Consider the following 57671-nt stretch of genomic DNA (forward strand, 5'->3'; position numbering starts at 1 on the left):
AAGGGTGCTGTGAACTTTTAGTTTCTTCTTACCGAAATTCCTACTTTCAAGAAAAAAAATATGAGCACCATCAAAAGGTAATTGCTAGTGTTAGAGCTGGTAATGTAATTGGTGGGGGGGATTGGTCAGTAGACAGAATTATCCCCGATTGTATACGGGCGTTGGAAACAAATAAAGAAATTATTATTAGAAATCCCAATACAGTAAGACCATGGCAACATGTACTGGAACCTTTAAGTGGTTACTTACTTCTAACGGAAAAAATTTTGAAAGAAGGAACTCATTTTTCAGGAGCATGGAATTTTGGCCCAAAACCAAGTAACATCGTTACTGTAGAAGAAATTGTTACTCGAATGATAAAGATTTGGGGATCAGGAAATTGGATAAAATCAAATGCACATCAGGGAGAATTACATGAGACTACATTATTAAACCTTGATATTAGTAAATCCAAATTTAAACTTAAGTGGGAGCCAAGATGGTCCCTTCAACAAGCATTAGAGAGCACAGTAGAATGGTATAAAATTTATAATAAGCGTACAAATGTTAGAGAAATATGTGTCAATCAAATTAAAACATATTGTAACTGTTAAACAAAAAGAAGAGAGATTTTTATAGTTTAAAGTAGTCATCAATATACATTGGTGGCTATTTGATTTATTAACGAAACCTCAAGCATGAATTGCTGAGGACTAATGATCAGTGGAAGATGAAGAAAACCCCACTGATTAAAGTTTCACTTTATGTGCAACATGATTTTACGGAGAAGGTAATTAAATAAATACAGATTAAAAAACCGACATAAAACTCTTCTTTTTAGGTGGGAGAGAGAATCCGGCCATGCATAGAAGCCGTCAGATCCTTTTCCTGCCCCGTGCCAAGTGAAAACAAAGAGAGAAAACGAGTGCAGGTCACCTCTTGTTATCCATAGCCGCGGCTATATGTCGAAAAATCAAAATGGATTTATATAGTAAATGAATACATGTTTTTTCATAGAAACATAAAACTAATATATATAAAAGCTGTTTGGAGTTTGAGGTTATACAAAAAAACGATTTCAAACAGCTTTATATTATGTATGCTAATCAACTTTCCATCCTAAAAAATACAAGTATTCATTACAATTATGTTAAATTTGCTCAGCGTTACATAAACTAACAAATTTTGACTTGTTGGTCTTGGTATAGTAGTAATAATTAAAAGAATCAGTTTTTAATCAATTGAAATGTAAATGGTTTAACAACATAAAAAATATATAAAGGAGAATCCCCCATGCGAAAAGAATTTGAAATTGATGAATGTTCTTCTATTGAAGAACAAATTGATTACTACAGGAAATGTTTATCAGTACAAAATCCAGAGCAAGTAGTAAAGTACTTAGAAAAACGATTGGAAAAATATATAGACACTTTAAAAAACGCAGACTTGTATCCTGAAAAGATTATATTATCTATAAAGCACCTCATTTTGGAATATTCTCTAGATATTGCCATCATAAAAAATTATTTAGATATAAAGAACTAATGTATTGAAATCATATGACAATGAAGAATAAAGTGTATGTGTTTTTTATTGAAGTACCGCTAGAAACAAAAGCATTTGTGTAATCAGTATTGAAAAAACTGTCTAAGAAAGTCTTAGACAGTTTTTTCAATTGTGATATATACTTATTTAATGTTTTGGATGTGAACCAAGAGATGTATCATATAAATAAAAATTTTTGGAAGAGGAATATCCGCGCAAGAAGGAAAATCAAATGACATATGCTCGTGTTGAAAGATATACAAGGTTATTCACATGAGAAATTACATAATTTCATGTACCGTATTAATAGTTAAAATAAAAAGAATATATAAAAACAAGAAATAAAATCATCTATTAAAATAGACTCTTTTTATTTATCCCGCATTAACGGGCAGTAATACCCCCACCTCAAAGTTCAGCAAAAAGCAAAGAAGTTAGGTGGGGGATAAACTGCCCGTAAAAGCCCGATTCATGAGGGCTAATGATCAGTGGGGGATGAAGAAACTCCCCACTGATCAAAGTTTCACTTTATCCAATAGACAAAGTGTGCGAAAAATAAAAATTGACATATAGTATTTTAAGTGCAAAAATAAAGTGAGTACTCACTCATTTTTTTATAAAAGGAGGAGATTTCTTTTGTATCAATCTGCTGTAATTTTACATGATGTATCAAAGCAATTTGGAAAAAAAGAAGTGCTTCATCGTATTTCACTGAATGTAGCGGAAGCAGAGATTTTTGGTTTAGTAGGTCCTTCTGGTTCAGGTAAAACAACCCTTATTAAAATGATTGCTGGTATTAGCGAGGCAACGACAGGGAGTGTAACAGCTTTACAAACGAAAATGCCTAACTTAATTGGGATGAAGCGAATTGGTTATATGGCGCAAGCGGATGCTCTTTATGAAGAACTGTCAGCTTATGAAAACGCAGATTTTATGGCAACGATGTATGGTTTGAAAGGCAAGCATAAGAAAAAGAGAATCGAAGAAGTTTTTGCTTTAGTTCAGCTTTCCCAGCATGCGAAAAAGCAAGTACAGCATTTTTCAGGTGGTATGAAGAAGCGTTTATCGCTTGCAATGGCACTTTTGCATGAACCGAAACTTTTAATTTTAGATGAGCCAACTGTTGGGATTGATCCTGTACTACGAAAATCAATTTGGGAAAAGTTTTATGAGTTAAAAAAACAAGGAACAACGATTATTGTGACAACACACATAATGGACGAAGCTGAATTTTGTGAACGTCTAGGTTTAATTCGAGATGGGAAGTTAATTGCAACAGGTACACCAAATGAGTTAAAGAAACGAACTTCATCAGGACGGATTGAAGATGTTTTTTTACTGGAAGGAGCGATTGAATTATGAGAGTAGGTGGTGTTGTCCTCCGTATTATTCGTCAATTTTTCCGAGATAAACGGTCGCTTGCGATGATGTTTGGGGCTCCGATGTTACTTCTGTGGCTACTGTCGCTTGTATTTACACAAGGAGAGTATAAACCGCATATTGCATTGGTAGATGTACCTTCTCCTATTGCCGAATCTATGAAAAAACAAGATGCTACGATTTATGAGTATGATAAAGAAAAAGCACATACTAAATTAGAAGAACAACAAATAGATGCCATACTTACTCTAGAAAATGGGAAAATGAAAGTAACGTTAGAAGGCAGTGACTCTTCAAAAAATCGTGCAGTATTACAAGTACTACAAAAGAGTACTGAGAAAAAAGAAATGACAGCAATGAAACCTGGGGTTAATTATTTACATGGCTCAGCAGACTTTTCGATGTTTGATGGACTAGGTCCAGTATTAATTGGATTTTTTACGTTTTTCTTTGTCTTTATTTTATCGGGTGTATCCTTTGTACGTGAGCGGCTGAGCGGAACGCTAGAAAGATTGTTATCCACTCCAGTGCGGCGCTGGGAAATTGTTGCCGGGTATATTATTGGTTTTGGTATATTTGCATTTTTACAATCAGTTTTAATTGTAAGCTTTTCTGTCTATATTCTCGATTTATATGTTGCGGGATCACTGTGGCTGACGTTGCTGATTACATGTATGCTCTCATTAACTGCATTAACGCTAGGAACATTCTTATCAGCATACGCAAATAATGAATTCCAAATGATTCAGTTTATCCCGCTAGTCATTGTTCCGCAAATTTTCTTTTCTGGTTTATTTCCAATTGAATCTATGAATAAGTGGCTACAAATGCTCGGGAAGTTATTCCCACTCACATATGGTGCTGATGCGATGAGGCAAGTGATGATTCGTAACCAAGGGTTTAGTGAAATTGCAAGTGATCTTGGCATCCTACTTCTTTTTGCAGTTTTATTTGTAGTTGGAAATGTATTTGCTTTGAAAAAACATCGCAGAATATAATAGATACAAAAAGGAGCTTTTCAAATGAAAGAAGATTGGCTAGAAGAATTAATCGCTGCTACTGATACAGACAAGCGTAATGAACGGCAAATGCGTATATTAGAAGCAGCGGTTGATATGTTTGGAGAAAAAGGCTATGCATCGACTTCAACGAGTGAAATTGCAAAGCGTGCTGGCGTAGCGGAAGGAACCATCTTCCGCTACTATAAAACAAAAAAAGATTTACTATTTGCGGTTGTGATGCCGACTTTAACGAAATTTGCTGCACCATTTTTTGTACAATCTTTTGCGAAAGAGATATTTGAAGGCACATATGAATCTTATGAAGACTTTTTGCGTGCAGCGATTCGTAATCGTTTTGCTTTTGCGAAAACGCATTTTCCTATGTTGAAAATTTTAATGCAAGAAGTTCCATTTCAACCGGAGTTAAAAAATGAAATTCAACAGTTGTTAGCAAAAGAAATTTTTTCACGTTTTGAAAAGATCGTCGTACATTTTCAAAAACAGGGACAAATTATTGAAGTACCCACACCTACTGTATTACGTTTTACATTATCTTCTGTTGTAGGGTTTATCTTAACGCGATTTTTACTTTTACCTGAAGAAAAGTGGGATGATGAAGCCGAAATAGAATATACCATTCAATTTATATTGTACGGATTAACGCCTCGGAGGTAATTGGATGAGACAATTTGCAACACCAACAGTTGTTGTAAGTAAGTGTTTAGAATTTGAAGCGTGTCGTTATAACGGTGATAAAATCCCTGACCTTACGATTCGGAATTTACAGCCTTTTGTTACATTTATTCCGGTTTGTCCTGAAGTAGAAATTGGTTTAGGCATTCCGCGTGAGACAATTCGGATTGTAGAGGAAGATGGTGTTCAAAAACTAGTGCAACCTTCAACAAAAGAAGATGTGACAGAGAAAATGAAACATTTTTCTGAGGAGTTTCTTTCTTCATTACCTGATGTAGATGGGTTTATCTTGAAAAATCGTTCTCCAAGCTGCGGGACTAGAGATGTGAAAATTTATACAGGATTTGAAAAAGCACCAGCAAAAGGAAAAGGTGCTGGTCTATTTGGTGGTACTGTTTTAGAAAAATTTTCGCACGTTGCAGTGGAAGAAGAAGGTAGATTGTCGAATTTTATTATTCGTGAACATTTCTTTACAAGATTGTTTACAATTGCTCATTTTAAAACGTTAAAGGAAAATAAAAGTATGGAAGAGCTTGTTTCCTTTCAAACGGATCACAAGTATTTATTTATGGCATATAATCAGACAAAACAAAAAGAATTGGGCCGCATAATTGCAAATCCAGCAAAGGCTCCCCATGAGGAAGTATTTGAAAACTATGAGAAAACATTATGTGAATTATTAGAGCGTACACCTCGCTATACATCAAATGTAAACGTATGTCAGCATATTTTTGGATACTTTAAAAAGGATTTAAAAAAAGAAGAAAAGGAACATTTTCTATCACTCCTTCATAAATATGTGGAGAAAAAAATTCCACTTAGTAATTTGCTTGCGCTTTTAAAATCATGGGCTCTTCGGTTTGAAGAAGACTATTTATTGCGACAGACATACTTTGAACCGTATCCAGAAGCACTAGTAGAAATTTCAGATTCTGGAAAAGGAAGAGATTATTAAACAAAAAACTACATAATTCGACTTTTTTATTCCTATGTTGTTGTAGAACAATGTAGGAATTTTTTTGTGCATGAGTACAGAATCTGTTTTAAAATTAAATTATGACAGAATTATAGAAATTATCTAACTACTAATCGTGCTTTAGACATGTAATGTTTGTAGTACAGACTCGCACGCTGTCGAAATCCGAAATTCGATAAGGGGTGTGGCGGAATGGAATTTACTCTTACTAGAGAAAAACAAATGATCAAAGAAATGGTACGCGACTTTGCTGAAAAGGAAATCGCTCCAAAAGCTGTGTATTATGACAAAACAGCAGAATTCCCATATGAAACATTTCAAAAGATGGGCGAACTAGGCTTATTAGGAATCCCATTCCCAGAAGAATATGGTGGATCTGGCGGCGATACATTATCGTACGCGTTAGCGGTTGAAGAAATCGGGCGAGCTTGTGGTGGGACAGGATTAAGTTATGCCGCAACAATCTCACTAGGTGCTTCGCCGATCTATTACTTTGGTACAGAAGAACAAAAACAAAAATATTTAGTTCCGATGGCATCAGGAAAAACGCTCGGCGCTTTTGGTTTAACAGAACCGAATGCAGGGTCTGATGCAGGTGGTACACAAACGAAAGCCATTTTAGATGGTGATGAGTATGTGATTAGTGGTGAGAAGTGTTGGATTACAAATGCTGAGTATGCAAATACAATCATTGTAACCGCTGTCAATGGTGTTGAAGAAAATGGTAAAAAACGTATCTCTGCTTTTATAGTACCGACAAATAGTGAAGGTTTAACGATTACAAGTCCGTACGATAAAATGGGCGTTCGTGCTTCAAACACATGTGAAATCGTGCTTGATAGTGTGCGTGTTCCAAAGGAGAACATCCTTGGTGATGTGAATAAAGGATTTAAGCAATTTTTATATACGCTTGATGGTGGTCGTATTTCGATTGCGGCATTAGCTGTCGGAATTGCACAATCCGCGTTTGAACGTGCACTTCAATATGCGAAGGAACGTCAACAATTTGGTCGACCGATTTCTAATTTCCAGGCGATTCAATTTAAATTGGCTGATATGGCAACTGAAGTGGAATTAGCACGTAATCTAGTACATAAAGCAGCTTGGTTAAAAGATCATGATAAACCGTTTGGAAAAGAAGCAGCAATGGCAAAACTTTTTGCGTCAGAAGCAGCAAGTCGTATTTCCAATCAAGCGGTGCAAATTCATGGTGGATATGGTTATATGCGCGAATATGAAGTAGAGCGTCATATTCGTGATGCGAAGCTTTTAGAAATTGGTGAAGGTACTTCTGAAATTCAACGTCTCGTAATTGCAAGACATTTAGGTTGTAGATAAAAGGGGGACTCACTATGTTTCAAAAAATATTGATTGCCAATCGCGGTGAAATTGCGGTTCGGATTATAAAAACGTGTCAAAAACTTGGCATTCGTACTGTCGCAATTTACTCAGAAGCAGATGCAAACGCTCTTCATGTAAAGCTTGCGAATGAAGCTTATGTAGTAGGTGGACCACGTGTTCAAGAGAGTTATTTAAATCTCGAAAAGATTATTGAAATCGCCAAGAAAACGAATGCTGAAGCAATTCATCCTGGTTATGGATTATTATCAGAAAATCCTTCTTTTGCGATTCGCTGTAAGGAAGAAGGAATTGTATTTATCGGCCCGTCTGAAGAAGTCATTGCCAGAATGGGGAGTAAGATTGAATCTCGCCATGCAATGCAAGAAGCAAATGTTCCAGTTGTACCAGGAATTACATCAAATATTGAGACTGCTCAAGAAGCAATTGAAATTGCAAAACAAATTGGTTATCCATTAATGCTGAAGGCATCCGCTGGCGGCGGAGGCATTGGAATGCAATTGATGGAAACTGAGCAAACGCTCACCAAAGCATTTGAAAGTAATAAAACACGGGCACAAAACTTTTTTGGTAATGGTGAAATGTATTTAGAGCGATATATCGCAGATGCGCATCATATCGAAATTCAGCTTCTTGCCGATACACATGGAAACACGGTGTATTTATGGGAACGTGAATGTTCTGTGCAACGCCGAAATCAAAAGGTAATTGAAGAAGCACCGTCCCCATTCCTAGATGAAGAAACGCGTAAGGCAATGGGAGAAGTTGCAGTACAAGCGGCGAAAGCGCTTGGCTATACAAATGCAGGTACAGTTGAGTTTCTCGTTGATGATGAGAAAAACTTTTATTTCTTAGAAATGAATACGAGATTACAAGTGGAACATCCAGTCACAGAAGAAATTACAGGTCTTGACCTAGTAGAGCAGCAACTTCTTATTGCATCAGGGGAGAAACTTGCATTTACGCAAGCTGAAGTAAACCGTAGTGGTCATGCCATTGAAGCGCGTATTTATGCGGAAGACCCAAAAACATTTTTCCCATCTCCAGGGAAGATTACGGGGCTAACACTTCCAGCTACTGTACGGATTGATCACTTTTTAGAAGACAATGTAACAATCACACCATTTTACGATCCAATGATTGCGAAAGTAATTGCTCATGGAGAAACGCGTGAAGAAGCAATTGCTAAGCTGCAAGATGCGCTTATGGAATTAAAAGTAGAAGGTATTAAAACAAATACACCGATGCTTCTACAAGTGTTAGAAGATGAAGTGTTCCAAAGTGGTATTTACACAACAGGTTTTGTTACAAAACAGCTTGTAAAAAAATAAGGCTTATGAATATTAAAGGGGGAACAAATGATGACAAAAGTGTATGCATCGATGGCAGGAAATGTTTGGAAAATTGTTGTAGGAGTAGGAGATACAGTAGAGGAAGAGCAGGATGTCGTCATTTTGGAATCTATGAAAATGGAAATTCCGATTGTGTCAGAAGAAGCTGGGACAGTTATGAAAATTAATGTGCAAGAAGGCGATTTTGTGAATGAGGGAGATGTATTAGTAGAGGTTGAATAGGGAGAAGAAGGGGTGAAATGAAATGAAGCTACCTACTTTTGCTGTCATTAAAGAAGTGGGACCACGTGATGGTTTGCAAAATGAAAAGAAAATTGTTGACACAAAAGATAAAGTGAAATGGATTCATTTACTTTCAGAAGCTGGTCTTTCTTATATTGAAGTTTCCTCTTTCGTTCACCCGAAATGGGTTCCTGCTTTAGCTGATGCAAGCGATGTGTTTGCAGAGTTAGAGCGGAACCCAGATGTTACATATGCTGCGCTTGTTCCAAATCAAAATGGTTTGGAACGAGCTCTTTTGCAACATGTAGATGAGGTGAATGTTTTTTTATCAGCGAGTGAAGCTCATAATAAAAGCAACATAAATAAGTCCATTACAGAAGCGCTATCTGTTATTCAAGATATTACAAAACAAGCACATTTTGCAGGTAAAAGAGTAAGAGGTTATGTATCTACTGTATTTGGGTGTCCTTATGAAGGAGACGTTAGTATTGATGCTGTCGATGAGTTATGTAATCAACTCTTCTCATATGGCATTTATGAAGTCTCACTAGGGGATACCATTGGTGTTGCCAATCCTGCACAAGTGGAGCGTGTATTGGAACATTTACTTAGAAAATATGATACTTCTCAATTTGCGATGCATTTTCATAATACGTACGGCATGGCACTTGCCAATGTTGTCAAATCATTAGAATGCGGCGTAACGACATTTGATAGTTCATGTGGTGGTCTTGGTGGCTGTCCCTATGCACCGGGAGCATCAGGAAATGTTGCGACTGACGATTTAGTGCATATGCTCCATCAAATGGGCGTACAAACAAATATAAATGAAGAAAAATTACTGCAAGCGAGTCAATTTATTCAAAGTAAGCTGAATATTCCATTGTCAAGTAATGTGTATCGTGCACTTCAATATAAAACAATAAGTAGGTGATAAAATGCTAAAACTACAAAATATTTCAGTCGACTATGTAACAGCACATATCGTAAAACTAACTTTAAATCGTGAACGTCAAGCAAACTCACTATCTCTTGCACTTTTAGAAGAATTACAAGCCACATTAAGCAACATAAATGAAGAAAATGATGTCCGCGTTGTAATTTTAACAGGAGCTGGTGAAAAAGCATTTTGTGCCGGTGCGGATTTAAAAGAACGTGCCAATATGAATGAAGAACAAGTACGTCACGCCGTTGGGATGATTCGGTCAACGATGGACATGATCGAACAATTGTCACAGCCTGTGATTGCTGCCATTAACGGAATCGCACTTGGTGGTGGAACTGAGTTAAGTTTAGCATGTGATTTCCGACTTGCTTCCGAAAAGGCAAGTCTTGGCTTAACAGAAACGTCGCTTGCGATTATCCCAGGAGCTGGTGGTACACAGCGTCTTCCACGTCTTATCGGCGTTGGTAGAGCGAAGGAATTAATTTACACAGCACGTAGAATTTCTGCAGCTGAGGCAAAGGATTATGGATTGGTTGAATATGTTGTTCCTTCTGACATGCTAGAAGAAAAAACAATTGAAATTGCAGAGCGAATTGCTAGCAATGGCCCAATTGCTGTTCGGTTTGCAAAAGAAGCAATTACAAACGGAATACAAGCTGATTTACATACTGGATTACAAATGGAAAAACAGGCGTATGAAGGTGTGATTCATACGAAAGATCGTCTTGAAGGGTTACAAGCATTTCAAGAAAAACGTAAGCCAATTTATAAGGGGGAGTAATTGTGCTAGATCAGAAACAGCAATCTCGTACGTTTGAAGAACGTGTTGAAGAAATTAAACAAGGCGGTGCACCGAAGTATCACGAGCAAAATAAAGCAAAAGGAAAAATCTTTGTTCGTGATAGACTCGCTCTTTTATTTGATAATGGTGAATATGTTGAAGATGCCTTATTTGCAAATTGTGAACAAACAGGATTACCAGCGGATGGTGTTGTAACAGCTACTGGTAAAGTACATGGACGCACTGTATGTGTAATGGCAAATGATTCGACAGTAAAAGCTGGATCATGGGGTTCACGTACAGTTGAGAAAATCTTACGTATTCAAGAAACAGCAGAAAAATTACGAGTACCTCTCTTTTATCTTGTCGATTCCGCTGGTGCGCGTATTACAGATCAAGTTGAAATGTTCCCAGGTCGCCGCGGTGCAGGACGTATTTTTTATAACCAAGTAAAGTTATCAGGTAAAGTGCCGCAAATTTGTTTATTATTTGGTCCATCGGCAGCTGGTGGTGCTTACATTCCTGCTTTCTGTGACGTTGTCATGATGGTCGAAGGAAATGCATCGATGTATTTAGGTTCACCGCGTATGGCTGAAATGGTCATTGGTGAAAAAGTAACGCTTGAAGAAATGGGCGGTGCCCGTATGCATTGCTCCGTATCAGGATGCGGTGATGTCCTATGTAAAACAGAAGAAGAAGCAATTGCAGGGGCGAGACAATATATATCCTACTTCCCAAGTAACTATTTAGAAAATGCTCCTACGATTGAACCGCAAGAACCGAAACAATTTGAAAAAACGTTAGAACAGATCATACCAGAAAATCAAAATGCTCCTTTCAATATGAAAGATCTTATTAACCGTATTATTGATGAAGGCTCTTTCTTTGAAGTGAAAAAATTATTTGCTCAAGAACTAATTACAGGATTAGGACGTATCAATGGAAAACCAGTCGGTATTATTGCAAATCAGCCGCGTATGAAAGGCGGCGTATTATTCCACGATTCTGCTGATAAAGCGGCAAAGTTTATTAATTTATGTGATGCATATCATATTCCGTTACTATTCCTTGCGGACGTACCTGGATTTATGATTGGCACAAAGGTAGAGCGTGCAGGTATTATTCGTCACGGTGCTAAAATGATTTCCGCAATGAGTGAAGCGACAGTACCGAAAATTTCCATAGTTGTACGAAAAGCTTACGGCGCCGGTTTATATGCGATGGCAGGCCCTGCATTTGAGCCGGATTGCTGCTTAGCATTGCCGACAGCTTCTATTGCTGTTATGGGACCAGAAGCTGCTGTAAATGCCGTTTATGCGAACAAAATCGCTGCTTTGCCAGAAGAAGAGCGTGCAAGCTTTATTGCAGAAAAACGGGAAGAATATAAACAAGACATTGATATTTATCGTCTTGCATCAGAAATGGTCATTGACGGTATTGTTCATCCAAATGATTTGCGAGAAGAGTTGAAGAAACGCTTTGATATGTATATGAGTAAATATCAAGTATTTACAGATCGAAAACATCCAGTTTATCCAGTATAAAAGCCCTTTATAGGGCTTTCTTGTTTGAAAAATAGGGAGGGGAAAAACATTGAAACAAGCCGTTTGGTTTCCAACTGAAGAATATAAAGAAAAAACACGTTTATATGAATGGATGACAGCGCTTGGATACGAAGACTATGAAACATTTTACAAAAAATCAATTGAAGACACTGCCTGGTTTTGGGGGGAAGCGGAACGTGCCGTCGGCTATCAATGGATGAAACCATATACAGAAGTATTGGATTTAGAGAACGGTACTCCATTTGCACAGTGGTATACTGAAGGAACATGTAATGTTGTAGAATCTGTTTTATCTCGCTGGCTTGCAGACGAAGAAACAAGAAAACAACCTGCATTAATGTATGAAGGAGAAAATGGAACGACAAAGTCGTTCACATATGAAGAACTTGATCTTTGGGTGAGCCGTGTCGCCAATGGATTGAAGCAGTCTGGAATTGAGAAAGGTGACCGTGTAACAATTTACATGCCAATGATTCCAGAAACGGTTGTTGCTATGTTAGCAGTTATGAAAATTGGTGCGATTATTTCCCCGATTTTCTCAGGGTTTGCGGCAGATGCAGTCATGACACGTGTACAAGCCGCAGGATCGAAAATGATTATTACAGCAGATGGGTTTTCACGCCGTGGTAAAATCGTTTCTTTAAAAGATGAGGTTGATAAAGCATGTGAACATTGCCCATCCGTTGAAAAGGTTGTAATCGTTCGTCATGCAGGAAATGATTTTACACCTCATCACTACGATCTTTCATGGAGTACGCTGGAAAAAGAGAAACCATTTACACATGCTGAAGAAATGAAAAGCGATGATCCCCTTATGTTAATCTATACATCTGGAACAACTGGAAAACCAAAAGGAACCGTACACACGCATGCTGGTTTTCCGTTAAAAGCAGCATTTGATGCTGGATTTGGTATGAATATTAAGCAAGGTGACCGTGTGTTATGGGTTACAGATATGGGCTGGATGATGGGGCCGTTTTTACTGTTTGGCTCTCTTGTAAACGGCGCAACAATGGTAATGTATGAAGGGGTACCTGATTATCCAGAAGCTGATCGGTTATGGGAAACGGTTGATCGATACCAAATTACACATCTAGGCATTTCGCCTACATTAATTCGAGCATTAATGGCAAAAGGCGATGACTTTGTAAAAAAACATTCTCTGCAAAGTTTAGAAGTTTTCGCATCAACAGGAGAGCCATGGAACCCAGACCCATGGATGTGGCTTTTTGAGACGGTTGGAAAAGGAAAAGTGCCAATTTGTAACTATTCAGGGGGAACGGAAATTTCCGGTGGTATATTTGGAAATGTTCTTATTAAACCGATTGCACCAATTAGTTTTAACGCATCATTACCAGGAATGGCAGCTGTTGTATTAGATGAAAAAGGTGTGCCAATTCGAGATGAAGTTGGCGAGCTATGTTTAGAAAAACCATGGGTTGGAATGACAAAAAGTTTCTGGGAAGATGACGAGCGGTATGTAAATACGTATTGGTCTCGTTTTGAAAATAAATGGGTGCATGGTGATTGGGTCATCTACGATGGAGAGCAATACATTATTACAGGTCGTTCTGATGATACGTTAAATATCGCAGGAAAACGAATTGGTCCGGCTGAATATGAATCTATTCTTGTAAAACACAATGATGTAGTAGAAGCCGCTGCAATTGGTGTACCCGATGAAATAAAAGGAGAAGTATGTCACTGCTTTGTTGTTTTACGTGAAGGCACATCATTTACACCTGAACTTAAAAAAGAATTAATGAGTCTAGTAAATTCTCATATTGGGAAAGCATTATGTCCAAAAGACGTTCACGTCGTAGAAGATTTACCGAAGACGCGTAATTCTAAGGTAATGAGACGAGTAATTAAAGCGGCATACTTAGGAAAAGAACTAGGAGATTTATCTTCTCTAGTTAATCCAGAAGTTGTCACATATATTCAAGGATTACAATCTCAACAAATATAAACGGATGAAGCGAACTCTTTATAAAAAGAGTTCGCTTTTTATCTTTTTGAGAATCGAGATAGAATAGGACATGCTTAGTGCATGTGTTATGTTATACGATGTTCAAATTATCTATCCTTTCGTGCTAGGTCTCATCCTCTTAATAGTGACTTTATTAACTACTATTGTTTGGCAAAAACGTTCTCGAAAGCAGTATACACATGTAAAAACAGAACAAGTATAGATAAAGAAGCGGCAAATAAGTCCCGCTTCTTTTTTTATTTTTATAGGTTTGCAATTTATTTCAATGCTAATTTTCTTAAGTTTGTTTTAGATTCTCACTGTAAGTTTAAAACAAAGTTAAACCGTTTATAAAAAGAAAAACCGAAATATCTGATCTTAACAAAGGTGGATTTTCATTTTTTTCTTATCGAACTATAGGGGCAGTTTAGCTCAGGAAGGATTATTATAGAACCAGTTATTAAATTAGCTAGGTTATATAACCTTTAGCACTAAAACGACCAATATAACAAATATTGTGGTTGGAAATCCTCTTAGTGAAAATCTATATATTGCATTAGTTCAGTTATTCCTTTAAATTGCATAGTTAGTTGATTGTTTAAATTTTGTAGTGCAAGCTGGAACGATCGCTCTACTTTTGTGTAACTTTGTGTGTCTAAGTCATTTAAAAGTTCTTTCATATTTTCAATATAATATATTGTCTTTCTTAAACTACTAATGACTAATATTTTTCTCAATTCAAGTACAGTAAAAATTCTATATCCATTTTCTTTATTTCTTTCTGAGTGAATTAACCCCTCTTTTTCCCAATGTCGAATTGCAGAAGTATTTACTCCAGCAATTTCTGCTACTTTTCCAATGCTCATATAATCAGTTATTTTAACATTTTTATATTTAGTAAAATCAGCACTTGTTATCATGGTCAGTATTTCTTCAATTCTATGTTTTTCTACTTGGATGTTGTATTGTTGATTATTCACTAACCAAAGTGCATTTTCAATGTCTCCATTCTTAATTTTTCTCATTACATCATAAACAACGGGTATATCATATCCATTCAATAATGATCGAATAGTAATAAAGGCTTGAAAATGGATTGGCTTATAGTATCTATGATTACTTGTTGTTCTTGGTACATCAGGAATTAAGCTTTGTTCTTCATATCTCCTTAAAGTGGTCGTACTTACTTTCAATTTATTAGCAATTTGTTTAGGCGTATATGTATTTTTCATTTATTCATTCCTTATCATTAAAGTAAAACATTCAAGTGCTACAATAACATAAAAAAATAAAAACAGTATAATATCAACGTTTAAAAATGAAAAACTGAGATATTGCATACATGTTATATGATAGTAGTATAAACAAATTAGGAGTGATTATATTGAAAAAAATCGTAAAATTAAATGATGGTTCAGAATTGGAAGTTGGTTTAATTGGAAATGCCAATAGTAAAGTAATCATGTTGCCAATAGCCAAAAAATCCGTTTATGGTCAAGAAGCCGAAAACTTGAAATTATGGGGCGTAGATCCTGAATTAGGAAAAAGATTTATCGAAGGACTTTCCGACAAGTTTCAGGTTTTGTACTTTGATTATGAAGGACATCTTTTTGAAAATCCAAACCCTGATAATCTCACACCTGAGAATATTGCAAAAGATTTATTATTGATAGCTGATAAAATGAATGTTGGAAATTTTAGTTATTATGGTTATTCATGGCTGGCTCTAGTTGGATTACAATTGGCAATCAGAACGAATAGACTAGAAAGTTTAATTATGGGAGGGTATCCACCATATGAAGGACCCTATAAAGAAATGATGATAGTAACCAATAAGACATACGAGCAAGCGTTGAATAATCAAAATATATCTGAATATCAACAAGAAAAAAATACTAATCCTGAAGAAATTGATTGGGATAACATACAAGTAAAAATTGATCCAACTCAAACGAAACAATTTGTTACTATGTATAAAAACTTAATAGATTTTGATGATAAAAAAATTCAAAATAGATTGAATATCCCTAAACTAGCTTTTGCAGGAGAAAAAGATACAATCGTTTATGGTGAAAACTTTGGAAGCGTGACTGTTGATATAGTCGGTTTATTACAAAAAAATGAAAAAGAATTAGAACACTTAGGTTGGGATGTAGAAATTTTAAAGGGAAATAACATGAATCATACAAAAGCAATGCAACCTATTACTGTTCTACCTTTGATAAAACCTTGGTTTATTGATAATCTATTGTCATAGTTTAGACGGTAATCAGAAAGATAAGAGGACATAATTCAATATTTGAAGTAAATACTTTAAAGAGTGGTTGGATAAAAAATAAAGTTGATAAGAAGGAATCAATTGATTATATAGAAAAAGGAAGAATCATGCTAAAATAAAAAGAGGATATAGATACTATGTTCATCGTAAGTATCTATATCCTCTTTTATATACAGAATAATGTAGCATGTAGATTACAAAGTTATTTATTTTCTGTAACCCTATCTAACCATTCGTTTATTAAAGAATTAAATAATGCTTGTTGTTCAATTTGTAAATTATGTCCGGCCTTGTCCAAAACTGCAAATGTAGCTCGGGGATATTTATCTAGTAACTCAAAAGCATCCTTATATCCTACAACAGAATCTTGTTTTCCTAAAAGAAAAACACTTGGGGATTCAAATAACATATTATCTATTTCAAAAGTAAAACCATATTCCTCTTTAATTTTGGATAACAATTTTTCATCAGCTATTTCACAGCCAATTAAAATTTCATTTTTATAACGTTGCCAAGTATATTCATTAAGTACTACCGAATTAGAACGGAAAGCATCCCTTTCTTCTTTATTTAGCTTCTCTAAAAAACTTTCATCTTTATAAATAATTAAATGTTCAGGAAGGTTTCTTTTACCCATCTCAGGGATAATCATTGGACAAATAAAAGCAGCACCAGCTATCTTTTCTTTATTTTTTGCAATAATGCCTCGTGCTAAATAGCTGCCATATGATTCACCGACAACTAAAAAAGATTGGTTTGGTATAATTGCTTCAATAAAATCGATAACAATTTCTAACATGTCATTAGAGTTTTTAATACTTTGATAATTTTTTGTTTTCCCCATACCTGGAAGATCAAGATAAATTCTTTTAAATCCTTCTCGTTCTTTAAAAATTGGTTCCATACAACCTATCATTAATCTTGAATCAGGAGAGAAGCCATGGATCATAATGATGGGCTTCCCTGAACCAAACACTTCATAATTAATTTTTACAGTCCTTATTAAGCACTCTGACATCATTTTTCCTCCTAAAATAATTATTTATTCTAATCTGGCGTATTATGGATATTGATTATTAAGAGTCGTCGTCTTAATTCAGCCACATCATACTTTCTAGATTCATTTTCATATTCCTTTATTTATATCTATTTTATTGAGTGATGAATTATGTAGAAAAGAAGGGGAATAAAGGTGAAAAAGGAGAATTAGTAGACTGAGGCTAATTTAATTGGAAGAGGTTTGCTTGAAGACATAAAGAAATGATGAGTAGTTATTATCATGAATTTCAATTTTTATTGTCTAGGACAATAAAATTAGCGAGTTCTATAACAACTTTGCTATAAATATAATGAGATGGATTTGTTTGAAAAATGTTATAGGAGAGATGAGATATGGACAAAGACGATTGTTTTGTCGGAATAGACAGCGAACAGCATGTTAAGTTTTCTATTATCATCCCTGCACATAATGAAGAAAAGTATATTGGTAGGTGCCTAGATTCAATTGTAGCTGCATCAACACCGTATAAAGATCAAGTGGAAGTCATTGTTGTACTAAATCGCTGTAATGACGGTACGGAAGAAATCGCAAAATCGTATCATTGTGTAACACTGCAAAATGAGAATAAAAACCTTTCAAAAATCAGAAATGCTGGAGCGGAAGTAGCCAGAGGGGAAATTATTGTTACAATAGATGCTGATAGTTGGATGAGTGGCAATATGTTGAGTGAAATAGAACAGCACTTGATAACAGGAAAGTACATTGGTGGTGGAGTTAGTGGAAAATATGAACGTGTTTCGTTAGGAATCATTGTATCAGGATTACTATTAATTATCCCGCTTATTTTTAAATATGGCCTAGTATCAGTCGGGATGTTTTGGTGCTATAAAAAAGACTTTGATGCAATCGGCGGATTTAACGAAAATATGTTAATGGCTGAAGACGCTGAGTTTGCAATGCGGTTAAAAAAGCATGGCAAAACATGTGGTAAAAGGTTTGCCACTATAAAGAAAGCGTATATGACAACTTCTTGTAGAAAATTTGATGAACATGGAGATTGGACATTACTAAAGAGACCACAAATCATTTTTGCATACTTGAAAGGAACAAATACGAAATATGCAGACGAGTTATATTATGAAAAAGAAAAAGAAAAATTATAATAAAATAAACCGACTCGTTTTGGAAGATACAAGTCGGTTTATTTGTATATGAAAGAGAGCTTTAAATTAAAAATCCTCTGTATTTTTCATACGTGTATGAAGAAAAAGCAAACCTAATATAATGACCAAAAACGTTACAATTTGCAAAAATAAATTTTTAAATTGAAGCAAACATGTCCATGATTCCGCAAAATTCTTTAAAGATTGAAGAGAAGAATTTTGTGAAGGCTTGAATCCATAAGTAAATAATTTTTTTGTTTCAATAAACATACTATCTTCTCCGCTTGTCCCCATCACAACAGAAATGAGTCTTTTATTTCCTTGTTTGGCTGTTCCTGTGAAACTATATCCTGCAGCATTTGTGAAGCTAGTTTGTAAGCCTTCGACTCCTTTAAACTTTACTTTTTTATCAAGTGAATACAACATTTTATTTGTATTGAAAACATGTATATCTTTGAAGGTGAATTTGTAAGAGGTTAATTGAGTCATTTCCAATATGAATGGATAGTCTTTTATTACATGCTGAGCTAATTTCGAGGCATCTAAAGCAGTCATTTTGGATTCTTTATTTTGTTCATTTGTAAGTCCAGTTGCATTTATAAAATAAGAGTCGCTAGATAACTGTAGCTGTTTCGCTTTTTCATTCATTAATCCTGTGAAACGTTGTTCATTTTTAGAAATATGTTCTGCTAAGGAAACTGCCGCAATGTTGTCGGATGCAAGTATCATCGCATGAAATAAGTCACGAACTGTTATACGATCTTTAGTTGTTATATCGATGTTTTCTCCTGCTGTGTGTAAAGCATTTTTACTGATTTTCACACGATCATCCCATTTTATCGTACCTTCATGTATATGCTCCAACACAATATATTCTGTCATCATTTTTGATAGACTGACCGAGGGAAGAGGGATATCCTCATTTTTTTTATATATAATTTCTCCTGATGCTGCATCTATTAGAATAGCTGATTGTGCCTTAATTGTAGGTCCGTTTACATAGGAATAAAAATAAAAAACAATAATGGCTGTGATAAGAAAAGATATGAGAAGAATCATTGTTTTCTTGAAAAAGTGCATACGCTATCCCCCTTGTACATCTATATGAATAGTTTAGAATTAATATTTTAATTAGGAGAAAAGAAAAGGTAAAGAATTTCTAAAGAATTATAAGGAAAACATTAAGTTTTGAAAAATTTCACAATCTGTACGGTGAATTCAAAGTATGTCCAAGTTTAATAGATTCTTTGCACCAGAACCAAATCGAGAATATTAATTCTGATTCACATTTAGCGAAAGCAATGGAACTAAAAGGCGAGGAAATAGAAAAAACTGAGGATTAATCAGAAATTGAGAAGGAAGTAATTGCGAACACAAAGGATATTTTATATATACTAGATAAGTATGCAGGTAATTTTGATTTTCCTATATTAGACAATTGTAATTTTGATTTAGAACAATGCAGATTGTCTGTGTTCAGCAAGGAGGAAAAATGGATTATAGTGATAGAAGTTGTCGATTCTAGAGGCGAAGCTATTGAAAATGTACTGTACGCATATGGAAACTGCATTAATGCGAAGGGCCTCATCATCAGCATTGATGATCTAGTTTGCTTGAAAGGTGATGAATGGTGGTATGGCGATGACGGGAATTTTTTTGTACATCCTTTACATATGAGACTACTAATCCAGCAACAGCCAGTAGAGATATTTTCGACAGAAGAAGAATATAGACAGGTGGGGATCGAAATAGAGCCGTTTACAATGACAAAGTTGGCTCGTTATTTGAGTTTTTTGGAGGGGGTTTTGTTAATGAAGCATAGATTAATGTTTTTTAAAATGTCAGTAATATCTTTATTATTATTGACAGGCTGTGCGGGTGTGTCTGATTATGATGTTGATTTACCAGGAGATTATTCTATTGTAAGATCTTCGGCTCATAATGTTACCATAGCTCCCAAAGAAGGAAGTGGTGGTTGGGGAAGTGCTGTAATACCTACTAAAGTTACTGAAGTTGCTTGGGACAAAAATTATATTATTGCTAAACAAGTTGATTTGAAACAGGACCCCAAAAATAAGAATTATCATATTCCTAATAAACAGAATTATCATTATTGGATATTAGATATTAAGACAGGCAAAGTAACGGGTCCTTTAGATGATGAGAGCTTAAAAGAGAAAAGAACTGAATTTAAAATATCTAATGATGTTTTTTTAAATGAAATAGAGAAAATAAAATTAGCTACTTCTTAAACTAACGGGTGGCGTTAGTTTAAGAAGTAGTATGGAAAAAGATCAAACTTTTTTATGAAAATCGAGTCATCATTCATAATTAGTGAGGAAACGTGATAAGGAGAAAATATTTAAACTGCTGATTTTTTCCTTATCTATGGAACAGGTCGATAAACTCGAAAACATCTCCTATCCCTAATACCGGAGAACCGTAAAACGTATCTGGCATGGCTACGAGAAATACTAGGCACCTAAATGAGTTTGGTAGTAAAAGAGAAGTCCTTATTGAATTAATAGAAGGGATGGATTAAAATGGACATTCGGAAAATGCGATATTTTATAATGGTGGCAGAAGAATTGAATTTTAGTCGTGCAGCAGAACGTCTTAGGATGGCACAACCTCCTTTAAGCCAAGAAATCCGTAAATTAGAAGAAGAATTGGGAGTTCAACTTTTTCATCGAACAAAAAGAATGGTTGAACTCACGGATGCTGGGAAGATATTTTTAGAAGGAGCTCGGCAAACTCTGTTTCAAGTAGATAGAACCATTAAAGAAACACAGCTTGCAGATGAAGGGAAAATAGGGCATCTAATAATCGGTTTTGTCGATTCTACAGAAATCGTTATAGATATTCTTAAAAAATTTCGAGAACGTTTTCCTAAAATCCATCTTGTATTACGTGAAATGACAACGGAGCAGCAACTAAAAGCACTTTATGAAAAACAAATTCATATTGGATTTATTCGTTCTAAACAGAACAATGGGATACTATTTTCTGAAGTTTGTTCTGATGAATCTTTAAGATTAGTTTTACATCAAGACCACCCTTTGGCCTCGTTACCCAAAATTTCACTCGAACTATTAATTGATGAACCATTTATTTTGTTTCCGCGTCATTTTGGTCCGAATTTTTATGATTTAATTATTAGCTACTTTTGGGATCATGGAGTAAGTTTAAATATTGTTCAAGAAGCTATTCAAATGCAAACTATTGTTAATTTAGTTGCAGCAGGAATGGGAGTTTCTGTCGTTCCATCGTCGGTGGAAAATTATAAACGCCCTGGGGTTATCTATAAAGAAATCCAAGAAACTACACCAAAAGTAAATCTATATGTTGGATGGAGACAAGATGAAAAATCTGCAGTGTTAGATCATTTCTTAACAGTTGCTAGAGAAGTTTATTCGATTTCACAACTTAATCACAAAGAATAAAAGCCCATCTTGATGGGATGGGCAGTAAAATATTACAAAGAAAGAATTCTAATTTAATTTAATTTTAATTTTAAAGTAAGACTACAAAGATTTTGTGTATATTTCTAGTTAAGTAATGTGCTAAAATCTTAACCTGTTTTACTCGAATCGTACTCAACGAAACCTTCTAGTACTTCATCAATCTGATTCATTATTTCAGGTTCCAGTTTGACACCAGCAGCGAATGCATTCTCTCTTACCTGTTCCGGACTTGAGGCACCGATAATTGCTGAGGAAACATTCTGATTTTGCAGTACCCAAGCTACTGCGAGTTGAGCGAGGGTAAGGTCAATCTCTTGTGCGATGGGTTCGAGCTTCTGGATAGCAGTGAGTACATTGTCATTCATCCAACGTTGTGCAAGTTTATGAAAAAATGGTTTGCCAGCAGACGAATTAGCACGTGATTGAGTTGGTACTGGTTTACCGGGTTGATATTTTCCGGTGAGAACACCTTGTGCGACAGGAGACCATACTACTTGCCCAAGTCCCTCACGTTGACAGGTTGGTATCACATCAGTTTCGATAACTCGCCACAACATCGAGTACTGAGGCTGGCTAGCGATGAATGGAATATTCAATTCTCGTGCAAGTGCTGCTCCGCGGGTGATTTGTTCTGCTGTCCACTCACTTACACCGATATAAAGAACTTTACCCTGTCTTACAAGATCTGCGAAAGCTAACATCGTTTCTTCAAGAGGAGTAGTTGGGTCAAATCTGTGTGCATAATAGACATCAATGTAGTCGGTCTGTAACCGACGCAAAGATGCATTACAATTTTCTAGAATATGTTTTCGTGATAAACCTTTATCGTTTTGCCCAGTCCCAGTCGGATGACACACCTTTGTACATAGTTCAATGCCCTCCCGTCGTATACCTTGTAAAGACCGGCCGAGTACTTCTTCAGCTTTAGTGTCTGAATAAACATCAGCAGTATCAAACGTTGTTATACCGACATCTAGTGCAGCTTTAACACACTCATTTGCAGTATTCTCATCTACTTTACCCCCATGATTTATCCAGTTCCCGTATGCAATCTTGCTTATTGTTAATCCGCTATTGCCAAGTTTACTAAACTCCATCCCAGTTACCTCCTTTTAAAAGTTATATCTTCATTATAAAGACCGGTCTTTAATACGCATAATATATTATTATTAATAAATTTATATAAAATTTATATAAGACTGCAGTGCCCCTCTGTGTACTCAGAAGTTTGCAAGGCTGTGAAATCTATAGTCAGTAGCGTATAAAAACGTTAAAATGTTGTCTGTTCCCTATCAACATCAAGCTAAGTATGACTGCTAAACTAAAGTGAAACATTTGATAAAGTAGGGAAAATGTATTTTAATAAGACAGAAAGAATGTTTTATGACTTAGAACATGCTCCAGTAGATTCAGAATCAATGGGAAAGTATTATTTCAATTGTGCATGTACTAGAATTTTACGTTGTATTTAAAATAAAGAAGAGTTTCCAGATAGCATGGCATATGAAGCATGTGAAATTTTTAATAGAACAGGAACGTATAAAAGGTAAATAGAGTGATAGAAAAAAGGGTTTGTTCTTTGTTTTGAAAAGGGATGAATCTTTTGTTTTACTTCCGCTAACTCGCGTTATGTAAACACGATCTTAATACAAGGTTTACTAAGATTGTAGAAATGAGGAAACTACAAATGGATTTAATATTTATTAGACATGGGCAAGGAGAACACACCTTAGAACTATCTAAAAGTCTTCAAATAGCCGATCCTTTTTTGACAGAACACGGAAGAAATCAAGCTGAAGAATTAAAAAGTGCGCTACCGATAAGCTCAAGCGATTTATTAGTCATCAGTCCTCTTAGGAGAACATTACAAACAGCATCCATATGGAGTGATTCAATTACTTGTGAAAAATACGTAAGTCCCTTGGTTTCCCCAAGAACGTTTCCTTTACTAACAGAAGATAGAACATTACCTTGTGATCAAATGTTGTCCATTGATTCAATTAGAAAAGATTTTCCGCATTTTCAAATACATAATACCAATGATGATTTATGGAAAAAAGGAATCAATTGTATGCCTCATAAGGAATTCAACTCAATTGCAAAAAATTTTCTCCTATGGTGTAAAGTCATAAGAAAGAAAAAGGTCTTTATCGTTTCCCATGATGGAACAATTACAGCATATCGTGAAATCTTAACGAAACAAAAACTTACAAGAGAAGACTTCCTTGGTGAAACAGGGTGGATTAGAATAAATGTCAATTTGTAGTAATTATAGACTTTTGCCTTGGAGGGGAAGTTATGCGAGTACATGACGTAATATTTACGAGCGAAAAACTTGAAGAACTTATACTGAATGAAAGTGGTGAAATATTCGAAAATTTGAATAACAAAGAAAAATTTATAAGTAGTTTCATTGATTATTTTACAGAAGAATACGGAAATTCAGAATGTAATTACGTGGAGCTATTTGATGTTGACGGTCCAGACTATATTAAAATTGAATTAATAGATAATAAAGTGATTGTTACTGCTTCTTTGTTTGCAGGATTGTCTATATGGTCGGATAAAAAAGCTTTAGGAAAGGTAACAGCTACTATAGAGGGTGTTTATTCATTCGTTCTTATTGATAAAGATAGAAACATAATTATTTTAGATGAAAATTTACATTTGCATGATACTTCTTTTGCTATTACAAATTTTAAAGTAGAAAAACTACAAAGTATTGATCAATATTTTGATGACTATACAATTATATAAGTAATGGCTACTGTACAAAATCAAGTGATAAAAATCCGTTATTTGTTAATCGAAGAGGAACATTTTATAATCCAAAGACGTTATCTAATCAAGTGACAGGTATGATAAAAAAGACAAATTTAGATTTTTTAAAGCATCGAGAAAATCCTGTAATTGCATATACATTTAGTCACTTCAAGAGGAAGAGAACGGACTTTAACAAGTTTAAAAGACATGATTATTTCTGTATGTATCTTAAGTACATGCAGAAACCAATAATTCACTTCGAACATCAAAATTTGAAACTACTTAGATATTCTCCTTGCCGTTGTTACAAACAAAAAAATGCATAAAAAACAAATGAAAATGGGGTTAAAACCATGGAGTATAATGAATTTCTTAAGCAAGTAATTAATGGAGATTGGAAATCAAATCAAAAAGGATTTGTTGTTTATACTCCTGATAAAACCATCGAATATTTTGAAGATATATCAAAGGGAAAAGATATATTTTTAGCAGATTTTAAGTATGTTGAGGGTTTATTTTTTTGAGGCATGTTCTAATGTTATAAAAAAATTTTCTCATTCCGAAAATAATAAAGATGTATTTGTACTCGCATTTTTCGTTGATCCTGATGGCGGTAATTAGGTTAGTGTGGTAATGAATAATCATCAAAGTGTCGATTAGACTCTATATTGGAGTCTCACCAACAAAACGCGAATTTCGTACGTTAACAAGACCTAAATTCTGAGAACCCTTGAAAAATAAAGGAGCTTACATATTAGACATGTCTAATATGTAAGCTCCTTTGATTTAGAGGTCATCATTCAAAAATGAGTCCATTATTTAAAAGAGCCAATTTTGAAGGGAAGCACTGATTGTTTACTTTTTATTCACTTGATAGTATAGTTCGAGAAGGTCTGCCACAGGAATGTTATTTATTTTCATACCTGTTATATCACTCTGCTGTATTTCCACGTTCCTAAGGTTACTATTATTTATTTTACTACCTTTAAGGTCACACTAATTCCACCCACAATCATTTTGTTGTATATAACCTTGAAGTAATTTAACTCCTTAATCATATACTTAGTCATTTCAATTGAAGAATACCCTGGTGGCTGAATATTATAGTCAATTATATTCTCTTGATTTGGAAGCCATTTTTTTGCTTCTTCATCAAAGGTTCTTTTCTTAATTTCTGTTAACTTTTCAGCATCTATAATAGATGCTTTCTCGATCCTTATCATTGACATTTAGACGTCCCCTTTAAACTTAGAGTTAGGTACCTTTAACCCTTATATTACCATATCTGAACTAGTTTAATTTTTCAAATGGGCTACTTCAATAGTTTAAGAAGCTATACTAAACTAGTCCCTAAGAGTGAGTTATATATGCTTATAAACATCTGCTTAAGCAACCTTTAATTACTCACGTAATTGCTTGTTCTCACCTTCCAATTTCTTGAGACGGCGTTGTAGCTACATAATAAACGAACTAGACTAAATATGTAAGCTACTGTTTATATTTCTAATATCTATAAACAGAGAGGATATTCGTCTCTATATTAAACGAACACTCCTCTCTTCATAATACTCTAATTAATGTACGATTTTCTTTTTTTGATAAAGTGACCCCATGCCCATCAACTTAAGATTTTTAAGTACCCCCCAAAACGAAAATTTCACATGAATATCCATAATTGCATCTCTTTTTTCATCTAATTTGAAAATAAGCTTTCTATTTTTAAGAACCATCAACACCAGCTCAAATTATATAAATGAAATCCGTACATCCTACTTTTGCAGGAAAGAAAAATTATACAAAAGTAGGATGATTTAAGATATTTTTACTTGTATTATAATAACCAAAAGATATCGACATAAAAATTACAATAAAGAAAGGAATAAAAATAATGATACAGAGCATATACGAAACTCATTTACATGTAAGAAATTTAGAAAAGGCGATAGATTTCTATCAAAATAAGTTAGGGTTAGCATTAGCAAGAAAACTATCTAAAAGAAGAGTGGCTTTCTTTTGGGTAGGAGAAAATAAAAAACAAATGCTTGGACTATGGGAAATACATAATATTGAAGACTTTGAGACGAAACACTTTGCTTTTGGTGTAGATTTAGAGTTTTTAAAGACTTCTAAATTGTGGTTAGAAAAGCGTGGAATAGAAGTGATAGGAAGTCAGGGAAAAGGGAATCAAGAGCCAATTGTCCAAAGATGGATGCCAGCTGCAAGTGTATATTTTCTGGATTGTGATGGAAATAAATTAGAGTTTATTTCTATGCTACATGATAATCCAGACGAATTAGAATATGCATCCTATTTAAGTGAATGGGATGCGGAGCACCAAGAAAAATAAATGAAATTATATCTATAAACCGAAAAAAACGTTATTCTTTTTGTAAAAATATACAGAAAGGATGACGTTTTTTATGAATCTTTCGATTCAAAGTGAACTACAATTATTTTCTGAAGAATTATATGAACATCTTACTCCTTCATTTTTAGAAAATCTTGCTAGAAAACTAGGTTTTGTACAACGGAAACGTAAATTTTCAGGGCATGATTTAGCTACTATATGTGTCTGGATCAGTCAACGAGTAGCGAGTGATTCTTTAGTGAGACTGTGTAGTCGACTTCATGCTGTTACAGGAACACTTATGAGTCCAGAAGGACTCAATAAGCGTTTCACTAAAAAAGCTGTTTTCTTTTTAAAGCATATTTTCTCTGCACTATTAAAAAGTAAAATTTGTGAAACATCAGTGATTCCAAGCGCTTCAATCGCTTATTTTCAACGAATTCGTATTTTAGATGCAACGATTTTCCAGGTGCCAAAACATTTAGCTAGTGTGTACCCTGGGTCAGGTGGTTGTGCCTAAACAGCGGATATAAAAATTCAATTAGAATATGACTTACACAGTGGCCAGTTTTTAAATGTTCAAATTGAACCAGGGAAAAATAATGATAAAACCTTTGGAACAGAGTGTTTAGCGACATTATTACTCTCTCCGTTGGCAAATAGAGATTGTATTTAAAACATGGAAATCTCTATTTCAAATTCATCATTGGCAAAATATTAAACAAGAGCGATTAGAATGCCATGTTTATGGAAAACTCATTGCCATTTTTCTATGTTCTTCTACTATGTTTAAGATGCGACAATTAATTTTACAAAAGAAGAAACAAGAATTAAGTGAATATAAAGCAATTGGAATGATTCAAGATCATTTACACATTTTATATCGAACCATACAGCAAAACACCCAAGAAATAACAAAGATTCTAATCCGCCTGTTCCACTTACTCCAGAAGAATGGCCGGAAATCTCATCGATACGAGAAGAAAACAGTCTTTGATATTTTGGGTGTTGTCTATGAGTATAATGGATTGAGAAAACAAAAGAAAGCTGCATAATTTTTAAAAACGATACCTATCTAGGTTTATTTGGTATGCTCATTTTTAAGGACACAAAATATTTTAAGAGTTTTTTCGTTTATACGAACGAAAGTTCATTGTGTTTCTACTCTTAAGTTGATGGGCATGTGACGCTACCCCAAATTGAACATTTTATTCATAAAATGTTCAATTTATATCCATTGTGAAAATATTCACAAATGATATAATGAATATATATAAATATAACTATTTTGAGGAATTATAGTGTTTATTAATTTTTTAAGAACTGATAAACGAGCTACTTTTATATTATTATATTTATGCATTAACATTGCATAAATATAATCGAAATTTTCAAAAACATACTCTCTCTGAATTTGAGAAAAAAAGTCAAACTCAAAAGAAAGGTGACTTTGTTCATTTGAAAAAATATCCAGTTTAACCAAAATCAAAAATGCTAACGACAAATGTTCCTTTACGACGGACCAGCTCTTCCATCAAACTTCCGTATCCAAACATAAGATGGTTTCCAGATAGCCGCCTTTAGCCAACGTGTGATTCGTAAGAGAGGTTTCTTACTTTTCATTCCAATTGAACCAAAACATGTAAGAAAAAGGTGATGAGGAGAAGTATATTTCCCTTTGTATCAACGACTTCAAGAAGGCGAAAGACATTCTCTGTGCGATTTTGTGTGCAGCCGATATAAACCATTTTATCAGATAGAACGGCACTATCTTTAGGAAGTGAAAAGGATTCTACTTCACGAATAACAGCGTTTTTCTTCAGTCGGGAAACAAAAAATATGCATCGTCTGTCATTCGATCGAATCTTTCGTAATCCACATATGCGCGATCAAACACATACATGGCATCTTTATCATCCACAAGAACTTCAAGTTGATTTCTGTTATGTTCGATTGCATTGGTAATCACTGCTTTTTCAGGATAAACGGTTTCCTTATCCATGAAGACAAGTCGCAAGTGAAGTTTTACTCCTGCTTTCGTTTGACGGAACTCAGCCCATTTATAGTTGGTTAAGTTCAAAGGAAGCGTACTTGAATCAATGACTTTCAACGGCATGTTCTTTCCATCTTAATGAAAGCGTTTTCTTATGAAGGATTATTTTAGAAAATAAAGAACCTTTGACGCAAGAAATTATGTGTTATAAGTAACAATTTAGAATCAATTAATCTTGAAAAATGCCATGCTATCAAGGTTAAAATTGGTAAATGCAGGAAAGTTAAAACGATTGATACAAGTAATAATGTAGAATCATAACTACTAGTTCTCAACAATTGTGGTGAAATAAGTCTATAGATACAAGTAAAAACACTAAACTAAAGAAATAGTATTTGCAGGATATACTTTACTAAAAGATGGTGATTTATCTAACAATAAATAATTAGAAAATTTAACCATTACAGTTGCTGGTGAATTGGAGATTCGCAAACTCATTATCGATAGTAAACAAAATTTGATGAAAAAAGCTAAATTTCAATAGCCTAGGAGTGTAGGAGGTGGTTTTCTTAGGGGTGGAAAAAGTTATTTTTTAATAGGCAAAGATTGACGAAACGAAGAAGAAATAGTTGTGTTGTTTGCGTCTATTCAGAAAAAATTAAGATAAAATATTTAGGAGGTAGAGAGATGGTAGGGATTATCCTAGCAAGCCATGGCGAATTTGCTGAAGGCATCTTACAATCTGGCGCAATGATTTTTGGAGAACAAGAAAACGTTAAGGCTGTTACCTTAATGCCAAGCGAAGGTCCAGACGATTTGAGAGCAAAAATGGAAGCAGCAGTTGCATCTTTTGATAATCAAGATGAAGTATTATTCTTAGTCGATCTATGGGGCGGTACTCCATTCAATCAAGCTAACGGCTTGTATGAAGAACACAAAGACAATTGGGCAATCGTTGCTGGTATGAATTTACCAATGGTGATTGAAGCTTATGCATCCCGTTTATCAATGATGTCTGCTCAAGAAATCGCAGCACATATCGTTAAAACGGCAAAAGAAGGGGTTAGAATTAAACCTGAAGAGCTAGAACCCAAAGAAAATACTGATACCGCAGTTGCTGAAGATGGACAAGCAAAAGGTACGCTTGCTCCAGATACAGTAGTTGGTGACGGGAAAATCAAGTTCGTTTTAGTCCGTGTGGATTCTCGTTTATTGCATGGTCAGGTAGCGACTGCATGGACAAAGTCTACACAACCAAATCGTATTATCATAGTTTCAGATGCAGTGTCTAGAGACGACCTTCGTAAGAAATTGATCGAACAGGCGGCACCACCGGGGGTTAAGGCAAATGTTATTCCAATCAGCAAAATGATTGAAGTTGCAAAAGATCCCCGTTTTGGTAACACTAATGCACTAGTATTATTTGAAAACCCACTAGATGTCCTAAGAGTTATTGAGGGTGGTGTGGATATTAAAGAAGTTAACGTTGGTTCTATGGCTCATTCAACCGGTAAAGTTGTCGTTAGTAAGGTACTTTCTATGGGACGAGAAGATGTTGAGGCTTTCGAGAAAATGAAAGAAAAAGGCATTCAGTTTGATGTACGTAAAGTACCTAATGATTCTCGTGCAAACATGGATGACATTCTAAAAAAAGCGAAGGTTGAATTAGCATAGTGACATAGCAAATTTAAATGAAATGGGGGCTCATAATGTCTACTATAGAAATAGTTTTAGTAATACTAATTGCTTTTCTAGCTGGTATGGAAGGAATATTAGATGAATTTCAATTCCATCAACCACTAGTGGCATGTACATTAATCGGTTTAGTAACAGGTAACTTGGAGGCTGGTATTGTTCTTGGCGGTACACTTCAAATGATTGCACTTGGATGGGCAAATATCGGGGCAGCCGTAGCGCCAGATGCTGCATTGGCATCAGTTGCATCAGCAATTATTTTAGTATTAGGTGGACAAGGTGTTAGCGGTGTTGCATCAGCAATCGCAGTAGCGGTTCCACTTGCAGTAGCAGGCCTTTTCTTAACAATGATCGTTCGTACACTTGCTGTCCCTATCGTACACATGATGGATACGGCAGCTGAAGAAGGAAATATTAAAAAAATCGAAGTGTTACACATCGCTGCGGTGTGTTTACAAGGGATCCGAATTGCGATTCCTGCAGGAGCACTTTTATTTATCCCTGCACAAAGCGTTCAAGGATTCTTGGAATCAATGCCTGCATGGTTGACTGACGGAATGGCTATTGGTGGTGGAATGGTTGTTGCTGTTGGTTATGCATTAGTTATTAATATGATGGCAACAAAAGAGGTATGGCCATTCTTCATTATTGGTTTCGTAATAGCCGCAATTTCTGAATTAACACTTATTGCACTTGGTGCATTGGGTGTGGCTTTAGCTCTTATTTACTTGAGTCTTTCTAAAATGGGTGGTTCTTCAAATGGCGGTGGAGGCAACTCTGGCGACCCACTTGGCGATATCTTAAACGATTATTAATTCAGAAGGAGGAGAAGAGAAATGGCAGAAAAAATTCAATTAACAAAAAGAGATCGCTTAGCCGTTGCATGGCGTTCTACGTTTATTCAGGGTTCTTGGAACTATGAACGTATGCAGAATGGTGGTTGGGCCTTCTCGATGATTCCAGCAATCAAAAAATTATATAAATCAAAAGAAGATCGAAAAGCAGCGTTAAAACGTCACTTGGAATTCTTCAATACGCATCCTTATATTGCTTCACCAATTCTAGGAGTTACATTAGCACTTGAAGAAGAACGTGCTAATGGTGCAGAAGTTGATGATGTGGCAATTCAAGGGGTTAAAGTTGGGATGATGGGTCCTTTAGCCGGTGTTGGTGATCCAGTATTCTGGTTTACTTTACGTCCGATGTTAGGTGCTTTAGGGGCATCATTAGCAATGGGTGGAAATATCCTTGGGCCAATCCTTTTCTTCTTAGCTTGGAATCTGATTCGTTGGGGATTTATGTGGTATACACAAGAATTTGGTTATAAAGCCGGTTCTAAAATCACTGATGATCTTTCAGGTGGATTATTACAAGATATTACAAAAGGTGCATCAATCCTTGGTATGTTCGTACTTGCTGCCTTAGTGCAACGGTGGGTATCAATTAAATTCAAGCCAGTCGTATCTGAAGTTCAGTTAGATAAAGGTGCGTATATTGAATGGGACAAACTTCCTGGAAATGGCGAAGGGATTCGTCAAGCTTTTGAACAAGTAAACTCAGGAATGGCACTTTCACCTACGAAAGTAACGACCTTACAAGATAACTTGGATCAATTAATTCCTGGTTTGGCTGCATTGCTTCTGACATTCTTATGTATGTGGTTGCTTAAGAAAAAAGTCAGCCCAATTGTTATTATTCTTTCCCTATTCGTAGTTGGGGTAGTTGGTCACGTAATCGGACTTTTATAATTAAAGTTGCTGATGCTTTCAATTCTTAAGGTTTATTATTTAGGAATTGTTGAGATTGAAGTGTAGTTTAGTAGCAGACTTTTGTAGCCTGTGAATCGATAATAGTTCGCATACAAAAAGTGGCTGGAGATTATTGTTTCAGCCACTTTTTGTATTGACTTAATTGTTTGAGGAAACGAATAATGAATAAATAAGATAAATGAAATGGAGCGGATATGATGGTTCAATCAATTAATACAAAGGTAGATTTAGTAATAGATGCCACCGCTTTCACGGGACTTACGGACTATGGGGAAATTATGATCGGTGATAAAGGGTTTGAATTTTATAATTCTCGTGATGCGCGTAAATTTATTCAAATTCCGTGGAAGGAAGTAGATTACGTTATAGCCTCTGTGATGTTTAAGGGGAAATGGATTCCGCGTTATGCGATTGAAACGAAGAGAAATGGGACCTTCACCTTTTCTTCTAAGGAACCTAAGAAAGTTCTTCGGGCTATACGAGAATATGTAGATCCAGATCATATGGTACAGTCCCTAAGTTTCTTTGATGTTATTAAACGAGCTTTTAAGTCGATAGGTAAAAAGAAATAATGGAATGAAAAGAAGGGATGTACTTTTCATATAGGCGTACCGCCCACATTTTAACTAATATATACGCTAAGCAAAACTCGACATGAGAAAACGTTGATTTTACTACTCTAAGCAAATTATCTAATCTCTAAAATGGGTAATTCATTTCAATGTAAAATGATTTAAAAATAGCTTAAATAGTGTCTCAAAACTTATGTTTAATCAAAATCTCAATTGAAATTGTGCTATTAGGTTTTGAGAATCTCTTAGCGTATAAAAACGTTAAAATGTGCGTGCTACCCCATGCCCATCAAGCTAAGATTATGTAAAATCAATTTCAACTTAAGAGCTTTCTATTTTCTGAAGACTAAGTATAAATTATTTAAAGGTTTGCACAAGAAATAAACCCTAAAGGGTTTCGTTTTTTTAATTAAGCTACATGATTGTGAGGTTTGGAACAATTGTACACGACGCCTAAAATATCAAAGACTGTCTTTTTCTCATATCGATGAGATTTTCGCCCGTTTTTGTGTAAAAAATCGAACAGACGAAGCAAGATCTTTGATAGCTCATGGGCGTCTTTTTGTAGAGCTTGATAAAAAAGTGGAAAATAATCTTTAATGATATAAACAGCTTTATATTCACTCAATTCTCGTTTCTTCTTGATAAGGAGTAATTGGCGCATTTGAAACATAGTGGAGGAACAAAGAAGGATGCTAATTAATTGCCCATATAGATGACACTCTAATCTTTCCAGTTTTACAGAATTACATTGATGAATACGAAAAAATGATTTCCATGTTTTAAAGATAAGTTCAATTTGCCAACGTAATGAGTAAAAATCATATACTTGTTCCTTTTGTAGATATTCCAAAGGAATATTCGTAATGTAAAAGTTAATTGCACTGAGACGTTTACTGCGTTCCTTATAGGTAATTTGCTTCTTGTGTTCTTTAGATGCTAAATCCTTTTGCCTACGTTTCATTTGCGTCTCAGTTAATTTATACAGAATTAGTCTTGTAGGAAGCTTTTGATACATTCCGATATAAACATCAGGGATTTCATATGTTTCACCAGGCTGTAATTGATCAATAAATTGCTCCATATCTAGTTGGATGTACTCAGAATGTTTTTTTATCGTTCCATTCTGAAAGTATTCAGGCTCTTTGTTTTTCTGATATATGCGAGTATTGAGCTTAAGTCGTGAGATGAAATAAGCACTGTACTTGTCTATGGTATGTAAATCTTTTAAGTCGAAGTATCCTAAGTCCCGTATACATACATCTTGCGGTTGAAGAGATTCGTGACAAGTAGAACCGTAAATTTTATCATTGTGCTTTCCAGCACCCACATGAACATGTAGAAATTGACCACTTAACAGATCGTACTCTAATTGAATTTTCACACCGGCACTTTGACCACTACCTCCTGAGCCTTGGTATGTAGAAACGAATTTATCTGGAACCTGAAAATGTGTAGAATCCAATACACGAATACGGTGAAAATAGTTTGTATACAAAGTTGAAATCTTGCTAGAAGAACAAAATTGTTGATGAAGTAAATACGCTAATACTTGTTGTAAAAACTGTACAGCTCTAGAATTAAAACGTTGATTGAGTCCTTCTGGACTCATAGAAATACCTGTGTTAGCTTCTAATCGACTACATAGTTGTGTCAATGAAGTGTTTGCTATGTTTTCGCTTAACCAAACACAAAGAGCTACTAAATCTTGTGCACGATATTTACTTTTCCGTTGAACAAATCCTATTTCTCTAGCTAACTGATCTAAAACATGTGGTGACATATGTCGTTGTAATTCTTTAGAAAATAATTGTAGTTCATCAGAAATCGATAGATTCATACAAAAACGCCATCCTTTCTGTACATTTCTACAAACAGAATAGCGTTTTTTTCTTTTTATGGATACAGTTTTATCAGAGTTTGATAGCAATGTGACGAGACTCCTGTAAGACCTCCGTTAAGAGATTCCTTAAAATTAACATTTAGGTAATTTTTGTAACAAGATGTCTTGTTAATTCATTTTTAATAATTTATAATACTAACTGTATATGGTGTGTATGTTGTGCATCTTATACCATAACACTTATCGATAGAGAGGTTGTTTAATGAAAATAATCTTAAGTAATGTATCAAATCAGCCTTTATATCAGCAGATAAAGGAGCAGATTAAAGAATCAATATTTAACAATGAATTGAAAGAAGGCGAACAGCTACCATCAATCCGCTTATTAGCTAACGACTTGCATGTAAGTGTACTAACCACAAAAAGAGTCTATGCAGAACTAGAAGCAGAAGGTTTTATTATTACTAGGGTTGGCAAAGGAACCTATGTAGCCCCCACAAACTTAGAGTTATTAATGGAATCCAAGCGCCACATGGTAGAAGTCAAACTTGCAGAAGTTTGTCAGATGGCTCGAAGTATAGGAATTCATGCGGATGACCTCCATTCGATGATGGACTTAATTTTAGAGGAGGAGGAGAACGGCAAATGAATGCTGTGTTAGAAGTGAATAAACTAAATAAAACTTACGACAGCTTTTCATTAAAAGATGTTACTTTTTCACTTAACAAAGACTGTATAACAGGCTTTATTGGTACTAATGGTTCTGGGAAAACTACTACAATTAAAGCAATCCTTGGCCTCATTTTAAAAGATTCCGGAAAAATTAATTTTTTAGGAAAAGATATGGATAAAAATGAAAGGAAATCTAAAAACAAAATTGGCATCGTGCTAGATGAGGGATATTTCTATGATGAATTAACATTGAAGGAAATGAAAAATGTGATTGCCCCTTCTTATACTGATTGGGATGAAGCGGTCTTCTTATCTTACATTAAACAATTTAATTTAAATCTAGGACAGAAAATTTCTACTCTATCCAAAGGTATGCGGATGAAATTTGCGGTTGCTTTGGCTCTATCCCACCATGCAGACCTATTGATAATGGATGAACCAACAAGTGGCTTGGACCCATTGGTACGGAGTGAATTGATGAATATTTTTCTGGATTTTATGAAGGAACCAGGGAAAAGTGTCTTTTTTTCCACTCATATTACCTCTGATTTAGATAAAATTGCCGATATGATTATTTTAATCGATGATGGAAAAATTTTAGTTAATGAGGAAAAAGATGTGTTAGTGGACACACATGCATTTGTAAAAGGAGACAATCAATTAATTAATGACCAAACCAAAAACCTTTTTTTAAATTTGCATCAATCTCAATACGGATTTGAGGGGATTACTCATAAAAAAGATGATGTGCGTCGACTCATGCCTGATGTATTGATGGAAAGACCAACTATAGAGGATATTATGCTTTCATACATCGGAGGTATTAATCATGTTAATTAACCTTGTAATGAAAGACTTTATGCTAGTTAAAAAATATTTCTTAATTTTACTTGTTTTTGCAGCTATCGCTCCTATTTATGTTTCTACACAAATACAATTAAACGATGGCGGTCTTGTTGGCTTTCTTTTAACAGTGATTTTGATGGAGCAAATTTTATTTGGTACGATATCCAAATTTGAGGATCAGTACAAGGGGGCGGCTTTACTTTGTGCAACTCCATACACACGAAATACATTTGTAAAAGCAAAATATCTCTTTCTCTTTGTAATTTTTATTTGTGTCTCCATCATCCGTATTATTACGTCAATTATCATACCATCGGGTATAGAAAAACTCAGCGTAAACGCTCTTGGAATAACATTTTTAATTCTTAGTATTTTATTTGGTATACTACTCCCTGTTCAATTTAAATTCGGTTATGACAAAACAAAAATTATAACATTTTTTACTGTCTTTTTAATACCTTTTGTCGCTCCTACTCTTATAAAGGGACACATTGATTTTACAATTACCTTTCCATTTCCACCAATTGTTCTGGCATGGATGCCTTGTTTTATCTCAATAGTTATTAGTCTTATATCAATGATGATATCTCTCAAAATATATGAAAAAAAGGATTTATAATTAAATTTTAAATATAATAGGGGTAGCTGTTTAAGGAAATATATTTAGTATCGTACATATTTATTTCTTTTCAGCCATCCCTGTTAAAAATTCAAGGCCCCCTTGTGATATACCAAATAACTGTAGAGATATAAAATTTTCGTTTTGGGGATACTTCAAAATCTTAGCTTGATGGGCATGGGGTATCGTCAACAAAAACACTGTTCTTTTGTAGAATTATATGAAAGAGTGGTGTTTTTATTCTTTCTTATAATTACATCTCTTTTTAAATTTACTGCCTTTATTAGTTGCTTGATTTCAATGGAATAAGATGTTACCCAAAATCATTATTAAAAAGTCCAATGTGAATATTCTCCAAAATTGAGCCGTAAGCTTTTGTATCCTCTTATTGGAATATACTTTGCATTTCCTAGTAGGGGTACGTGAACATCGCCATCAAGTTAAGAAAAACGAGATACCCCCAAATCGAAAAAAATGAGGGTATCTTGTTTTATATATCCAGCTCAATTTCTTTGTTCATACAACAAAACTTGTACCTCTTCCCACTGTTACATGAACAACTCTCATAAATATTTGCTGGCCTTGAGCAATCTTTGATTGCTTTTTTTAAATCCGTCACATCTTCGTTGAATTCTAGTCCAACTATGTAGTAAAAATTGTATGCCTCACAAATCGCAGCCACTTTCTCTGCTCTTGCTTTAGACGAAACCTTTACGATGATAGGACGTTCTTTAGAACCTAGTGGATACATGTCTGCTTCCCTCTTTCCTTTTTCTTTCTATTGTATAAAATTTAAGAAAAAGCGGAGGGATATTTATGAAAAAACTATCTAGTTCTCAAGTGTTTCGACTGCTTTCAGAGGAATTACAACGCGTCTTTTCACCACAAGCATTAACAGAGCTTGCCAAACAAACTCAGTTTGTTCAACGTAACAGTAAATTCAGGGCACAAGATTTATCTGCCTTATGTATTGGGATGGGACAAGACATTGCGAGTTATTCTCTGGCTAGACTATGTGGAAATTTGGAATCAGAAACCGGCGTCCTGATGAGTCCAGAAGGACTAAATCTAAGGTTGAATGCACAAGCAGTGGAATTTTTACGCTCTTTATTCTCACAGTTATTACAAAAACAATTGTTATCCATGACATCTCTCTATTCCTCTTTTTCAGCATATTTTCGTCGTATTCGGATTTTAGATGCCACCACGTTTCAAGTCTCGGATCAACTTGCGACGGCTTATCCTGGTTCAGGAGGAAGTGGAAAGGCTTCTGGCGTAAAAATACAGTTAGAATACGATTTGCTGAGTGGGCAATTTTTACATGTTGAAGTGGGGCCAGGTAAACAAAATGATGTGAATTATGGGAAAGAGATTCAACATACTGTTGATTTACAAGATTTATGCATACGAGATTTAGGGTATTTTAGTTTAATTGATTTAGATGCAATCCAACAAAAAGGGGCGTACTATTTATCTCGATTAAAAATGAACACCAAAATATTTCAAAAAAATGAGCATGTTCTTACCTTTAAAAACGGATCCATTAAGAAAAAATATCAATACACAATGATTGACTTAGAAGCCATCATGAATCAGTTACAGCCGGGTGAATGTTATGAAATTCCTGTTGTTTATATCGGTCGGAGTTATGGACTTCCAGCACGAGCCGTGATTTACAGACTAACCCCTGAGCAAGAAGCACAACGTAGAAAAGATCGTGCATACAAAGAGAAAAAGAAGAATATGACTTTTAGCGATCGAACCAAAAAACTGCAAGGAATCAATGTGTACGTTACCAATATTCCATCGGAATATGTCTCAAAAGAAGCCATTCATGAATTCTACTCCCTTCGTTGGCAAATCGAAATCATTTTTAAAACATGGAAATCTATTTTTCATATTCATCACAATACAAATGTAAAAAAGGAACGGTTAGAGTGTCATATCTATGGAAAGTTAATTGCGCTCTTATTATCCTCTACTGTGATGTTTCAAATGAGGCAATTATTACTGGTCAAGAAACAAAAAGAGTTAAGTGAATGGAAAGCCATGTATATGATTCACGATTACTTTCGAACATTATATCGCCATATACAACTTCAATCGATCCAGTTAACAAAAAGTTTTCTTCGCTTGTTCCATTTACTTGATAAAAATGGACGGAAATCGCATCGATATCGAAAGAAAACGGTGTTTGATATTTTAGGTATTGCATACGAACAACATCTATCCAAGTAAGAAATGATATATTTTAAAAAATCTAGCCCGTAAGGGTTATTTATCATGCAGTTTTTTTCGATTTTTTATTTTTTCAGGGAGTAACAAGCAATTTTATAAATATACCTGTATTTATTTCTCGTTAACTTGATGGCGATGGGGTACGTGAACGATTCGGGGTTTCAGGGGCCACACTTCAAAAAAATGTAATTTCAACGTCTGTTATAGGTGATTTTATAGCTTCTATAAATTATGTTTAGTTTTTGTTATGAGTTTTTAAGTAAGTTATGTTTAATTTTTAATGAAATTATAGAAAGACGGTCATGTAAAACCCAACATAATTGATGTTATGTTGGGTTTTCTAATGAAAATCAACTGTGTAATTCTTAATTTTGGATTTAATTTCCAGAGTGGCGCCTCATTCCCTGAATCGTTCACATACCTGTAGATTAGAAATAAAGTCGTACCATTTATAAAAAAGATGTACCGTTTTAAATAAAGTTATACTGTTTGTAAAAAAGTTGAACCGGAATTATCATATTCTCGTTTTATTGCAAAAAAATGAAATTTTAGTATATTAAGATTTAGGGTAAATGATATGTCGAATTTAAGGATGGATTATGGAAGCGAAATTACGGAAACTCATCATTACAGGAACCATTTTATATACAATTTTAATTTTATATTTTATGTTCTTTGCTTTTAATAGATTAGATCATGCAACCGGCGATTATGAATATGTATTTATGCTTGTTCCGGAAAACGTTCCACTTCGATTTCCAGAACCAACTTTTTCATGGTTATACCAATTTGGAAACATTGCTGCTTTTATCCCTTTTGGAGTAGTAATTCCTCTGTTGTATCGTTCCAGTTTTGGCAAGTTCATATCCTTGTTTGTCTTAACGATTCTCGTTTTGGAATCGCTGCAGGCTTTAACTTATCTTGGCAGCTTTGATGTAGATGATGTTATATCCAATACATTAGGTGCAACGATAGGTTTTATCGCCTATAGAGTTGGATTTTCTTCAAAAATTTCTTATAAAAAGCTTATTGCTTCGGCTCTATCTATTGGTGTTCTTCTAGTTGGGGTAATCGTGGTCTCGGAAACTATCAATTATGTTGTAGCGACAAGAGAAAGCCCGATTCAAGCATTACACGATGTGAAAGAAATGAATGGAACCATGCCTATGACTGAAAATCTTCCAAGTATCACCGTAGCAGGCAAGAAAATAGAACCAAAAATGAATGTGTATAACAGTGAAGGGGATAAAAGCAAATCATACACTTACATCTTGGGGAACAAGAAAGATGTCATACTCTATTCTTATTATGGCATTCCAGACAATGGTGATTTCAAGGGAGAAGTCACTATACTGGCAGATGGAAAAGTAAGAGCTCAGTTCAATGAACAATATAATAAAGGGGCAGAATTTGTAGAGATACCATTTTATTATAAAGAAAACGAAATTACGATTATCGTTTCCGGGAACGCTAAACTATGGGACGTTAGATTCAGTGAAATGAAGCATTGGTGGGAGTGAAGAACGAACATTCTAAGGGGCTTGCTTTGCAATGTTTTCAACAAATATGGCACGATTGTAGAGCAGACAGATAGAAAATAATTAAACTTTTTTATAAAACCGAAACTTAAATCTGCTGGAAAAGAATCCATTTTGATCAATCTTTTATCAAAATGGATTCTTTTTATTTATCGTAAAATGCTGGCTTGTGAGGTGTTATTGATCAAACTTTATTTCAATGCAACAATACCCCCTGTACTTGTGATTTGTTCAGAAAAACATATTATTCTTTAAATATCTTAATAGCTATGCGACAGACCCTGTTATGTTAAAATAAAAATTAATTGTGACAACAAAATCCACTCTTATTCACCGAAAGGAGATTTCAGATGAAGTATAGATTTATAACACCACTTTTCAACTTAAAATTAGAAACTGTGCTTAATAGAGGAATAGAACTATTCCCAGGAGCAAGAATTACAAATGGTCCAGAAGAGAGAACAAAAATACTAAATACACAATTAATGAAAAATACAGCTGGAATTCATTCCTTATGGGAATTTGATGATGCAACATATTTATACATAGATGGAGAATTTGATGCTATCAAGACGAAAGCTGAAATGGATGAAATAGGAGTAAAGTACACTTATTATTATCTAAGACTAGCCCAAAGTTTTATTTATGACTTATGGAAAATCAAAGATAACAATATTTATGTAAGAGATGGCTTTTTACTTGCATATCATAATAAATTTGAAGACGGTTTTACTTACAAAGCATCACTGTCAGAAATACACTATTATTCTACGGGTGAACATAAGGAATCATCTTTTTTAAAAAGTGAAATTCAATCAGCAACTCGTGATTTCACCCCTTTTTCAATTGATGAATATGAAGAAAAACACTTTGGAGGTAAGTATCCTGATTCAAATCATCTATTTAAAAATAAAGGATCAAACCGGATAGATAGAGCATTCTATTTCACCCTTAAGGCAAGAACAAGCTGTATTTTGCCTATGAAAATAGTTGCTTATTGTAATGCATTAGAATGTTTATTTACGATTGGAACATCTGAAGTTAACCATAAAATTGCAGAACGAGTTGCATTGATGTTAGGTACTTCTGGAGAATCAAAGAAAGAATTTTTTAAAATTATTAAAAAGGCTTATGACTTTCGTTCTTTATTGGTACATGGCCAACATCTTAAAGGTGAAGAGGAGAAACTGATTGAGTTTTCACGAAAGTTAGATAACATTTTAAGACAATTGCTTGTTGCGGAACATGATGTGTTTTCAAAAAACGATAAAGAGATGGAAGAATTTTTCACCAATTTAATTTTTGCAACTAACTAAGAATTCCAGTTGGGGTACGGAAACAATTTAAGAGATAATCCGCCACATCTGAAAATTTTTCCATTTTTGGCGGTTAACTTTTATAAAAACTTCCTAATTTATATTTTACCTTGTAGTTTTCTATATAAAGCTGAAGAAGAATCCATTTTGGATTCTTCTTTTCATACGTACCAAAAGGTATACCTTTTGGTACTATACAAACTAATACAAAAACAGCGTTCCAAAACAATAAAAATTCATTTTAGGAACGTTTCTAAAAAATAGACACCTTTAGGTGCACATTTACTTCTTCAAAGAAATTAACCGTTTACAAAGGTATACCTTTATAAACGAAAAAAGATCCCAAAGAATTGAGTGTTGAATAACAATACAGTTGTTCCGCAAACGGGCCATTTTGTGGAATAACACTTAATAAGAAAATTAGATATTTCTGTTAAAGCATATAGAGAATATTGTGAAGAAACGTACTTAAGCTAACTGGCAGGTTAGCTGTACAAGTTATAAATTTAATGGTTTAAAGTTATAGAGCATTTCTTTGAATGAGGAATGCTTTTTATTTTTGCTTAAAACAAAAACTTACAATAAAAATGTTATTCAAATTAATAAAAAATTATTGTGAAACGATAAAATATATATTAAAATCAAAATCAGAATAAATAAGTGAGGTGCTTTTTATGGAAAAAGTAACAACGTTGTTTTTAAAAATAGCTGTTATTCTTTTAGGAGTCCCAGTTCTTGCTCTGTGCATCTTTTTGGTGCCAGAGATGGCGAATCTTGCAGCAAAATTGCTTCCACAGTTTGCTTTTATAAAATATCTCGTTTTCATCGCTTTTGATGCATCGGCTATACCTTTTTACTTTGCTTTGTATCAGGCTTTCAAACTCTTATGCTATATTGACAAAAATAAAGCTTTCTCCGATTTATCTGTAAAAGCTTTAAAGAAAATCAAATACTGTGCCATCACAATCAGTATTTTGCATGTGCTAGTTTGGCCGCTCTTCTATATCTTTGCGGAAGTAGACGACGCACCAGGAGTTATCTTTGTCGGATTGGTTGTTCCTTTTGCTTCGATGGTTATCGCAGTCTTTGCGGCTGTTCTCCAAAAACTTTTACAAGATGCAATTAATATCAAATCAGAAAATGATTTAACGGTCTGAGGTGAATAACAATGGCAATTATAATTAATATTGATGTGATGTTAGCAAAAAGGAAAATGAGCGTAACAGAACTTTCGGAGAAGGTTGGAATAACAATGGCGAACCTTTCTATATTGAAAAATGGAAAGGCAAAAGCGATTCGATTATCCACTTTAGAGGCAATTTGTAAGGCTTTAGAATGTCAGCCTGGAGATATTTTAGAATACAAAAGTGACGAAGACAGTTAAATGAATCAAGAAAACTTAATATAACAATTATTAGGGGAGGTATAACTATGGACATTAACAATTTGATTATTGAAAATATTGCTAACCCTCATGAGCTGGAGAGAATGTATAGAAAAGACCCGAAAACTTTTAAAAAGTCATTCTCACACGCATGGGAACAAAATCCTGATTCTCAGGTTCTTGGCGTTTGGTATGAAAGATTGCATTTCAAGGAGACGGCAAATACAGAAAAATCTTCCTTGCTTCAAAAAGGTTTCTTATTCATGGGTATTTTAGCCATTCTGGCCGGGATAAGCACCAGGATCATTTTCCATTTTGTCGAACAGGAAGCAATTGCTCCAATTAACCTGGCTTTTGGTATAATTCCCTTTATTGCTGCCTATTTTGTTTACAATAATACTCCGAAAAAAAGTGTTATTTATTCCCTTGCAGCGTTGTTCCTAATTTCCGGGTTTTATCTTAATATGCTGCCATTAAATTATAAAGACAGTATTATCCTTGCTTATTTACACCTTCCCATATTCTTATGGGTATTGGTAGGGCTTGCATTTACAGGAAATGAATATTCAAAAGGCAGTACAAGATTAGCCTATATTAAATTTAATTTGGAATATTGTATTCTCTACGCCAGCATGGCAGTTAGCGGAATGGTACTAGCAGCATTAACCATGCAGTTATTTAGCTTTGTTGACTTGGATATAGAAGACTTCTATTTTAGTAATGTCGTTTTATTTGGTGCTGCCGCTCTCGCTATTGTGGCTGCATACCTGGTATCAATGAATCTTAAACTTGCTAAGAATATTACACCATATATAGCTAAAATTTTTAGTCCTCTTGTCCTGGTCACATTGTTGATCTATCTTATAACGGTTATATGGGTCGGAAAAAATCCATTCTTGGACCGCAATTTCCTGATAGCCTTTAACGGAATACTCCTTGGTGTATTGGCCGTTACCATATTTTCCATTATCGAGAGCGACTCAGACGAGAAAAAGAACATTTCAGATTATATAAATTTTGCCTTAATTGTTCTTGCGCTTATCATTGACAGTGTGGCTTTGTCAGCCATCGTGTTCAGACTTTCTTCTTATGGGATTACGCCTAATAGACTTGCTGTTTTAGGAGTAAACATACTTATCTGGGCAAATCTAATTTGGATTATGCTCTCCTATATGCGTTTTCTACAAAACAAATCCGGACCTTCAACTATCCAAGATGCCGTTACTAATTATTTGCCGGTCTACGGACTTTGGGCAGCTTTCGTTACATTTACTTTTCCTATAATTTTTAATTAGAAAGGCTCTGTTAATGTAACGAAAAGTTAATCTTCTATAACGTATAAAATCCTTAGAGTCGATATTATGCAGCTTTTTATACAGAGTTGCATAGTTTTGGCTTATTTTCATTACTAAAGTTAAAAAGAGGGTATTCAAACTAGAAGACATAATATATTGTTGCAACTGGATTCTTTAAAATATGTCCAGTTTCATGTGCCCAACGAAAAAGGACTTCATGAAACGTATTTGATAAGCTAAACTTGCAGGTTTTAAGTTTGAGTTTGATTTAGATTAAATGTGAAAAGATGTACTTACACTAAAGGGGGCTTTTCTTCAATAAGATTTGAATAATGATCTTTAATAATCGGGCGCTTTTCTTGAATAAGGAAGCGCCCATTCTCTATTTAACGTGGATTTGTTTTTCGGAAAATCCCTTAATCCACCTTTTCGAGGGGATGGGCAAAAACACCCTATTTCTAATTTATTAGACAACGACATTTAAGGTTCTGGTGCAAAAACTTCAGGACAATTGCAACGAATCTATAAATCTTGGATATACTGATACTATGACTCTACAAAAGGTGTGTGATCAATATGGAAAAGGAAAATGTATTCAAATGGAAGTATTACCAGCCTGAGATGATCCTTCTTACAGTGAGATGGTACCTACGGTATAATCTCAGCTTTCGTGATTTGGTGGAAATGATGGAGGAACGGGGCTTATCCATTTCTCATACAACGATTATGCGTTGGGTTCATCAATTGTTATACCGTTTTCTCGTATCATATCTAAGGCTAACGCCATATATCGAGTATTCCATACTACAATTGCATTCACAATCAGACCTAATGCTCCCAGTTGATCTTCTTGACCTTCACGATAATTTTGATATACAGAACCTTTCTTTCCATACATCACCGCTCTTGCCAGACTATGACGGGATTCGCCTCGATTTAGTTGTGTTAAAATTTTACGTCGGTATGCTGGATCTGTAATAAAAAGAAGGTTATGTTTCGTTTTAAAAATTCTTCCGAACTCACCAATTGATCTACCTAACATAGTTGGTTTCCCTCCGCGTTGTAAAGCTTTAATCAACTGTGTTGGATTTACCGTTCCGAGTTGAAGCGAACCAGCTATCCTCATAAAATCATCCCAATAACGAAGAATCAGATCTATACGAATTTTATTTTTTGAAATTGCATTCAAATTGCCTTAATCCGCATTTCCATCTATTCTCCAAAATCTAGATGAGCCGATATCTGCTATTTTGGGGCTAAACTGATATCCTAAAAGGGCAAATAAACCAAATATAATATCGCTATACCCAGCGGTATCTGTCATAATTTCCTTTGGTTGTAACTCAGTAGATTGCTCTAAAACAAGTTCTAGTAGTCGTAAAGAATCTCTGATTGTACCAGGAATAACAATACCATGTAATCCAGTAAACTGGTCACTTGTATAATTGTAATAGGTTACGCCGCGTCCTACCCCAAAATACTTTGGATTTGGACCCGAATGCACAGCTTTGTCAGGTGTAATAAATCGAAGACCATCAGCGGACGATACCTCACCACGTCCTAATAGTTGCGTTAGTCCCATTTTTGAGTGATAGGAAACTAATGCATTGTTGGCTTGTGTAATTGTTTCAGCACGAAAATAGTTTTGTTCTACCCATGTAAGCCGATCGTATTCGAGAGCCGGTATTCTTGCCTGTGTCACAGGTTCGAGTCCTATGTTACAAGCTCGAGAAATGAGGACGGCACATATACTTATAGAAAGATCCTTTACCCTAGAATTTCCTTCACTAATATGAGTAAATGCATCCAGAAAAGGAATCCAATGATGCAATTCAAGAATAAGCTCCGGTAAATCTGTATGTGGCATAAGGGAGTGGACTTGTTTTCACAGCTTTTTTAATGATTTTGGTTCCTCAAGTCTTTCTAGTGGAGAAAGAACGATTCTATTATTTTCTATGCGAACATCGTTATTTCCCTCCAAATTCCCCTCAGCTTTTCGATAGGTTTCATCTAATTTAGTAGTTAGGAGTTGTAAAGTTTGTTTTGCTGATGAAGACCAACCTAGTGTCCTTAGTATATGTGGTTTGATAGATTCCCAATCCTCACCTTGTAAGAGTTGCGCTCTAGGATCACAATACCTTTCACTGGGATCTGTAAAAATATCATGCCTTTTCAATGCTTCAGTGAATTGTTCAATCGTCCAAAATGTATAAGCACAACGGTCTATTCTGTGGTTTGTTCCTTTCAAAATCAGGTTTTTCCACGAAGCAGACATGCCCTGTAGTGGTGCACCAATATATTTATTTCTTCCAGATTTATTTTCGCTCTCAGCAAGAAAGTTCCATGCTTGTAATGCATGTTGGCCAGAAGGCGTAGATTGAAAATGTAATACAGACAACAATTTAGGAAGAACCCTTCGTATAGTTGAATAATTTTTAAATAATTCTTTGTAAGGTACTGTCATATCTGGGGGTTGTGTCAAATGATTTACCGTTTCTAGAGATGCCTTTACTATTTCCTTTGGATATGTTGTAAATATGGTTTTACGTATATCTGTATCTGAAATATTTTCATCAAGTAAAAGGGCACAAATATCTCGCAGTTTCCTTGCGGCTGCATCCAGATCCTTAATCGTTCGAAGTCTTTTATGTGTCCCTTTATTATTAGATTTTCTAAACATATCACTAAAAAGAAGTTCCATTCCTTCAATTACATCGTCTTTTGCACGGACAGTGAACACAATAGCAAATGAAACAAGGGTAGCTATACGCCTCTCATCGTTCATACGCGCTATTGTTTGAGCCCTAGCCATTGAGGCATAGCGAGATAATGCTAAGATTCTCCCCATTGGAATACCGGCTATATTCCATTCAATAGATCCTATCTCACAAAAATTTTCGTAACGCTCAATCGTTTTGAGTAATCCTGTTACAGTTATACGAGTCGGAGGTTTTCTTAAAATATCCAGAGTAGTTCTTTTATTTGTAGCTGAATCAGAAACCAAAAAGTTTTCTAATGTTTCTCGTTGTTGATGATTCGGAAGACTGACCAGTTTTCTCCAAAGACGTGTATTTGCTCTGTCTCTTATTTGTGCAATCAATCTTTCTATTACAGTAACACCAGGTAATAGAATCTTATTTTCTACACATTTTGCTGTAGCTAAATCAAACAGAACGCTTGGACGTTCTGCTGAAACCCAAGCACGCGTATATAACCAACGTAATAACCTCCAATGATGTGGTTGTTCTGTAAAGTCTTGATAACCATAAATTTGCTTAATTTCTTGTGCATGATTACGAGTTGTTCTTTCATTTTTATATAAAGCTAACATGTTTTCATTTATATCAAGTTGTTCGGAGACATATAAAGATACATTTTTGGGTACATCAGTTGGATGAAATAAGAAAGTTCCTAAAAATCTTACAGTTCCTAATTGGATAGCAAAACCCAATTGATTATGCATGCCGCGCATTTAAAAAATAATAGAACGATCTTGATCATCGAACCAGAAGTATTTATTTAATTGTTCAGGTGTTGGGTTCTTGGAAAATTTTCCATAATTAGCTTTCTGTTCACGAGTCAAAAATTCAACAGGCATGATATCCCCCCTATCAAAAACGACGGTTTTTGATAATTATGTTTTTTATAAATGATAAGATTGTGACTTTCTTTTTTATTTGTCGTAATCATTTCATAAATTTTTTTCGTTATATAAATATAGAGGATTCCGTAATAGATAGCCCCTACATGAGTTAATTCTGATATAACTTCAGATACGGAGTAATAACTGAACATAGATTTTGTTATGAGTTTTTGAACACATTTAAATCTTAGTAACCTTGAAAATAGTTTATATTTTTATGTGTCCAGAAAATAGTGACTTTCCGGACGGTGTTAAAGTTTATTTTTTACTTTTCTTAGCTTTTATTTCCTCCAAAATCAAAAATGATACAGCCAATGGGAATAACTATTGATTGTATTAATCTAAGCTTTTTTATGTTTTTTGACTATTTTTTCACCTTCATTTTTATAAGCCTCGAAAAATAATCATAATATATAGTTCTGATGCGATAATTGGACATTATAATACGTGGTGACATAAAGAGAGATATGAGCAAGAGTTCCTTTTCAAAAACTACTTATAAGCATATTAGGTCTTTGTACTCGAACTTAATTATATTAGTTTTAATACAAAATGGAACAAACGAAACGTTTACCTTGTCTATATATTGAATCAAGTATAACAAGCGAGGGAAAGTTTGTATGTATATTCAAATAAGTTTGAGGTGTCAAGATGGAACATAAGGTTATGGAAAATTGTAATCATGATGAAATTGATTATATTATAAAAAAACATTGGCAAGATGTATGGAATTATTCATTTATTATTACGAAAGACACACATTTATCGGATGATATAACACAAGATGTATTTATAAAAGTATTTAAAAATTGGCATTCATTTCGAAATGAATCATCTGTTAAAACATGGTTATTAAAAATCACAAGGAATACCGCACTAAATCATTTGAAATCTTCCTATTTTAAGAGGGTTTCTTTAGTAGGATTTTTTAGGGATGATAAGGAGTATCCTTCAGCAGAAGAAGAATTTTTTAACAAAGAGGACATAGATGGAATTTGGAATATTGTACTAAATCTACCAAAAAAACATCGTGAAGTATTAATATTAGATGCTAAATATGAACTATCTTATGATGAAATAGCCGAAACATTAGGAGTGTCTATTGGAACAGTGAAATCTCGGCTACACCGAGCTCGTGTACGAGTTTCAAAAGTATTAGGGGAGGATAAAAATTATGAACAATGATAGAAAGCCTGGTTGGTATAAAGAATTAAAAAATGGACCAATGAAACAGCGTAAAGATGAAGAAGAATTTATTTATAAAATAAAGCAATCCATAAACCAAAATCAAGAGGTAGATGCCCCTAAATATAGAAGAATGTTTCCTAAAAAAACACTAACTATTACAGTTGCTCTCGCTTGTGTTTTTATCTTGTTTGCTATTCAACCACTTTGGTTTGATAAAAATAAACCACCTGTACAAAGCAGTACTCAAATTGAGGTTAAAACAAAGGATGAATCTTATCAAGATCCATCACTAAAACAATTTATGAGTGAATTATATCAGAGCACAAATTATAAAAATAAGAATGATTTATATAAAGCATTAAATGATGAGTTTGTTTTTAAGGGGAGAAAGTATAATAAGGATGAATGGAAGATTGATGAAGATATTTTTCATGATCTGCAAGTCGCTCTTACAATGGGGGGAGAATTTGTCAATGCTACTAAAACATTATATAAAATACCAAGTGGTTTGACAGAAAGTAATCAAACAAAACAGGGACATTATATATATGCGACTGTTACTGGAAAAGAAACAAAAATTTTAGCCGAACCAAAACCTGAAGCCGAAGTTTTATATCATGTATCTAACGAAATAGTAAAAGCTTGGATTCCAAAAAAAGTGAAGAATGATGGATATATAAAAATAACTACAATTAATGGTAATACAGGTTATGTGAAAAAAGATTATATTTTAAGTGACATTGAGTATTCTTTCATTTTTGAAAAAGGTAATGATGGCATGTGGAAAATAAAGAGTATAGATTCTATATGGTAAAAGAGGCAGGTTCATTTTATAGAACCTGCCTTTTATTATTTATTCTCTTTTTGGAGATTATCCCAAACTTTTAATATTTCTGCTGCAACAACAGCTGCACTATTTGTTTTAGAATCACCACCAGGAATAATAACAGAAATAGCAATTTGCGGATCCTTGGTAGGAGCATATGCAATGAAAAGAGAGTGATTTATAACTCTTCCTTGTTCGTTTGGAGAACCTGTTATTCCTGTTTTACCAGCAACGTCAAATGGCAAGTTTTTAATTTCTTGTATATTATGACTCATTCCATTTTGTAAGATGCTCCAAAAACTTGAAGGATAACGATTTGAACTTTCTAAGATTGGTTTAAATTCTTTCTTTCTTTTACCATCATTATCAATAATAGCATTTACGATTTGAGGTTTGTATTTTTCCCCTTTCCTTGCAAGAGTTGCTGCGTATTGAGCGAGTTGGAGAGGAGTATGTACTTCGTTTCCTCCCCAAGAGGCATTTAATAAAGCAGAAATCCCATTTTCAAACTTACTAGATGGATGTAATTGATATTGTCCTTCTTCTTCAAAGGGTAAATCAATGCCAGTTTTAGAACGCAGACCGAATTGTTTTAAATAATCTGTCCAGATAGTGGCTACTTTTTCTATATTCCCATTATTTTGGTTGAATAAGGGAAGCGCTACTTTTGCTGTCATAAATGTATTGGATGAATTAATGATAGCTTGACTCGGTGTAATTTCACCGGTTGGAGTCCCAGCTGCATTAGTAATATTATTTTGATCATCATACCGAAAATTACCTGTATCTAAATATGTATCTGCAGGTTGAAAAAGCTTTTCATTTAATCCGATTAAAATCGTAAGGGGCTTTATTGTTGACGCCATATTTACATAGGATGCACTATATTTTAATTTTTGGATTGTTTTATTTTGAGAAAGTACTTTTATCTTTTCTTTTTCTGGCGATGATACATGTGTGCTAAGTACGTTTGGATCAAAAGCTGGCGAGTTAGCCATAGTTAATATTTCTCCTGTTTTTACATCCATTACTACAGCATAACCACTGTTAGCATCAGGTATATTTTTAATGTTAGATCTTAGTACCTCTTCTGTTTTATGTTGTAGTTTATAATCTAATGCTAAATGAATATCCTTTCCTTTTTGTGCTTTTTGGATGTCCCAAGATAATTTTTTATTGTTTATTTGAAATATAAGAGTTTTTCCTGATGTACCTTTTAAATCGCTTTCATACTGAAGCTCAATTCCATTCCTCCCGGCAGAAACATCATTAGAATAAGTGTTTAAATCTGTATACCCAATAACCTGTGATGCAATTTCATGTTGTGGGTAAAATCGTATCCATTCGTTTTTTACTATTATATTTTTGTTTTTATTTTTGTCGAAAAATTCAAACTCACTATCATTTAAGTTTGAATATAACAGTATTTCATTTTTATCCTGTTTTTTACAAGAATTTTGTAATTCTAACTGTACATTTTCCAAAGAAATATCATGATGAAATTCTGATGAAAATTGTTTTAAAAAGCTTAATAAGTTCTTTATATCTAGTTTATTTGAACAATTATCATTGTAAGTATAATACAAGGATTTGACCTCTTTATTTGTAGCAAGTATTACCCCATTTTGATCAAGAATTTTACCTCTTTCAGCTAAAGAAGTATTGATAGTAACCGAAATGAAATTTATTTTAAATAAAATTATCAAAACAATACTAATAATGATAACGATCGCTAAATATATCCGTTTCTTTTGTTTTGTAAGAATCATAAAATCCTCCCTTTTCGAACTCCACTTAATCTTAAAGTTATTTTTTTTTTTTGTAAATGTGGAACTATTTCATTACTTACATTGTCTATTAAGTGTTACAACATTTTTTAGTTAATATGTTAAGAAAGGAATAATCATTATGAAATATAGTTTTAAAAGTAGGTATATGTATAACTGTTTTAGAAGTAAATCAATTTACCAGTGTAGCAATTCCAGTGAAAACTGTAGAAAAAATAGAGCAGGCTTCCAATATAAATCAAGCGAAGGATGTTTCTATCTCACAAATGCATCCATAGGGGTATAGATGCATTATACCGATTGAATAAACTATTATTTTTATGTTTTTCACCGTATTTAATTGATAAGTTTTGGCTAATGCAAGAACTCCGTTTAAATTAGTCATTTTCAACCGGAATGGAAAGCATGTAACAAATAAATAGTGAAACAACAGCAGGAAACGCATTAAAGATACAAATGGAGGATATATGAAAAAGCAAAAAGAAAAGAAAAAGTCACCATATATACCTCTCCGATTAAACATTTTGTTTGTTTGTATATTTTTATTATTTTCAGCTATTATTGTTCAGCTAGGAAAAGTACAAATTGTTGATGGAGAGACTTATAAAAATGAAGTGGAAAAAAATAATAATAAAACAATAAGTCTTCCAGTACCTCGTGGGAAGATTTTTGATCGAGAAGGGAAACCAGTTGTTGATAATCGCCCCCTTCGTTCTATTACGTATACAAGATTAAAGGGTATAAAACTTGAGGATATTTTAAAAACGGCGAAAGATTTAGCAAATGTACTTGAAATCCCGGAAGAAGACATAAATAAGTTAACTGAGATAGATAAAAAAGATTTCTGGATGCAATTAAATAAGAAGCAAGCCCAAGCAAAAGTTACTAAACAAGATGAAGAAAATCTGAGAAAGAAGGGCATAGAAGGGAAAGAGTTAGACCAGAAAATTGAAGAGTTAAGACGAAATCGTATTACAGAAGAAGAATTAGCAGAATTAACGCCGCAAGATTTAAAAGTGTTAGCGATTAAAAGTAAGATGAGTTCTGGTTATCAAATGACTCCCCAAATAATTAAAAGAGATGCGACAGAACAGGAGTATACAAGAATAAGCGAAAACTTAGCAAATTTTCCAGGTGTAGACGCAATAGTTGACTGGGAGCGTAATTATGTAAATGGTGATTTATTTCGTTCTGTATTAGGGAGTATAACAAGCACGGCAGAAGGATTGCCTAAAGAACACTTAGATTCTTATTTAGTGCGTGGATACAATCGTAATGATCGTGTTGGAAAAAGTTATATTGAACAAAGATATGAAGATGTATTACATGGTACAAAAGAAGAAGTGAAAAATATTACTGATAGATCAGGGAATATTATTAAAACAGAAACAGTGTCGAAAGGGAAAAGTGGTAATAATTTAACATTAACAATTGATATGGAATTGCAAAAGAAGGTGGAAGAAAGTATAGAAAAAAATTTAAGAGCTTTTAAAGGTTCAGAACCATTAATGGATCGTGCTTTTGTGGTTATGATGAATCCAAAAAATGGGCAGATTTTATCTATGGCTGGTAAGAAGTTTGTGGAAAAAGATGGGGATGTAGAAATGGAAGATTTTGCATTAGGTAACATGGTAACTTCTTATGAGTTAGGATCAGCTGTAAAAGGTGCCACCTTATTAACTGGATACCAAACAGGAGCTATAAAGCCAGGAGATGAATTTTATGATGCACCTATGAAATTTAAAGGTACGCAAGCTAAAAAGTCATGGAATGTATCTGGTTTTGGGAACATTAATGATTTAAGAGCTTTACAAGTATCATCGAATGTATATATGTTCCATACAGCGTTACAAATAGCTGGGGTTAATTATGTACCGAATGGTACATTGGATATCAAACAAGATGCATTTGACACAATGCGTTATTATTTTAAACAATTTGGTTTAGGAGTTCCGACAGGGATTAATTTACCGAATGAAACAATAGGACAAACAAGACAGAAAGATACTCAGCCTGGATTTTTACTGGATTTCTCCATAGGTCAGTATGATACGTATACGCCACTTCAATTGGCACAATATATTTCTACAATTGCAAATGATGGATATAGAATGCAGCCACAGATTGTACAAGAAATACGTGAACAAACAGTAAAAAAAGAAGATATTGGTAAAGTAGTTCAATCTATAGAACCTGTTGTATTAAATCGAGTTGATGTGAAGACAGAATACATTGAACGAGTAAAAGAAGGTTTTAGATGGGTATTTCAAGAAGGTGATGGAACTGGTGTAAGGTATTTCAAACAAGCTTCATATAAACCAGCTGGTAAAACTGGAACAGCTCAAACGGTATATGGGGGGGAGAATCCAATTGGTAGGAATGGAAAAGGTGAACGCATTGAGTGTTACAATTTAACATTGGTTGGATATGCTCCATATGATAATCCAGAAGTAGCTTTTTCTGTAGTGGTCCCATGGGTTCATAATGATAAAGGTGGTATTAACTCATTAATTGGAAAAGATATCTTAGACGCATACTTTGATTTGAAAAAGCAACGTATAAATGGTGAAACTAGCAATACCGATAGCTCTAATCAGAAACAGTAAAATTTTTGCATATTTCTACCTAGTAAAGATATTGATTATCCAGATTTAAGAGATCCTGTTTAGATCAAAATCTTTACGGACAGGAGAATAAAAGACAGTAGATTTAATGCGTGGAATAGCAGCTATTAGAGTTGTTATTTCACATTTTTTTGATAATACCTTTTCTAACAAACTATATAAAATTAGCATATCTTAGATTTTTATGGGCCAGTGAAGAGCCAATAAGGATATTATTTTTTATATTTTATTACCGTTTCTGTTCCGTTACTATACAAATCCCAGATTCTACTTTATCTTAAATTTAATTTTTTTTTGTAAATGTGGAACAAATTTATTACTTAGATTGTCTATTAAGTGTAATCCTAAAAATTAGTGCCCAAATTAGATACAATGTATCCCGTTTGACATCTATTTTAAGTATTGCAAAATATGAAAGGACTGATCATTTTGAAAAGTACAAGGATGTTAAAAATAGGGATGTGTGTTGGAATACTAAGTTTAAGTCTTGCAAGTGTAAAACTTTTTACAGGTGAACCGTTGCAGGTGGAAGCAAAAGAAAAAGCAGAGAAAACTAAACATGCAAAACATGCGACTCATCGAGAGTTCGCGCAACTCGAGAAAAAGTTTGACGCTCGACTGGGTGTCTATGCTATCGACACCGGGACAAACCAGACAGTAACTTATCGACCTAATGAACGGTTTGCTTACGCATCTACCTACAAAGCTCTGGCTGCAGGAGCAGTGCTACAGCAAAATTCAATTGACAAACTCGATGAAGTTATCACCTATACAAAAGATGACCTAGTCGAGTATTCACCAATTACAGAGAAACACGTGGATACCGGTATGACTCTTGGAGAAATTGCGGAGGCTGCTATTCGTTACAGTGATAACACTGCGGGGAACCTTTTATTCAAGAAACTAGACGGACCTAAAGGATTTGAAAAAGCGCTTAGACAGATTGGTGATAAGGTTACCATGGCTGATCGCTTTGAGACAGATTTGAACGAAGCTATTCCGGGAGACATTCGTGATACAAGTACAGCAAAAACACTTGCTACCGATCTTAAGGCTTTCACGGTCGGAAATGCGCTCCCAACTGACAAACGTAAAACCCTTACGGATTGGATGCATGGAAACGCTACAGGGGACAAACTCATCCGCGCTGGCGTACCAAAAGATTGGGAAGTCGGTGATAAATCTGGAGCCGGAAGCTACGGAACACGAAATGACATTGCCATCGTTTGGCCACCGAATAGAGCACCCATTATCATCGCAATTCTGTCCAGCCGAGATAAGGAAGATGCTACCTATGATAATGAACTAATCGCGCAGGCTGCCAAGGTTACAATCAATGCTCTCAAGTGAGGGCATTGATTGTACCTCAGCTTTCTGATTCCCTATATTTAATACCATCTATAGGATAAAACTAGAAGCCGATTCTTTTTTATATTAAAAGAATCGGTTTTTTTACATTCTTATCATTACGATTATGCTAACAAGAACTATTATATTAGACGGGTGGTCCAAATCATTGGATACTTACCCTTACCTCAAATTAAAGGATGATATAGCAAGAATCCCACTTTCTCGTTAAGTAGATACGGGAAGCATTACGTACGGTACCCTCTGATAAGAACTAATTTAAAGGGAGTCTGTCCTGTAGGAAACCATCTATTTCATACTGTAGTTGTATTAGAATGGCCAGAAAGTAAGTTAACAGTTTCAATACAAAGACGAATGTTATTACTTAATATATCCCTGTGCCGTTTCTGTTCCGTTACTACACAAACCCCTAATATCAGTATGTCCGAGTTTAAGAGATTTTTTGCACCAGAACCAATAAATTGATGTCCTCGTCAAATTTCTCCAAAACTTAAATCTAATAATCTCTTAAAATTTCTTTTACATTCTATAAAGTAGTATAATTAGATATACTTATGAACAAAGGAGGGATACAATGATCGTTTACGGAAAAATCAAGCATGGAAGAGACGATATAGCTTATAGCGTTGAGCTTCCATATGAGGACATCACTCAAAGTGCAATGCCAATTGAAGAATCTACTGTGTTAATCGTAGATGCTATAAATAAGAAGTATGGAACAAACTTCCCGTACTCAATATTTATGACGGTTGAATTTAAGAAATAAAACAAGGCACTCCTTAGAGTACTTTTTTTTGCTCACTCTACTACAATCACCTGAGGAGGTATCGCCAGCCCAGTATTTTGGAAATTTACCACGCTAAGGGATTTTTAATTGTGTTGCATTCAAAAACAGTACATTTTGGGGTATTTCTTTTTGTTAGCTTGATGGCGATGGGGTACGGAAACGATTCGTGTAAAAACTGCAATAGGATAAAAACGTGGCTCAGATATGGAAAATTACATATTTGCCACGTTTTCTACTTTTAAAAGATTAATTAGACCTAGAAGGCAAAGTAGATATAAGAAATGGATACTTCAGTACAACTGATTTATCTACGAGACAAAAAAAGATATATTAAATAGAATGATCAAACTTTTTTTAACACCTACATTCGTATCTATCCAAATAAGGAACAAAAAATATTAATTGTTAAAACCATTGGGTGCAATCGCTTTGTATTCAATTTCTTATTGAGCGAATGGAGTAGTTTATTTAAAGAAGAAAATCAAAATTGCATAGCCTACAAAAAAGAAAGCAAACTAAAATCGAGGGTGCTGATAACGAAAAATACTACTACGCTATCTTTATATAGCGTAGTTACTATAGTTGGCATCCTTGAAAGAATAACCAAATCAAACTACAAGGGTGGTGAAAAAATGGCTAAAAATAAGAATAATCAATTTAAAAATAATAAAAATGCTGTATCAAAAGCAGATGTAGAATTTGCGGGAGAAAACGGACTTGAAAAAATAGCATTAAGAGCCCAAAAAAAATCAAAATAAGTAAACGATATGGGGCAGTAAATCTGTCCTTTTGTCCCTCAAAATTAACATAGTTCTTCAAAAAATATAAGCATCTTTTGTTAGCATAAAACCAATGTATTGCAAAAACTTGAAAGTCCCCTCAGAA

General features: G+C 34.4%; 47 protein-coding genes and 7 pseudogenes (1 of these 54 running past the window's edge). 44 read left to right on the plus strand and 10 right to left on the minus strand.

Going from position 1 to position 57671, the window contains the following annotated elements; all coding sequences use genetic code 11:
• From rfbG to QRE67_RS12015, 13 genes are all read left to right on the plus strand, one after another.
• Positions 1-593, plus strand: partial view of a CDP-glucose 4,6-dehydratase gene (gene rfbG / locus QRE67_RS11955; RefSeq protein ID WP_286125037.1) — the 3' portion only. It extends 490 nt beyond the left edge of the window; the window shows 593 of its 1083 coding nt (coding positions 491-1083); the start codon falls outside the window, past its left edge; its stop codon occupies positions 591-593.
• A gap of 679 nt (positions 594-1272) precedes the next feature.
• Positions 1273-1524 carry a hypothetical protein gene (locus tag QRE67_RS11960; RefSeq protein WP_286125038.1) on the plus strand — a complete coding sequence of 84 codons (252 nt, stop codon included), beginning with the start codon at positions 1273-1275 and terminating at the stop codon, positions 1522-1524.
• A gap of 636 nt (positions 1525-2160) precedes the next feature.
• Positions 2161-2886 carry an ABC transporter ATP-binding protein gene (locus QRE67_RS11965; RefSeq protein WP_286125039.1) on the plus strand — a complete coding sequence of 242 codons (726 nt, stop codon included), beginning with the start codon at positions 2161-2163 and terminating at the stop codon, positions 2884-2886.
• Positions 2883-3902, plus strand: coding sequence for an ABC transporter permease (locus QRE67_RS11970; protein WP_286125040.1), 1020 nt, complete (start codon positions 2883-2885; stop codon positions 3900-3902). Before QRE67_RS11965 ends, QRE67_RS11970 begins: the two co-directional genes overlap by 4 nt.
• A gap of 24 nt (positions 3903-3926) precedes the next feature.
• On the plus strand, positions 3927-4580 hold the full coding sequence (locus QRE67_RS11975; RefSeq protein WP_286125041.1) for a TetR/AcrR family transcriptional regulator: 654 nt from the start codon (positions 3927-3929) through the stop codon (positions 4578-4580).
• Positions 4581-4584: 4 nt separating this feature from the next.
• Complete coding sequence (locus QRE67_RS11980; protein WP_286125042.1) at positions 4585-5553, plus strand: YbgA family protein; 969 nt, start codon at positions 4585-4587, stop codon at positions 5551-5553.
• 213 nt (positions 5554-5766) lie between these two features.
• Positions 5767-6912 (plus strand): acyl-CoA dehydrogenase, encoded by a 1146-nt coding sequence (locus tag QRE67_RS11985; protein ID WP_286125043.1) that lies wholly within the window; start codon positions 5767-5769, stop codon positions 6910-6912.
• Positions 6913-6926: 14 nt separating this feature from the next.
• The gene (locus QRE67_RS11990) at positions 6927-8264 is read left to right on the plus strand and encodes an acetyl-CoA carboxylase biotin carboxylase subunit (protein ID WP_286125044.1); all 1338 of its coding nucleotides are present in this window, start codon (positions 6927-6929) and stop codon (positions 8262-8264) included.
• A 27-nt stretch (positions 8265-8291) separates the two neighbouring features.
• A complete protein-coding gene (locus QRE67_RS11995) occupies positions 8292-8507 on the plus strand; it encodes an acetyl-CoA carboxylase biotin carboxyl carrier protein subunit (protein WP_286125045.1) in 216 nt (71 codons plus the stop codon).
• 22 nt (positions 8508-8529) lie between these two features.
• Positions 8530-9441, plus strand: coding sequence for a hydroxymethylglutaryl-CoA lyase (locus tag QRE67_RS12000; protein WP_286125046.1), 912 nt, complete (start codon positions 8530-8532; stop codon positions 9439-9441).
• 4 nt (positions 9442-9445) lie between these two features.
• Positions 9446-10234, plus strand: coding sequence for an enoyl-CoA hydratase (locus QRE67_RS12005; protein WP_286125047.1), 789 nt, complete (start codon positions 9446-9448; stop codon positions 10232-10234).
• Positions 10235-10236: 2 nt separating this feature from the next.
• Positions 10237-11778, plus strand: coding sequence for an acyl-CoA carboxylase subunit beta (locus QRE67_RS12010; protein WP_286125048.1), 1542 nt, complete (start codon positions 10237-10239; stop codon positions 11776-11778).
• A 49-nt stretch (positions 11779-11827) separates the two neighbouring features.
• Positions 11828-13768 (plus strand): AMP-binding protein, encoded by a 1941-nt coding sequence (locus QRE67_RS12015; protein ID WP_286125049.1) that lies wholly within the window; start codon positions 11828-11830, stop codon positions 13766-13768.
• A gap of 533 nt (positions 13769-14301) precedes the next feature.
• On the opposite strand, the gene QRE67_RS12020 is transcribed toward QRE67_RS12015, so the two are convergent.
• Positions 14302-15000 (minus strand): MerR family DNA-binding transcriptional regulator, encoded by a 699-nt coding sequence (locus QRE67_RS12020; protein WP_286125050.1) that lies wholly within the window; start codon positions 14998-15000, stop codon positions 14302-14304.
• A 152-nt stretch (positions 15001-15152) separates the two neighbouring features.
• Here QRE67_RS12020 and QRE67_RS12025 point away from each other — a divergent pair, with 152 nt between their 5' ends.
• Positions 15153-16025 carry an alpha/beta hydrolase gene (locus tag QRE67_RS12025; protein WP_286125051.1) on the plus strand — a complete coding sequence of 291 codons (873 nt, stop codon included), beginning with the start codon at positions 15153-15155 and terminating at the stop codon, positions 16023-16025.
• 223 nt (positions 16026-16248) lie between these two features.
• On the opposite strand, the gene QRE67_RS12030 is transcribed toward QRE67_RS12025, so the two are convergent.
• Positions 16249-17064, minus strand: coding sequence for an alpha/beta fold hydrolase (locus QRE67_RS12030; RefSeq protein ID WP_286125052.1), 816 nt, complete (start codon positions 17062-17064; stop codon positions 16249-16251).
• Positions 17065-17438: 374 nt separating this feature from the next.
• Here QRE67_RS12030 and QRE67_RS12035 point away from each other — a divergent pair, with 374 nt between their 5' ends.
• Positions 17439-18209 carry a glycosyltransferase gene (locus QRE67_RS12035; RefSeq protein ID WP_286125053.1) on the plus strand — a complete coding sequence of 257 codons (771 nt, stop codon included), beginning with the start codon at positions 17439-17441 and terminating at the stop codon, positions 18207-18209.
• A gap of 66 nt (positions 18210-18275) precedes the next feature.
• Here QRE67_RS12035 and QRE67_RS12040 read toward each other — a convergent pair whose 3' ends face one another.
• Positions 18276-19289 (minus strand): D-alanyl-D-alanine carboxypeptidase family protein, encoded by a 1014-nt coding sequence (locus QRE67_RS12040; protein ID WP_286125054.1) that lies wholly within the window; start codon positions 19287-19289, stop codon positions 18276-18278.
• Between the two features lie 302 nt (positions 19290-19591).
• Between QRE67_RS12040 and QRE67_RS12045 the strand changes: the two genes are divergently transcribed.
• Together QRE67_RS12045 and QRE67_RS12050 are read left to right on the plus strand one after the other, a co-directional pair.
• A complete protein-coding gene (locus tag QRE67_RS12045) occupies positions 19592-20461 on the plus strand; it encodes a DUF7003 family protein (RefSeq protein WP_483298702.1) in 870 nt (289 codons plus the stop codon).
• Positions 20462-20752: 291 nt separating this feature from the next.
• Entirely contained in the window at positions 20753-21652 is a 900-nt protein-coding gene (locus tag QRE67_RS12050; RefSeq protein WP_286125056.1) for a LysR family transcriptional regulator, read from the plus strand.
• Between the two features lie 128 nt (positions 21653-21780).
• Here the strand turns inward: QRE67_RS12050 and QRE67_RS12055 are convergent, their stop codons facing one another.
• The gene (locus tag QRE67_RS12055; protein WP_286125057.1) at positions 21781-22770 is read right to left on the minus strand and encodes an aldo/keto reductase family protein; all 990 of its coding nucleotides are present in this window, start codon (positions 22768-22770) and stop codon (positions 21781-21783) included.
• Between the two features lie 590 nt (positions 22771-23360).
• Between QRE67_RS12055 and QRE67_RS12060 the strand changes: the two genes are divergently transcribed.
• The 4 genes and pseudogenes from QRE67_RS12060 (at position 23361) to QRE67_RS12075 (ending at position 24960) form a co-directional block, all read left to right on the plus strand.
• Complete coding sequence (locus QRE67_RS12060) at positions 23361-23939, plus strand: phosphoglycerate mutase family protein (protein WP_286125058.1); 579 nt, start codon at positions 23361-23363, stop codon at positions 23937-23939.
• A 32-nt stretch (positions 23940-23971) separates the two neighbouring features.
• Positions 23972-24430: a hypothetical protein gene (locus QRE67_RS12065; RefSeq protein WP_286125059.1), complete on the plus strand. Its 459-nt coding sequence runs from the start codon at positions 23972-23974 to the stop codon at positions 24428-24430.
• Between the two features lie 26 nt (positions 24431-24456).
• A pseudogene (locus QRE67_RS12070) lies at positions 24457-24603 on the plus strand (tyrosine-type recombinase/integrase); the annotation flags it as partial.
• Positions 24604-24789: 186 nt separating this feature from the next.
• Positions 24790-24960, plus strand: coding sequence for a hypothetical protein (locus QRE67_RS12075; protein WP_286125060.1), 171 nt, complete (start codon positions 24790-24792; stop codon positions 24958-24960).
• A 462-nt stretch (positions 24961-25422) separates the two neighbouring features.
• On the opposite strand, the pseudogene QRE67_RS12080 reads toward QRE67_RS12075, so the two are convergent.
• A pseudogene (locus tag QRE67_RS12080) lies at positions 25423-25665 on the minus strand (GNAT family N-acetyltransferase); the annotation flags it as partial.
• A gap of 659 nt (positions 25666-26324) precedes the next feature.
• Here QRE67_RS12080 and QRE67_RS12085 point away from each other — a divergent pair.
• Both QRE67_RS12085 and QRE67_RS12090 read left to right on the plus strand, forming a co-directional pair.
• Positions 26325-26783 carry a VOC family protein gene (locus QRE67_RS12085; RefSeq protein ID WP_286125061.1) on the plus strand — a complete coding sequence of 153 codons (459 nt, stop codon included), beginning with the start codon at positions 26325-26327 and terminating at the stop codon, positions 26781-26783.
• 73 nt (positions 26784-26856) lie between these two features.
• Positions 26857-27838, plus strand: a pseudogene (locus QRE67_RS12090) (IS4 family transposase).
• Between the two features lie 457 nt (positions 27839-28295).
• Here the strand turns inward: QRE67_RS12090 and QRE67_RS12095 are convergent.
• Positions 28296-28896 (minus strand): annotated as a pseudogene (locus QRE67_RS12095) (transposase); the annotation flags it as partial.
• A 567-nt stretch (positions 28897-29463) separates the two neighbouring features.
• On the opposite strand from QRE67_RS12095, the gene QRE67_RS12100 reads away from it, so the two are divergent.
• The 4 genes from QRE67_RS12100 to QRE67_RS12115 all read left to right on the plus strand — a co-directional run bounded on the left by QRE67_RS12100 (position 29464) and on the right by QRE67_RS12115 (position 32812).
• Positions 29464-30450 (plus strand): mannose/fructose/sorbose PTS transporter subunit IIA, encoded by a 987-nt coding sequence (locus QRE67_RS12100; RefSeq protein ID WP_286125062.1) that lies wholly within the window; start codon positions 29464-29466, stop codon positions 30448-30450.
• A 35-nt stretch (positions 30451-30485) separates the two neighbouring features.
• A complete protein-coding gene (locus QRE67_RS12105) occupies positions 30486-31286 on the plus strand; it encodes a PTS mannose/fructose/sorbose transporter subunit IIC (protein ID WP_286125063.1) in 801 nt (266 codons plus the stop codon).
• Between the two features lie 21 nt (positions 31287-31307).
• The gene (locus QRE67_RS12110; RefSeq protein WP_286125064.1) at positions 31308-32219 is read left to right on the plus strand and encodes a PTS system mannose/fructose/sorbose family transporter subunit IID; all 912 of its coding nucleotides are present in this window, start codon (positions 31308-31310) and stop codon (positions 32217-32219) included.
• Between the two features lie 218 nt (positions 32220-32437).
• Positions 32438-32812 carry a DUF956 family protein gene (locus QRE67_RS12115; RefSeq protein ID WP_286125268.1) on the plus strand — a complete coding sequence of 125 codons (375 nt, stop codon included), beginning with the start codon at positions 32438-32440 and terminating at the stop codon, positions 32810-32812.
• Positions 32813-33221: 409 nt separating this feature from the next.
• Here QRE67_RS12115 and QRE67_RS12120 read toward each other — a convergent pair whose 3' ends face one another.
• A complete protein-coding gene (locus tag QRE67_RS12120; RefSeq protein ID WP_286125065.1) occupies positions 33222-34652 on the minus strand; it encodes an IS4 family transposase in 1431 nt (476 codons plus the stop codon).
• 265 nt (positions 34653-34917) lie between these two features.
• Here QRE67_RS12120 and QRE67_RS12125 point away from each other — a divergent pair, with 265 nt between their 5' ends.
• The 3 genes from QRE67_RS12125 to QRE67_RS12135 are packed head-to-tail and all read left to right on the plus strand — an operon-like array spanning position 34918 to position 36792.
• Positions 34918-35304: a GntR family transcriptional regulator gene (locus tag QRE67_RS12125; protein ID WP_078984725.1), complete on the plus strand. Its 387-nt coding sequence runs from the start codon at positions 34918-34920 to the stop codon at positions 35302-35304.
• Entirely contained in the window at positions 35301-36167 is an 867-nt protein-coding gene (locus tag QRE67_RS12130; RefSeq protein WP_199668148.1) for an ABC transporter ATP-binding protein, read from the plus strand. Before QRE67_RS12125 ends, QRE67_RS12130 begins: the two co-directional genes overlap by 4 nt.
• Positions 36157-36792, plus strand: coding sequence for an ABC-2 transporter permease (locus tag QRE67_RS12135; RefSeq protein WP_286125066.1), 636 nt, complete (start codon positions 36157-36159; stop codon positions 36790-36792). The genes QRE67_RS12130 and QRE67_RS12135 overlap by 11 nt, the downstream gene beginning before the upstream one ends.
• Before the next feature lie 490 nt (positions 36793-37282).
• On the opposite strand, the gene QRE67_RS12140 is transcribed toward QRE67_RS12135, so the two are convergent.
• Positions 37283-37543 (minus strand): DNA-binding protein, encoded by a 261-nt coding sequence (locus tag QRE67_RS12140; protein WP_286121021.1) that lies wholly within the window; start codon positions 37541-37543, stop codon positions 37283-37285.
• A 65-nt stretch (positions 37544-37608) separates the two neighbouring features.
• Between QRE67_RS12140 and QRE67_RS12145 the strand changes: the two genes are divergently transcribed.
• The 7 genes and pseudogenes from QRE67_RS12145 to QRE67_RS12175 form a co-directional block, all read left to right on the plus strand.
• Complete coding sequence (locus QRE67_RS12145) at positions 37609-39030, plus strand: IS4 family transposase (protein WP_286121022.1); 1422 nt, start codon at positions 37609-37611, stop codon at positions 39028-39030.
• 599 nt (positions 39031-39629) lie between these two features.
• Positions 39630-40550, plus strand: a complete 921-nt coding sequence (locus tag QRE67_RS12150; protein ID WP_286125067.1) for a VanZ family protein — start codon at positions 39630-39632, stop codon at positions 40548-40550.
• A 368-nt stretch (positions 40551-40918) separates the two neighbouring features.
• A complete protein-coding gene (locus QRE67_RS12155) occupies positions 40919-41884 on the plus strand; it encodes a HEPN domain-containing protein (RefSeq protein ID WP_286125068.1) in 966 nt (321 codons plus the stop codon).
• 674 nt (positions 41885-42558) lie between these two features.
• Positions 42559-43041, plus strand: a complete 483-nt coding sequence (locus tag QRE67_RS12160) for a DUF2975 domain-containing protein (RefSeq protein ID WP_098125440.1) — start codon at positions 42559-42561, stop codon at positions 43039-43041.
• An 11-nt stretch (positions 43042-43052) separates the two neighbouring features.
• A complete protein-coding gene (locus tag QRE67_RS12165; protein ID WP_017153334.1) occupies positions 43053-43268 on the plus strand; it encodes a helix-turn-helix domain-containing protein in 216 nt (71 codons plus the stop codon).
• A 47-nt stretch (positions 43269-43315) separates the two neighbouring features.
• The gene (locus QRE67_RS12170; protein WP_286125069.1) at positions 43316-44563 is read left to right on the plus strand and encodes a DUF4153 domain-containing protein; all 1248 of its coding nucleotides are present in this window, start codon (positions 43316-43318) and stop codon (positions 44561-44563) included.
• Between the two features lie 576 nt (positions 44564-45139).
• Positions 45140-45307: pseudogene (locus QRE67_RS12175) on the plus strand (IS6 family transposase); the annotation flags it as partial.
• Here QRE67_RS12175 and QRE67_RS28660 read toward each other — a convergent pair.
• A pseudogene (locus tag QRE67_RS28660) lies at positions 45300-48164 on the minus strand (Tn3 family transposase); the annotation flags it as partial. The pseudogenes QRE67_RS12175 and QRE67_RS28660 overlap by 8 nt on opposite strands.
• Positions 48165-48857: 693 nt before the next feature.
• On the opposite strand from QRE67_RS28660, the gene QRE67_RS12195 reads away from it, so the two are divergent.
• Together QRE67_RS12195 and QRE67_RS12200 are read left to right on the plus strand one after the other, a co-directional pair.
• Complete coding sequence (locus tag QRE67_RS12195) at positions 48858-49391, plus strand: RNA polymerase sigma factor (protein ID WP_286125072.1); 534 nt, start codon at positions 48858-48860, stop codon at positions 49389-49391.
• On the plus strand, positions 49381-50208 hold the full coding sequence (locus tag QRE67_RS12200) for a hypothetical protein (RefSeq protein WP_286125073.1): 828 nt from the start codon (positions 49381-49383) through the stop codon (positions 50206-50208). Before QRE67_RS12195 ends, QRE67_RS12200 begins: the two co-directional genes overlap by 11 nt.
• A gap of 35 nt (positions 50209-50243) precedes the next feature.
• Here QRE67_RS12200 and QRE67_RS12205 read toward each other — a convergent pair whose 3' ends face one another.
• On the minus strand, positions 50244-51989 hold the full coding sequence (locus QRE67_RS12205; RefSeq protein WP_286125074.1) for a peptidoglycan D,D-transpeptidase FtsI family protein: 1746 nt from the start codon (positions 51987-51989) through the stop codon (positions 50244-50246).
• Positions 51990-52474: 485 nt separating this feature from the next.
• On the opposite strand from QRE67_RS12205, the gene QRE67_RS12210 reads away from it, so the two are divergent.
• The 5 genes and pseudogenes from QRE67_RS12210 to QRE67_RS12230 all read left to right on the plus strand — a co-directional run bounded on the left by QRE67_RS12210 (position 52475) and on the right by QRE67_RS12230 (position 57544).
• The gene (locus QRE67_RS12210) at positions 52475-54613 is read left to right on the plus strand and encodes a peptidoglycan D,D-transpeptidase FtsI family protein (RefSeq protein WP_286125075.1); all 2139 of its coding nucleotides are present in this window, start codon (positions 52475-52477) and stop codon (positions 54611-54613) included.
• Positions 54614-55042: 429 nt separating this feature from the next.
• Positions 55043-55981 (plus strand): class A beta-lactamase, encoded by a 939-nt coding sequence (bla, locus tag QRE67_RS12215; protein WP_286125076.1) that lies wholly within the window; start codon positions 55043-55045, stop codon positions 55979-55981.
• Between the two features lie 592 nt (positions 55982-56573).
• Complete coding sequence (locus tag QRE67_RS12220) at positions 56574-56765, plus strand: hypothetical protein (RefSeq protein WP_286125077.1); 192 nt, start codon at positions 56574-56576, stop codon at positions 56763-56765.
• Between the two features lie 386 nt (positions 56766-57151).
• Positions 57152-57236 (plus strand): annotated as a pseudogene (locus QRE67_RS12225) (helix-turn-helix domain-containing protein); the annotation flags it as partial.
• A gap of 182 nt (positions 57237-57418) precedes the next feature.
• Positions 57419-57544: a hypothetical protein gene (locus QRE67_RS12230; protein WP_286125078.1), complete on the plus strand. Its 126-nt coding sequence runs from the start codon at positions 57419-57421 to the stop codon at positions 57542-57544.
• Positions 57545-57671 lie beyond the last annotated feature (127 nt).

Origin of the sequence: Bacillus sp. DX3.1 (genome assembly GCF_030292155.1) — a bacterium.
Taxonomy (GTDB): domain Bacteria; phylum Bacillota; class Bacilli; order Bacillales; family Bacillaceae_G; genus Bacillus_A.

Bases quoted from the DNA above. Each gene is read 5' to 3' on its own strand.
- QRE67_RS11960 (WP_286125038.1), top strand. From the start codon at position 1,273: ATGCGAAAAGAATTTGAAATTGATGAATGTTCTTCTATTGAAGAACAA.
- QRE67_RS11970 (WP_286125040.1), top strand. From the start codon at position 2,883: ATGAGAGTAGGTGGTGTTGTCCTCCGTATTATTCGTCAATTTTTCCGA.
- QRE67_RS11975 (WP_286125041.1), top strand. From the start codon at position 3,927: ATGAAAGAAGATTGGCTAGAAGAATTAATCGCTGCTACTGATACAGAC.
- QRE67_RS11980 (WP_286125042.1), top strand. From the start codon at position 4,585: ATGAGACAATTTGCAACACCAACAGTTGTTGTAAGTAAGTGTTTAGAA.
- QRE67_RS11985 (WP_286125043.1), top strand. From the start codon at position 5,767: ATGGAATTTACTCTTACTAGAGAAAAACAAATGATCAAAGAAATGGTA.
- QRE67_RS11990 (WP_286125044.1), top strand. From the start codon at position 6,927: ATGTTTCAAAAAATATTGATTGCCAATCGCGGTGAAATTGCGGTTCGG.
- QRE67_RS11995 (WP_286125045.1), top strand. From the start codon at position 8,292: ATGATGACAAAAGTGTATGCATCGATGGCAGGAAATGTTTGGAAAATT.
- QRE67_RS12000 (WP_286125046.1), top strand. From the start codon at position 8,530: ATGAAGCTACCTACTTTTGCTGTCATTAAAGAAGTGGGACCACGTGAT.
- QRE67_RS12005 (WP_286125047.1), top strand. From the start codon at position 9,446: ATGCTAAAACTACAAAATATTTCAGTCGACTATGTAACAGCACATATC.
- QRE67_RS12020 (WP_286125050.1), bottom strand. From the start codon at position 15,000: ATGAAAAATACATATACGCCTAAACAAATTGCTAATAAATTGAAAGTA.
- QRE67_RS12030 (WP_286125052.1), bottom strand. From the start codon at position 17,064: ATGTCAGAGTGCTTAATAAGGACTGTAAAAATTAATTATGAAGTGTTT.
- QRE67_RS12035 (WP_286125053.1), top strand. From the start codon at position 17,439: ATGGACAAAGACGATTGTTTTGTCGGAATAGACAGCGAACAGCATGTT.
- QRE67_RS12040 (WP_286125054.1), bottom strand. From the start codon at position 19,289: ATGCACTTTTTCAAGAAAACAATGATTCTTCTCATATCTTTTCTTATC.
- QRE67_RS12050 (WP_286125056.1), top strand. From the start codon at position 20,753: ATGGACATTCGGAAAATGCGATATTTTATAATGGTGGCAGAAGAATTG.
- QRE67_RS12055 (WP_286125057.1), bottom strand. From the start codon at position 22,770: ATGGAGTTTAGTAAACTTGGCAATAGCGGATTAACAATAAGCAAGATT.
- QRE67_RS12060 (WP_286125058.1), top strand. From the start codon at position 23,361: ATGGATTTAATATTTATTAGACATGGGCAAGGAGAACACACCTTAGAA.
- QRE67_RS12065 (WP_286125059.1), top strand. From the start codon at position 23,972: ATGCGAGTACATGACGTAATATTTACGAGCGAAAAACTTGAAGAACTT.
- QRE67_RS12075 (WP_286125060.1), top strand. From the start codon at position 24,790: ATGGAGTATAATGAATTTCTTAAGCAAGTAATTAATGGAGATTGGAAA.
- QRE67_RS12085 (WP_286125061.1), top strand. From the start codon at position 26,325: ATGATACAGAGCATATACGAAACTCATTTACATGTAAGAAATTTAGAA.
- QRE67_RS12100 (WP_286125062.1), top strand. From the start codon at position 29,464: ATGGTAGGGATTATCCTAGCAAGCCATGGCGAATTTGCTGAAGGCATC.
- QRE67_RS12105 (WP_286125063.1), top strand. From the start codon at position 30,486: ATGTCTACTATAGAAATAGTTTTAGTAATACTAATTGCTTTTCTAGCT.
- QRE67_RS12110 (WP_286125064.1), top strand. From the start codon at position 31,308: ATGGCAGAAAAAATTCAATTAACAAAAAGAGATCGCTTAGCCGTTGCA.
- QRE67_RS12115 (WP_286125268.1), top strand. From the start codon at position 32,438: ATGGTTCAATCAATTAATACAAAGGTAGATTTAGTAATAGATGCCACC.
- QRE67_RS12120 (WP_286125065.1), bottom strand. From the start codon at position 34,652: ATGAATCTATCGATTTCTGATGAACTACAATTATTTTCTAAAGAATTA.
- QRE67_RS12125 (WP_078984725.1), top strand. From the start codon at position 34,918: ATGAAAATAATCTTAAGTAATGTATCAAATCAGCCTTTATATCAGCAG.
- QRE67_RS12130 (WP_199668148.1), top strand. From the start codon at position 35,301: ATGAATGCTGTGTTAGAAGTGAATAAACTAAATAAAACTTACGACAGC.
- QRE67_RS12135 (WP_286125066.1), top strand. From the start codon at position 36,157: ATGTTAATTAACCTTGTAATGAAAGACTTTATGCTAGTTAAAAAATAT.
- QRE67_RS12140 (WP_286121021.1), bottom strand. From the start codon at position 37,543: ATGTATCCACTAGGTTCTAAAGAACGTCCTATCATCGTAAAGGTTTCG.
- QRE67_RS12145 (WP_286121022.1), top strand. From the start codon at position 37,609: ATGAAAAAACTATCTAGTTCTCAAGTGTTTCGACTGCTTTCAGAGGAA.
- QRE67_RS12150 (WP_286125067.1), top strand. From the start codon at position 39,630: ATGGAAGCGAAATTACGGAAACTCATCATTACAGGAACCATTTTATAT.
- QRE67_RS12155 (WP_286125068.1), top strand. From the start codon at position 40,919: ATGAAGTATAGATTTATAACACCACTTTTCAACTTAAAATTAGAAACT.
- QRE67_RS12160 (WP_098125440.1), top strand. From the start codon at position 42,559: ATGGAAAAAGTAACAACGTTGTTTTTAAAAATAGCTGTTATTCTTTTA.
- QRE67_RS12165 (WP_017153334.1), top strand. From the start codon at position 43,053: ATGGCAATTATAATTAATATTGATGTGATGTTAGCAAAAAGGAAAATG.
- QRE67_RS12170 (WP_286125069.1), top strand. From the start codon at position 43,316: ATGGACATTAACAATTTGATTATTGAAAATATTGCTAACCCTCATGAG.
- QRE67_RS12195 (WP_286125072.1), top strand. From the start codon at position 48,858: ATGGAACATAAGGTTATGGAAAATTGTAATCATGATGAAATTGATTAT.
- QRE67_RS12200 (WP_286125073.1), top strand. From the start codon at position 49,381: ATGAACAATGATAGAAAGCCTGGTTGGTATAAAGAATTAAAAAATGGA.
- QRE67_RS12205 (WP_286125074.1), bottom strand. From the start codon at position 51,989: ATGATTCTTACAAAACAAAAGAAACGGATATATTTAGCGATCGTTATC.
- QRE67_RS12210 (WP_286125075.1), top strand. From the start codon at position 52,475: ATGAAAAAGCAAAAAGAAAAGAAAAAGTCACCATATATACCTCTCCGA.
- bla (WP_286125076.1), top strand. From the start codon at position 55,043: ATGAAAGGACTGATCATTTTGAAAAGTACAAGGATGTTAAAAATAGGG.
- QRE67_RS12220 (WP_286125077.1), top strand. From the start codon at position 56,574: ATGATCGTTTACGGAAAAATCAAGCATGGAAGAGACGATATAGCTTAT.
- QRE67_RS12230 (WP_286125078.1), top strand. From the start codon at position 57,419: ATGGCTAAAAATAAGAATAATCAATTTAAAAATAATAAAAATGCTGTA.